Origin of the sequence: Phenylobacterium sp. (genome assembly GCF_046463815.1) — a bacterium.
Lineage (GTDB): Bacteria > Pseudomonadota > Alphaproteobacteria > Caulobacterales > Caulobacteraceae > Phenylobacterium.
In genome coordinates this window covers 1-52824 of record NZ_JBKBRO010000022.1, presented here as the reverse complement: position 1 = coordinate 52824, position 52824 = coordinate 1, and the positions used below count along the sequence as shown (strand labels likewise).

Sequence of the window (52824 nt, the reverse complement as noted above, 5' to 3'; positions counted from 1 at the left end):
CGACGACGGCTGGACCCTCGACGATCCCGAGCCCCAGCAGCTGTCGACCGAGGTCATGGCCGAGAAGGCCAAGGTCATCATCACCCACAACGACAGCCCCGACGTCGGCTTCTCGGCCTCGATCAACCCCTACCGGGGCTGCGAGCACGGCTGCATCTACTGCTACGCCCGCCCGGCCCACGCCTACATGGGTCTTTCGCCCGGCCTCGACTTCGAATCCAAGCTGTTCTTCAAGCCCGAGGCGGCCCGCCTGCTGGAGGCCGAGCTGTCGAAGCCGCGCTACAGGCCCGAGTTCATCCACATCGGCGGCAACACCGATCCCTACCAGCCGCAGGAGCGCCGCCGGCGCATCACCCGCCAGGTGATCGAGGTGCTGTCGCGCTTCAACCACCCGTTCTCGGTCATCACCAAGTCGGCCTTGATCCTGCGCGACCTCGACCTGCTGGCGCCCATGGCCGCGCGGGACCTGGTCCGCGTGGCGATCTCGGTGACCAGCCTGGACCGGAAGCTGTCCCGCTCGATGGAGCCCCGCGCGGCCACGCCCGAGAAGCGCATCGAGACCATCCGGCGTCTCGCCGAGGCCGGCGTGCCGGTGACGGTGATGTTCGCCCCCTGCATACCGGGCCTGAACGACCACGAGATGGAGGCGGTGCTGGAGCGCGCCGCCGAGGCCGGCGCTTCGGGCGCGGGCTACGTCGCGCTGCGCCTGCCCATGGAGATCAAGGACCTGTTCCGGGAATGGCTCGAGACCGACCACCCCGACCGCGCCCGGCGGGTGATGTCGCTGGTGCGCCAGATGCGCGGCGGCAAGGACTACGACGCCCAGTGGGGCAAGCGGATGCGGGGCGAAGGCCCCATCGGCGAGCTGATGAGCCGCCGCTTCAAGGCCGCCCAGAAGCGCTACGGCCTCGAACGCCGCTGGGGCGACCTCGACGTCACCCAGTTCCGCGTCCCGCCTAAGACCGGCGACCAGATCGACCTGTTCGGGGAGGTTCCTCCCCCGCCGCCCTAGGCGGTAGGCTGCGCCTCTCTTCCATCCAGCGTCCGAGAGCCCGACCATGCCCGAGACCGCCCCGAACCGCGACCAGGCTGCCCTGTGGAACGAGGCCAGCGGCAAGACCTGGGTCGAGCTCCAGGCCCTGCTCGACCGGATGCTGGCGCCCTTCGCCGACGTCGTGGTGGACGAGGCCTTCCCGGGCGAAGGCGGCCGGGTGCTCGACATCGGCTGCGGCGCCGGCGCCACGACGCTGATGATGGCGAGGCGGCTGGGGCCACGCGGCTTCGTCCTGGGCGCCGACATCTCCGCGCCCCTGGTCGCCGCCGCCCGCGCCCGGGCGGACGCGGAGGGGCTGGCCAACGCCGCCTTCGTCCAGGCCGACGCCCAGACCTATCCTTTCGAGGCCGAGGACTTCGACGCCGTGATGTCGCGCTTTGGCGTGATGTTCTTCGACGATCCCGAGGCGGCCTTCGCCAACTTCCGGCGCGCGGCGAGGCCCGGCGGCAAGCTGGCCTTCGTCGCCTGGCGCAGCCCGGCCGAGAACCCGTTCATGACCGCCGCCATGCGCGCGGCCGCACCCCACCTGCCGCAGACGCCCGCGCCGAAGCCCGACGCGCCGGGCCAGTTCGGCTTCGCCGACGGCGAGCGGGTGCGCCGCATCCTCGCGGCCGCCGGTTGGACTTCGGTGGAGGTGAAGCCTCTCGACGTCGAGAGCGCGGTCCCCGAGGCCGACCTTCGCACCTACGTCACCCGAATGGGTCCCGTCGGCGCGGCGCTGCGCGAGCTGCCCGAGGCGAAGCGCGCCGAGATCGTCCGCGCCGTCAGCGCCGCCTTCGATCCGTTCGTGAGGGACGGCGAGGCCCGCTTCACCGCCGCCTGCTGGCTGGCGACGGCGCGGGCCTAGGCGGCTTCCGCCAGGGCCTTGGCCGCCTCGGCGAGGAGCTCGAACGAGCGGATGCGGGCGGCGTGGTCGTAGATCTGCGCCGTGACGATCACCTCGTCGGGGCGATAGGTCTCGACGAATTCCGCCAGGCCCCGGCGCACCGTCTCGGGCCCGCCGACCACGGCCTTGGCCAGCGCGCCCTGTTCGGCGGGCGAGATGCCGGCGGCGGCGAGGCGCCGGTCCATGTCGTCCACCGGCGGCGGCAACGGCGTGGGCCGGCCGGTGCGCAGGTTCAGGAACGCCTGCTGCAGCGAGCTGAACAGCCGCCGGGCCTCGGCGTCGGTCTCGGCCGCCACCACGTTGAGCGCCAGCATCAGGTGCGGCTCCGCCAGCCGCTCCGAGGGCCGGAAATTGGTCCGATAGACCTGGATCGCCTGCTCCAGTTGGGCGGGCGCGAAATGCGAGGCGAAGGCGTACGGTAGCCCCAGGATCGCCGCCAGCTCCGCGCCGAAGGTGCTGGAGCCCAGCATCCACAACGGCACGTCCAGGCCCGCGCCGGGCACGGCGCGCACCGGTTGGCCCGGCTGCACGGGCTGGAAGTAGCCCATCAGCTCGATGACGTCCTGCGGGAAGCGGTCCACGTCGCCCACCAGGGTCCGGCGCAGCGCCCGGGCGGTCAGTTGGTCGGTCCCCGGCGCCCGGCCGACGCCCAGGTCGATGCGGCCGGGGAACAGGCTCTCCAGCGTGCCGAACTGCTCGGCGATCACCAGGGGCGCGTGGTTGGGCAGCATGATCCCGCCCGCACCCACGCGGATCGACCGAGTGCCCGCCGCCACATGGCCGATGACCACCGCCGTGGCCGCCGAGGCGATGCCGGGCATGTTGTGGTGCTCGGCCAGCCAGTAGCGCTTGAAGCCCAGCCGCTCGGCGTGCTGGGCGAGGTCGAGCGTGTTGCGGAACGACTGGGCGGCGTCCGAGCCTTCCAGGATGGGCGACAGGTCGAGGACGGAGAGCGGAACCATGCCGCCAATATGGGCCGCCCTCAGCGCTGGAACACCCCCACCAATTCTACGTGCGGGGACCAGAGGAACTGATCCACGGGCAGGACCCGCTCCAGCCGGAAGCCGGCGTCGATCAGGGTGCGCGCGTCGCGGGCGAAGGTCGCCGGATTGCACGAGACGCCGATGACCCGCGCTACGCCCGAGCGCGCCAGCTCGGCGGTCTGCTCGACGGCGCCGGCCCTGGGCGGATCGAACACCGCCACGTCGGTCTTCCTCAGTTCCTCGGCCAGGACGGGACGGCGGACAAGGTCGCGGGCCTCGGCGGTCACGCCTTTCAGGCCCGGAGCGCCCGCCAGTGCGGCCGTGAGCGCCTGGACCGCGGGCGCGGCGAAGTCGGCGGCGTGCACCGGCGCGATCTCGGCGAGGCGGAAGGTGAAGGTCCCCACCCCGCAGTAGAGGTCGGCGATGCGGGTCGCGCCGGCCGCCGCCTCGCCCACGAAGGCGGTCATGGCCGCCTCGGCCTCGCGGGTGGCCTGCAGGAAGGCGCCGGGCGGCAGGGCGACCACGGCGGGCCCCAGGCGCACCTGCGGCGCCCGGATCATATAGGCCGCCTCACCGCCCAGGGTGACGCGGGCGAAGTCGGCTTCCGCCGCGCGCTCGGCAAGCTGCATCCGGGCGTCGGCCGAAAGCCCGCCGCTCTTGGCCTCGACGCCGGTGATGTCGATGTCGATGCCGGTGTCGGTCAGCGTCACGTGCAGGGAGGGCGCGGACTTCGGATGTTCGAACAGCGGCGCGGCCAGGCGCCGGAAGGCGGGGATCGCGGCCTGGATGGCCGGGTCCGAGATCGGGCAGGCCGAGATGTCCACCAAGTCCCAGGACTTGCGCGCCTTGTAGCCCACCCGCGCCGCATTCCGGTCGCCGCGCCGGGCGTGCAGTGTGACGCGCCTGCGGGTTTCGGGAGCCGCGGCGAAGGGGGCCAGAATATCGGTCTCGATGTGCTGCCGGGCCAGCGTCGTGCGCAGCCGCTCCACCTTCCAGGCGAGATAGGGCTCGTGCGCCCAGTGCTGCAGCGCGCAGCCGCCGCAGGCCTGGAAGTGCGGGCACGGCGGCTCGACCCGCTCGGGGCTGGCCGACAGCACCTCCAGCAGTTCGCGACGCTCGCCGCCGCCCTGGGCGCGGACGCGCTCCCCCGGCAGGGTGAAGGGCACGAAGACGGGGCCGGCGGCCACGCCGTCGCCCTCCCCGCCCATGCTTTCGATGGCGAGTTCGACGGGCGGCCCCGGCGGCGGCTTGGGGTTGGGGCGGCGCGGACGCGGTTTCATGTCAGTCCCTTGGCGGGCGCCACGCTTAAGCCAAGATGAACGAAGATGAACGACATTCTCAACGGCCGTTCAGGTTGCACGGCGCAGATTGCGCTCCGACATGGGCGGAAGGCCCACGCGACAAGATCGAGAAGAGGGATAACCGGATGTCCAAGCGTGTCACCATCGCCAAGGCCGGCCTGGCCGCTGTCGCCGGCGTGATGGCCCTGGGCGCGGCCGCGGCCAACGCCCAGCCCTACGGCTACTACGGCATGGGTTCGGGCGGCTACGCCTACGACGCCTGCAAGCGCGAGAAGACCACGCGCGGCACCGTGGGCGCCCTGATCGGCGGGACCATCGGCGCGGTCATCGGCTCGAACGCCGCGGCCCGCAACGCGCGGACCGAGGGCTCGCTGCTGGGCGGCGCGCTGGGCGCCGCCGTGGGCGCGGGCGTCGGCAACTCGAGCGCCGCCTGCACCTCGGGCGCGGTTCCGCCGCCGCCTCCCCCGCCGTCCACGTCCAGCTACTATGCGCCGAGCACCGGCTCGTACGGCCGCGATGGCGACTACGACGACTATGCCTACAACAACGGCGGCGACCGCTACCGGCTGTCGGACCGCGCGCCCGACGCCGACGGCTGCACCTTGGCCGAGAGCCCGATCTACATGCCCGACGGCCGCACCCAGACCCGGTTCGTCCGCGTCTGCCGGGACGCCACCGGCCGCTACGCCGTCGTCGACTAAGAACTCCAGTCGAGCACTGTTCCGGGCCGTCCGCTCAGGCGGGCGGCCCTTTCTTTTGCGCCCAGAGCAGGACCTCGCGGTTGCCGTCGCCGCCCGCGATGGGACTGTCGCCCGCCCCCCGCACGGCCCAGCCCTCGCCGGCCAGAAACGCCTTCACGCTCTCGACGGCATCCGCCCGGGCCGCCTCGTCGGTGACGATCCCGCCCTTGCCGACCCGCTCAGGGCCCACTTCGAACTGCGGCTTCACCAGGACCACGAGGTCGGCGCCCCCGGCGGCCAGCGCCAGCGCCGCCGGCAGGGCTTTGGCCAGCCCGATGAAGCTCACGTCCGTGACGATCAGGTCCGGCGGCTCGGGAACCAGGGCCGGGGTCAGGTCGCGGGCGTCGGTGGCCTCCAGGCTCACGACCCGCGGATCGGCGGCGAGCTTTGGATGCAGTTGTCCGCGCCCCACGTCCACGGCGTAGATCCGTGAAGCGCCCCGCGCGAGCAGCACCTCGGTGAAGCCGCCGGTGGAAGCGCCCACGTCCAGGCCGGTCCGGCCTTCGACGGCGAGCGGCCACAGGTCCAGGGCATGGACAAGTTTCAGCGCGCCACGCCCCACCCACGGATGGGCCACCCTCGCCTCCAGCACCGCACCCTCGGCGATCGCCTCTGAGGCCTTGGCCACCGGGCGGCCGTCCGCCGTCACCCCGCCCGCCTCGATGGCCGCGCGAGCCTTGGCGCGGCTCTCGAAGAGGCCGCGCTCGACCAGCAGGACGTCGGCGCGCTTCCTCAGGCGGTCTCTTCCAAGAACAGCTTCTTGAGCTCTGGCTTCAGGATCTTGCCGTTCGGGTTGCGCGGCAGGGTCTCACGCCAGAACTTGATCGCCACCGGCACCTTGAAGGCCGCCAGCCGCTCGGCCACATGGGCCCGCAGCTCGTCCTCGGTGGCCTCGGCCCCGGGCTTCAGCGTCACCACGGCGGCCGGCTCCTCGCCCAGCGTTCGGTGCGGCACGCCCACCACCGCGGCGTCCATCACGGCCGGATGGTCGTAGAGGACGTTCTCCACCTCGACGCAGTAGATGTTTTCCCCGCCGCGGATCAGCATGTCCTTGGCCCGGTCGATGATGAAGCAGAAGCCCTCCTCGTCCATGCGGGCGAGATCGCCGGTGCGCACCCAGCCGTCGACGAAGGTCTGGGCGGTGGCCTGGGGCCTGTTCCAGTAGCCCTTGCAGTTCATCGGGCCGAACGACCACAGCTCGCCCACCTCGCCGGGCGGCAGCACGGTGACGCCGTCGTTCGGGTCGCGAATCTGGATCTCGGCCACCGCGGCGGCCACGCCGCAACTGTCCGGACGATTGACGTAATCCTCGGCGCCGTTGGAGGTGACCGTGGCGCAGGTCTCGGTCATGCCCCAGCCCTGGCCGGGCTGCGACTTCGGGAAGGTCTCGCGCAGGCGCCGCACCAGCTCGGGGGCCGAGGGCGCGCCGCCGTACGACACGCTCTCCAGCGACGAGAGGTCGTAGTTGGCCCGGGCCGGATGCTCGATGAGCTGCCAGGCGATGGTCGGCACGCCGCCGGCGAGCATGATCTTCTCGCGCTCGATCAGCTCGAAGGCGCGGATCACGTCCCACTTGTACATCATCACCAGCTTGCCGCCGGTGAAGAGGGTCGGGTTCAACACCGCGAAGCAGCCGGTGACGTGGAAGAACGGCACCGAGATCAGGGCCGAGCGCTGGGGCGCGTTCGGGTCGGGCGCGGGCGGCATTTCGCCCCGGCGCAGGAAGCTGCGGGCGCTGGCGGCGGCGGCCGTCAGGATGTTGCAGTTCACGCCCCGCTGGGTGGCGAGCGCGCCCTTGGGCTTCCCCGTGGTGCCCGAGGTGTAGAAGATCGTCGCGTCGTCCTCGGGATCGATCTCGACCGGCGGCAGGGGCTGGTCGGGCAGCTTGGCCCAGTCATTGGGCTCGCCCAGGACGTCGAACAGCTTGGTGACGTGCGGGTGGGCGATCTCGTCGACCTCGCGGCTGACGTAGACGCGCACCAGATCCGGGCAGTTGTGCAGGTGCTCGGTCAGCCGCTCGTAGCGCTCGGCGTCGACGATCGCGACCTTGGTCCCGGAATCGGTCAGGCCGTATTCCAGCTCGGGCCCGGTCCACCAAGCGTTGAGGGGGGTGACCACCGCGCCGATCGAGGCGGCGGCGTAGAAGGCCAGCACCCATTCCGGCAGGTTGCGCATGATGACGGCGACCCGGTCGCCCTTGCCCACCCCTTGCGCCTGCAGCTCGCGGGCGAAGGCCGAGGCGGCGCGGTAGAAGGCCTCGAAGCTGACCCGCTCGTCCTCATAGACCAGGAAAATCTTCTCGCCGTGGGCCCGCGAGGCTTCGAGCACGGCGCGCAGGGACGGCGGCTGGTTCTTCCAGACCTTCGTCTTGACGCCGCGGATGACGACTTCCTCGACCTCCAGCGGCGTCCCCGGCTGAGTCATCAGCGCATGGGCCTGCTGGATCGACATGGCGGGCCAGCCGGCCGGAAGGGCGGCCTCGGTCATCGGCGTTTCTCCTAATGCTGCGCGCCGGTCACCGCCGCCGCGTCGTCATCAGGTGAACAACCATAACCTAGCGTCCGAGGCAAACGGACGACGCTGTTATCAGGCCGCGGCGGTCAGCCGGGCCAGCGCCCCTTCCAGCTTGGCCTTGGCCGCCTCCGCCTCGGCGAGCCGCTCCCGGTTCTCCTCGACCACCTCTTCGGGAGCCCGCGAGACGAAGTCGGGATTGCCGAGCTTCCTGGCGGTCTTCTCGATGTCGGCGGCGAGGTTCGCCACTTCCTTGGACAGGCGTGCGCGCTCGGCGGTCAGGTCGATGAACTCGGCCACCGGCAAGGCCAGGGTCGCGCCCTCTACGACGTAGGGGATCGCGCCCTCGGGCGCCGCGTCGACGAACCGCACCTCCGAGACCCTCAGGAGCTGGCCGATGAGCGGCGCGCTCGCCTCCAGCACCCGGCGCTGCGCCGGATTCGCCTCGACGACCAGCAGCGGCGGGCGGGCCGAGGGCGGCACGTTCAGCTCGGCGCGGACCGAGCGGCCTTCCGAGATGGCCTCGATGATCAGCCCAACCTCGGCGTCGGCCGCCGGATCGACCAGGCTCGCGGGCAGGTCGGGCCAGCGGGCGGTCATGAGCTGACCCCCTTCGGGCCGCGCGGCGCCCAGGTCGGCGGTCTGGCCCCACAGCTCCTCGGTGATGAACGGCATCACCGGGTGCAGCAGCTTCAGGATCACGTCCAGCACCCAGGCGGCGGTCGCCTGGGTCTCGGCCTTGGCGGCGGCGTCGGTCCCGTTGAGCAGCGGCTTGGCCAGCTCGACGTACCAGTCGCAGAACCGGTTCCAGATGAAGCGGTAGAGCGCGCCGGTCGCCTCGTCGAAGCCGCAGTCGGCCAGGGCGGCGGTGACCGCCTGGGCGGTGCGGGCCGTCTCGCCCACGATCCAGCGGTTCAGCGGCGCCTTCACGGCCGCCGGGTCGAAGCTCTCGGCGCGGGCGCAACCGTTCATCTGGCAGAAGCGCGTGGCGTTCCACAGCTTCGTGCCGAAATTGCGATAACCCTCAATGCGTTGCTTCGATAGCTTGATGTCGCGGGCCTGGCCCGACATGGCCGTCAGGGTGAAACGCAGGGCGTCGGCCCCGAACTCGTCCACCAGCTCCAGGGGGTCCATCACGTTCCCCTTGGACTTGGACATCTTGGCGCCGGTCGCGTCGCGGACCAGGGCGTTGATGAACACCCGCTTGAACGGGACCTCGCCCGTGAAATGGAGGCCCTGCATCATCATCCGGGCGACCCAGAAGAAGATGATGTCGAAGCCGGTGATCAGGGTGTGGGTCGGGTAGAACCGGCGCAGGTCGTCGGTCTGCTCGGGCCAGCCCAGGGTCGAGAACGGCCACAGGCCCGACGAGAACCAGGTGTCCAGGACGTCCTCGTCCTGGCGCAGGTCGGTGTCGCGGCCGTAGACCTCGGCGGCCTGACGGCGGGCCTCGGCCTCGCTCTCGGCGACGAATACCTTGCCGTCCGGTCCGTACCAGGCCGGGATGCGGTGGCCCCACCAGAGCTGGCGCGAGATGCACCACGGCTGGATGTTCCGCATCCACTCGAAATAGGTCTTCTCCCAGGCCTTGGGCACGAAGACCGTGTCGCCCTGCTCCACCGCCTTGATGGCCGGCTTGGCCAGGACTTCGGCGTTCACGTACCACTGGTCGGTCAGATAGGGCTCGACCACGACGCCCGAGCGGTCGCCGTGCGGGACGGTGTGGCGGGTCTTCTCGATCTCACGCAGCAGGCCCAGGCGCTCGAATTCCTCGACCACCTTCTTGCGGGCCGCGAAGCGGTCCAGGCCCCGGTACTCGGGCGGGGCGTTGTCGTTGATCCGCGCGAAGTCGTCGAAGACGCTGATCATCGGCAGGTTGTGACGCTTGCCTACGGCGAAGTCGTTGAAGTCGTGGGCAGGCGTGATCTTCACCGCGCCCGAGCCCTTCTCGGGGTCGGGATATTCGTCGGCGATGATCGGGATCGGCCGGTTCACGATGGGCAGGCGCACCGCCTTGCCGATCAGGTGCGTGTAGCGCTCGTCGCCGGGATGGACGGCGACCGCCGTGTCGCCCAGCATCGTCTCGGGGCGCGTGGTGGCCACGACGATCTCGCCCGAGCCGTCCTCCAGCGGATAGGCGAAATGCCAGTAGCAGCCGTCAACCTCGCGCTGCTCGACCTCGAGGTCCGAGATGGCGGTCTGGAAGTGGGGATCCCAGTTCACCAGCCGCTTGTCGCGGTAGATCAGCTTCTCCTTGTAGAGCTGGACGAACACCTTGCGGACGGCGGCGCTCAGGCCCTCGTCCAGGGTGAAGCGCTCGCGGCTCCAGTCGCACGAGGCGCCCAGACGGCGGAGCTGGTTGACGATCGTCCCGCCGGACTTGGCCTTCCACTCCCAGACCTTCTCGACGAAGGCCTCGCGGCCCAGGTCGCGGCGGCTCTGGTTGCCTTCCTGGGCGAGCTGGCGCTCGACGACCATCTGGGTGGCGATGCCGGCGTGGTCGGTGCCGGGCAGCCACAGGGCGGCCTTGCCGCGCATCCGCTCGAAGCGGATCAGCACGTCCTGCAGGGTGTTGTTCAGTGCGTGCCCGATGTGCAGCGAGCCCGTCACGTTGGGCGGCGGGATGACGATGCTGAACGGCTCGGCGTTCGGGTCGTCGGTAGGCGCGAAGCCGCCCGAGGCCTCCCAGGCGGCGTAGAGGCGCGGTTCGACGGTCTTGGGATCGAAGGTCTTTTCAAGCATGGCTACGAATGCGACGAGCGCGCTCGGGAGGAGCGCGCCGCCAGCGTCTCAAGGGGAATGGCGTCTTACAGGGATTGGAGCGGAACGCGAAGCGGCTGGCGCGGCGGGGCGCCGCCATACGGTCCCTAGCCTACTCGTCCGCGGGCGATGCGCGCGACCTCGGCCTCGACGGCCTCCTGGGTGATGCGCGGCAGGTTCTCGTCCAGCCACTGCTGCAGGAGCGGCGTCAGAAGCTCGCGCACCACGTCTTCCAGGGTGCGGCCCTCGCGCGGCATGGCGATGGCCGCGGAGAGCTGGCCGAAGGCGGAAGCCGCGGCCGTGGCCGCCCGTTCGCTCACCAGGGTCGACACCGGGCTCGGGGCCGCAGCCGGCGCCGGCGGCGCGGGTTCGGCGGCGCTAGGCGCCAGGACGTCCAGGTCGCCCACCGTCTCGACCTTCTGGGTCAGTTCGAGGGCGTCCTCCTCTTCCTCGGGCTCGTCCTCGATGATGGTGGGTTCCACCCTCGGGGCGGCGGCGACGGGTTCCGGCTCGGGTTCGGCCGCCGGCTCCGGTCCGGACGCGGCGGCGGCCTCCGGCGCGGGGGCGGGCTGGGCCGGCGGCGCCTCGCCCGCCTCGGCCGGCGCCTCATCCTCGGAGATGATGCGGCGGATGGAGGCCAGGATCTCCTCCATCGTCGGTTCCTGGGACGTCTGTTCGGACATGAGCCTGCCGCCGCAAATGGATTCGTCCCGGGGAGCCTAAGCGCGCCGCCGCGATCCTGCAATTTCCGCTCGCGGACGGCGCCCAGGTTTCGCCCCGTGGGGGAAGCCGACTATTGCGGGTTGGGAGCTTCCGTCGGCGCGGGCGTATCCGTCAGCCCCGGCGGAATGGCGGCCTCGACCGGCTTTTCGCCCGGCGACGGCGCCTGCCAGGGCGTGGCGAAGCGATCGACCACGCCGACCGCTTCCTCCCACGGCACCCAGCCCCAGGTGATCCGCAGCTTCCGGAAGTTCTTGGCCGCGTCGTACTGCGGCGCGGTCGGGATGAGGTTGCGGGCCTCCAGGCGGCCCATGGCGCTCAGCACGCCCGCGGCGGCCACGTACTCGTCGCGGCGCGCGCTGACCTGATTGAGCTGGGCCTGGCGCAGTTCCTGTTCGGCGTTGAGCACGTCGATGGTGGTGCGCAGGCCGACCTGCTGTTCCTGGCGGGTGCCTTCGGCGGCGATGTTGGCGGCGCGCACCTGCTCCTCGCTGGAGGCGATGTTGGCGCGGGCGGCGATCAGTTGGCTCCAGTACGAGGTCACGCTCTGCAGGACGTTCCGGCGCACACCCTCGACGGTCAGCCGGTCGGCGGTGTTGCGCTCCACCGCCTGGCGGATGCGCGACGAAGTCAGCCCGCCCGAAAAGAGCGGGACGGTCACGTTCACCGAGCCGGTGATGGCGCGCCCGTAGAGTCCGCGCTCAAAGGGATCATTCGGCGGTTGCGGAATCGCCGGCCCCTCGAAGCCGTAGGTGGCCCTGGCCGAGACCTGCGGCATCCGCTCGGCGTGAGCGCCGGCCACGCGGGCGCGGCTGGCCATCTCGGTGTACTGCTGGGCGCGGAGCTGCGGGTTGAACTGTTCGGCCAGCGTGTAGGCCTGGTCGGGGTCCTGCGGCAGCAGGTGGGCCAGCGACGGTTCGGGCGCCAGTTCGCCGGGGTTCTGCCCGATCACCTGGGCGTAGGTGGCCCGGCTGATGGCGAGCTGGGCCTGGGCCTGCTGGAACGAGGCCTGGGCCTGGGCCAAGCGGGCCTGCGACTGGGCCACGTCGGTGCGGGTCACCTCGCCCACGTCGAACCGCGCCTGCGATTCCTGAAGCTGGCGGGTGAGGACCTTCACGTTCTCTTCGCGGATGTGCAGCGCTTCCTGGTCGCGGCGCACGTTGGAATAGGCCTCGATGACGTTGGCCAGGATCTGGGCCTCGATGCGGCGCAGGTTCTCCCGGCCCGCCAGGACGTCGGCGTTGGCCGCGGACACCGCCGCGGCCACGCGGCCGCCCGTCCACAGCGGTTGCGTGAAGGTGAGGCCGACGTTGGCGCTGTTGCCGTCCTCGAAGGTCCGGCGGAGGGCCGGATTGATGATGGCCGCCGGGGACCTGTCCTCGCTGTAGTTCGCCGACGCGGTGAGGTTCAGCGTGGGCCGCCAGCCGGTGCGGGCCTGGACGTAGGTCTCGTCGAGCGCCCGCTGCGTGGCCCGCTGCGACTGCAGCGTCGGGTTGTTCTCGTAGGCCAGCGCGATGGCGTCGGCGAGGGTCTCAGCGGCGGCCGGGGCGGCGATCGCGCCCGCCAGTCCCGCGCTGAAGATCGCAGCCAGGAGGCGGCCGCGCAGGCAGTTCGACATTAGATTATCCCCGATCGTGCGAGAGACGTCGCTTCTATATGCGTGCTGTGCCGCCAGGACCAAGCTGCGTCACCTTAAGCTTTTTTCACGCCGCCGTTTCCGGGGTGTTTCACGAGCACGCCTAGAAGGCGAAACCGTGTTGCGCCTCGAAACCGGCCAGCACGGGCGGCGTGGCGTCGAACAGTTCGCGGCGGCCGATCCCGTCCTCGGCGCGGACATAGAGGCAGGCCTTGCCGACCGGCCCGTCGCGCTCGACCACGGCCAGGCGGCCGTGCGGGGCCAGCGCCTTCAGCCAGGCCTCCGGCGCACGCGCCACGGCGCCTTCGCAGATCACGAGGTCGTACTCGCCGGGCGGAACCTGGTTCGGATCGGCTTCGGCCTGGATCACCGTGGCGCCGAGCGCCTCTATCACCGCGGCGGCGTACGGCGCCGACAGGGCCAGGACGCGCTCGCCCGGCATGGGGCGGGCCTCCTGCAGCAGCTTGGACACATCGCGCGGCTTCAGCAGGAACCGGCCGGGCGCGTATTCCACCTCGGTGTCAGCGTAGGCCAGGTAGGCCTTGCCCTCGGGGACGAAGCGTTCGCGCGGCAGCTCGCGCATGGCCTCGTGGATCCGGATGTCGGTGACGTCCTGGGTGCGGACCTGGCTTTCCACCATGTTCAGGCGGGCGGCGGCGAAGTCGGCCATCGAATCCCCTTTGGGCGAGCGGCTGGATGAGCGGATCGTGCGGCGGCTTATAGGCCCGCGCGCCACAAACGCAATTGCGTGGACTTCCGGAGATTGCCCCGGCGTCGGCGTTCTGTTAGCCATCGCGCCCTCCGGCGGCCTGATGGCGGAGTGGTGACGCAGCGGACTGCAAATCCGCGTACCCGAGTTCGATTCTCGGTCAGGCCTCCAACATCTCCTTACAAGCGATCCGGCAGGTCCTCCGCCAGGATCTCGGCGGCGTTCGCCTGAGCGCCCCAGAGGGCCGCCTCGTCGAGGCGCTTCAGGTTCAACGCCCGGCGCAGCGCCTTCAGCCACGGATGCGGCGGCGCTGCGGCCGGGTCCTTCCAGCGGTCGAGACGGGGGAAGGCGAATCCGCCGGTCTTCAGCCGCACGTCCAGCACGCCCCGCCCAGGATCGGCGCCACCCGACCCGACACGATGTCGCCCAGGCCGACCAGGGCTTTGTCGAAGAAGACGTTGGTCCACACCACGGGGGCGAACACCGAAGGCGTGGTGCGGCATCCTCACCGCGGCGGCCGAGGGGTTGCGCATGGCGCGACCTCCAATCCGTCCCCAATCCCGCCCGACGCGCAGCTCCACAAGGCCTCTCGCCTCGTGAGCGGCGGTCAGGGGCGCGCGGCCAACAGCGCCCGCGCCGCCTCCAGAATCGGACGCTGCCCCTTGACGACCTTGACCATGGCGGCCTCGAACGGAAACCACGCCGCCTCGTCCACCTCGGGGAAGGCCGCGATTCGGCCCGAACGCGGCGGCCACTCGATCTCGAACAGGTTGCTCTTGAGGGCCGACAGATCGAGGTCGGCCTCCACGAGCCAGGCCCGCACGACCTTGTCGCGCGACGCCCGGCAGGGCGGCAGCTCGATGGGATCGCCCGCGATCGGCTGGCCCAGTTCCTCCTCGAACTCCCGGCGGGCGGCGGCCCAGCCGGCCTCCCCCGGCTCCACAAGCCCCTTGGGGATGGACCAGGCCGCCTCGTCCTTGCCCTTCCAGTAGGGCCCGCCGGGATGGACCAGCAGGAACTCCGGCCCCTCGGCCCCGGCCCGCCAGGCGAGCACGCCCGCGCTGAGGAGCCGGGCCATCGGCCTCAGTCCATCAGCCGCTGCATCAGGTAGGCGTATTCCAGCGCCTGACGCATGGCCCGCTCGTTGAGGTTGGCGGCGGCCGCGTGCCCGCCGTCGATGTTCTCGTAGTAGAGGTAGTCGTAGCCGAGGTCCTTGAGCCGGGCCGCCGCCTTGCGGGCGTGGGCGGGATGCACCCGGTCGTCCTTGGTGGACGTCTCCAGGAACACCTTCGGATAGGGCTGGCCGGCCTTGAGGCTCTGATAGGGCGAATAGCTCATCAGCATCGCCCGCTCCTCCGGGATCGCCGGGTCGCCGTACTCGCCGACCCAGGAGGCGCCCGCGCCGATGTGGGTGTAGCCGATCATGTCGAACAGCGGCACCTGGATGACCACGGCGTTGTAGAGCTCGGGCCGCTTTGTCAGGGCCACGCCCATGAGCAGCCCGCCGTTCGAGCCGCCCATGATGCCAAGCTTCTTCGGGCTGGTGATCTTCCGCGCGATCAGGTCCTCGGAGACGGCGAAGAAATCGTCGTAGACCCGCATCCGGTTCAGCTTCAGGCCGGCGTTGTGCCACCTGGGGCCGAACTCGCCGCCGCCCCGGATGTTGGCGACCACATAGACGCCGCCCTTCTCCAGCCACAGCTTGCCGACCGTCTGGGCGTAGGCCGGGGTCTGGCTGACCAAGAAGCCGCCGTAGGCGTAGAGCAGCGTGGGGTTGGAGCCGTCGAGCTTCAGGTCCTTTTTCGAGACCACGAAGTAAGGGACCTTGGTTCCGTCCTTCGACGTGGCCCAGAACTGCTCGACCTTCATGTCCCTGGCGTCGAAGCGCTCGGGCATGACGGCCAGACGCTCCGGCGCGCCCGCCGCCGCGTCGGCCAGCCACTGGCTGGGCGGGGTCAGGAAGCCCGTGACGTTCAGGATCATCCGGTCGTCGGCCTCGGACGCCGAGCCGATGGAGATGCTGGAGTCCTTCGGCAGGTCCAGCTTCGTCGAGGTCCAGCCGCCGGCCTTGCGCTCGAAGCTGAGCACCTGGCCCTTCACGTTCTCATAGAGGGCGACGACGAGGCGGCTGCGGGTCGTCGCCACCTGCTCGATGGATTGGCTCTCGGTGGGCCGAAGGACGAGGCTGGCGGCGAGCTTCGCGGGGTCGGCCTTCACCGCGGCGAGGTCGAAGTCGATCAGGTCGCCTTCCCGGAAGCCCTTCTCGGGCCAGTCCTGCTCCAGGCTGACGATGAGCCGGCCGGCCACATAGCCCTGGATCGTCGATCGGGTCGGCAGCGCCAGCTTCACCGGCCCGGCGTCCGTCAGCAGGTTGTGTTCGGTGTTGAAGAAGTCGAGAGCGCGCTCCGCCAGCACGGCGGCCGCCGTCCCGTCCGGCTCGCGCAGCACCAGCGGCGAGACCGCCACGTCCTTCGTCTGCCCCCGGAAGACCTCGCGAGCGTCCGACAGCGGCTGGCCGCGCTTCAGGGTCTTGAGCACATAGGCATAACCCGAGGCGGTGACCTCGCCCTTCACCCATTCGGTGCCAACGATCAGGGTGTCGCGGTCGACCCAGGCGTAGTTCGACTTGGCCTCGGGAATCTTGAAGCCGCCATCCACGAACTTGCCGTCGACGGCGTCGAACTCGCGGACCTCGGCGGCGTCCTTGCCGCCGTTCGACAGCTCCACCAGGCAGAGCCGGGCCTCGGGCTCCAGGCAGGCCGCGCCGTGCCAGACCCAGTTGGCGTTCTCGGCCTTGGCCAGCGCGTCGAGGTCCAGGATCGTCCGCCACTCGGGCTTGCCGGTCCGGTAGCTCTCGAGGCTCGTCGTGCGCCAGACGCCGCGCACATGGTCGGCGTCCTGCCAGAAGTCGCGCAGGGAGCCGTCGCCGACGAGGCGGACGGCGGGGATACGGTCCTTGGCGGTCGCGATCGTCAGGGCCTCGGCGTAGAGGCCGGGATAGCGGGGGTCGTTCTGGAGCTGCGGCAGGGAACGGGCGTTCTCCGCCCTCGCCCACTCCAGCGCCTTGGCGCCCTCGATCTCCTCCATCCAGGCGTAAGGATCGTCGGCGGGCGCGGCCCCCATCAGCAGAACTCCGGCGAAAAGCGTCGCAAGCGCACGCAACTTCATCTGGCCATACCCCCAACCTGAACGCCCAGATAGTTCCGACGGGGCGCTCCAGCTCAAGGATTTTCAGGCTCGCTCGCGCCAGATCGCCAGCGCCAGGCGGGGCCGGATCAGGAAGAGCCCGGCCCACACGGCCAGGGCCAGCAGGCGCCGCAGGCGAGCGCGCGGGCGGAAGCGGGTTTCGAACACCTGAGCGTAGTCGAGCGTGGCGGTCATGTGGGGTCTCCCTTCTGCAATGGGGAGACCCTGGGCAGGCCCTACGTCAGTTCCGGACGTGCGCCCGGACGGCGGCCTCGATTTCCTGGCGCATCATGGCCTTCAGCGCCTCGGGGGCGACGATCTCCACCTTGTCGCCCCAGGTGAAGAGGTGCCAGGCGAGTTCGCGCATCCCGCTCGCCCGGAAGCGGACCAGCACGCCGCCGTCGGGTTGAGGTTCCACGGACTGGTTGGCGTGGAAGCGCCAGCGCAACGCGTCCTCCGCGCCCTGCGGCGTGATCCGCAGGACCACGTCCTCGGTGTCGTCCTGGTAGATGCCGAAGCTCTCGTCCGCGTAGGCCTGGAGCGAGAAGTCCTCCGGCCGTTCACCTGGCCGGCCGGTGACCTCCACGTCGAAGATGCGGTCGAGGCGCCAGTTGCGGGGTCCGGTCTCGGCGCTCTCGGCGGCCACCAGGTAGTTCGAGCGGCCGAACAGGATGCCGTAGGGCGTCACCTCGCGGACCCGGCCGGGGCTCGAGCCGCCCTCGTAGCGGAATCGCAGGGTGGAAAGGCCCTTCAGCGCGTCGCGGACCGCCTGCAGCACCGTCTCGTCCTCGAACGGCCGGGGACCTGCGTTCACGGCGATGGTTTCGGCCTGCAATAGGGCTTCGAGGTCCGGCGCGAGCTTTCGCCTGGCGGCCGCGCGGGTGGCCGACAGCACCTTGCGCTCCAGCGACCGCAGGGCTTGGGCCCGCGCGCTCGCCCCCTGCTTCTCGAACGTGTCCCCCGCCGCCGTCAGGGCCGCCAGTTCCTCGGCCGTCGGCGCCTGGAAGAGGCCGTCCAGGCCCGAGGGGATGCGGAACCGCTTGGTGGGCGGGTCGTCCACCTCCTCCAGCGCCGGGAAGACCTCGCGCACCGCGTCACGCATCCGCTCGACCGTGCGGCGGCCCACGCCCAGCCGTTCGGCCATCTCGTCCAGGGTCAGGCCTTCGGCCGTGCTCGCCAGCAGGCGCGCCATCTCCAGCAGCCGGCCGGCCTTTTCATGCCGCATCAGATGTACGTCCGATTCTGTCGCACCGAAGGATCAGAACCGAACCATCGACGACCCGCAAGGAAGGAGTTCGAACGATGGCTTCCCAGTTCCGCCCCCGCCGCGCCTTCAGCCCCCGCCCCGTGAAGGTTCCCCGGCAAGCGCTTCGTCCCGCCGCCCCGTCGGGCACGATCATCAATGGCATCCTGCGCTTCCACGACGTGGTGCGCGAACAGGGCGGCGGCCTCGCCCTGCTCCGCGTCTCCGAGGCCCGGTTGCGCGAACCCGAGGTCCGGGCGTGGTTCGGCGAACAGTCGAAGGACGTGCCGGGCGTCTCGATCCTCTGGAACGAGCGCGAGGGCGAGATCATCCGCGTCCTGGCCGCCTAAAGCTCGTGCCTAGAGCTCATGCCGGTAGTTCGGCTGGTCGATGGCGAGCTGTTCGAAGGCGGTGGCCCTGAGCGCCTCCAGCAGCCCCGGCGTCTCCACCGTCAGTTCGCCAGCCCGGATGCGCTCGCACAGCTCGCCGTTCAGGTCCTCGAACGCGCCCGAACGGCCCAGAAGCGCGGCCATGCGCTCCACGGCCGCGGCCTCGGCGGCGGGCCCCTGCTTCAGCTCCCGCGTGACGGCGGCCAGCGCATTGGCGGCCACGCGCGCCAGAAAGGCGTTGCGGGGATCGAGGCTGGGCCGGATTTGCTCGATCCAGGCGGCGACCGCTTCGGTCAGTTCCTCGGCCTTGGGGTGGGTGATCACAGGCCCTGCTCCAGGAGGACGACGAGGTCGGCTTCGGTCTCGGAGACCCGCCGGCCGATCATGGGCCGCTCGACGGATGGCTCCGCCCCGCTCGCCCAGCTCAGGTACATCAGCAGGCACATGACGCCCCACTTCAGCGACCCCAGCGCCTGCCAGTAGCGGACGCGCTCCAGGGCCACCGGCCGGCCGCCCGCCGCCTCGTAGCCCGCCAGCAGGTCGGCGTAGTCGCCGAAGCCGCCCACCGGCCGGTCGGGCCGGCCGAACCGCCAGGAATTGACGCAGATCCAGCCCAGGTCCTCGGCCGGGTCGCCCACGTGGGCCAACTCCCAGTCCAGCACGGCCGCCACGCCCTTCTGAGGGTCGAACATGATGTTGCCGTTCCGGAAGTCACCGTGCAGCAGCACCGGCTCGACGGGCTCAGGCATCCGCTTGCGAAGGTGCTGGAAGGCGAGTTCCAGCACGGGCCGCTTCGCGCCGCTGTCGCGGTAGAGCTGTTCGTAGCGGTCGAGCTCGTCGCCGGCGTCGGCGACTCGCAGGCCCAGGCCGGGAACCGGCGTGGCGTGGATGCGGGCCAGCACCTCGCCGCACTGGCGCGCCAGCCTGCCCCGCACCGCGTCGAAGCGCGGGTCCGAGACGACCTTGCGGCCCAGCGTCTCGCCCTGGACCGCGCCCATCACATAGGCCTCGCCCAGGCCGTCGGCCTCATCGCAGACGTGGGCCACCGGCGGCACCAGGGCCCCGCTCGCCCCGGCCGCCCGGATCAGTGCGGCCTCGGTGGAGAGCGGCACGGCGCGGGCGTTCTCGGGATCGAAAGCCACCGTGCGGCGGCGCAGGATCAGCGCCTCGCGGCCGTTCTCGCCCTCGATGGCGAAGGCCCAGGTCTCCATGCTGGCGCCGCCCGACAGGCGCTGGGCCTCCAGCACGCGGGCGCCTTCCCCGCCCAGGCGGGCGGCGAGGCGGTCGAGGCCGGCGCGGACGTCGATTTCCATGACCCGACGGAACCTTCCGGTTGGTCTAATCTGATCCCGATCTGGCGGGGCCGCGGCCGGCTTGTAAATGCCTCCGTGGCGTCAACTGCGCCCAAGAAAACCGCGTGAGGAACGGCCCATGGACTTCGATCTGCCCCAGCATCTCGTCGACTACCTGGCTGAGCTCGACCGCTTCATCGAGGCCGAGATCAAGCCCTTGCAGGCGCAGGACGACAACGAGCGGTTCTTCGACCACCGGCGCGAATACGCCCGCACCGATTGGGAGAACCAGGGCCTGCCGCGCAAGGAGTGGGAGGAGCTGCTGGCCGAGGCCCGCAGGCGCGCCGACGCCGCCGGCCACTACCGCTACGCCTGGCCGGTCGAGATGGGCGGCAAGGGCGGCAGCCAGTTCGACATGGCGGTGATCCGCGAGCACCTGGCCGCCAAGGGCCTGGGACTCCACAACGACCTGCAGAACGAGCACTCGATCGTCGGCAACAACCCCTTCGTGCTCATGTTCAAGAGCTTCGCCACGAACGAGCAGTACGAGCGCTACGCGGACCAGCTTCTGTCGGGAAAGATGCGCACGGCGTTCGGCCTGACGGAGCCCAACCACGGCTCGGACGCCACCTTCATGGAGACCCGCGCTGTCCGCGAGACCCGCGACGGCAAGCCGGGCTGGCGAATCGACGGCGCCAAGATGTGGACCACCGGCATGCACGTGGCGACCCACTGCATGGTCTTCGCCCGGACCTCGGGGAAGGACGGCGACGCCACCGGGATCACCTGCTTCATCGTCCCGACGGACAATCCGGGCATCAAGGTCGAGGAATACCTCTGGACCTTCAACATGCCGACCGACCACCCGCGGGTGTCGATCACCGACTGCTGGGTGCCCGAGGACGCCTACTGGGGCGAGATCGACCGGGGCCTGGGGCTGGGCCAGAGCTTCGTCCACCAGAACCGCATCCGCCAGGCGGCCTCGTCCCTGGGGGCGGCGGTCTACTGCATCGAGGAGAGCGTCCGGTACGCCCGCGAGCGCAAGCCGTTCGGCAAGGCGCTGGCCGAGAACCAGGCGATCCAGTGGCCGCTGGTCGAGCTCGCCACCCAGGCCGAGATGCTGCGGCTCCTGATCCGCAAGACGGCCTGGCAGATGGACCGCATGGACCACAAGCAGATCGAGAAGGAGATCTCGGACAAGGTCTCGATGTGCAACTACTGGGCGAACCGGCTGGTCTGCGAGGCCGCCGACCGGGCCATGCAGGTGCACGGCGGCATCGGCTATTCGCGCCACAAGCCCTTCGAGCACATCTTCCGCCACCACCGCCGCTACCGGATCACCGAGGGCTCGGAGGAGATCCAGATGCGCAAGGTGGCGGCCTACCTCTTCGGCTACCTCGGCCCCCGGCGGGCGCAGTTCAAGGGCGTGGAGGCCGGGACCGACTACGTCCAGCCGATCCCGCCCCGCCACGGGTAGGTCAGGCCGCCACGGCCTCGCCGTAGAGGCGGTCGAACACCGGCGGCAGGCTGTCGGGCAGGCCCAGCAGCGGGCCCGAGGAGAGCAGCAGGACCACCTCGTCGTCCGAGAGGCGGCTTAGGGCGGCCGTCGCCTCCTCGGCCGTGCGCACGCCATCGACGGGGACGCCGGTCGCGGCGACGCGGGCCAGGATATCCTCGAAGCTGGACTGCTCGTGGGTCGCCGCCCCGTGGGTCGGCGGCGGGATGACCAGCACCCTGGCCGCGCCTTCGAACACCGTGTCGTACCAGGCCAGCGCCTCGCGGTTGCGCCACGAGAAGGTGTGCGGTTCGAACACCACGGTCAGCGGCCGGGTCGGATAGTGCAGGCGCATGGCCTCGATGGCCGAGCGGGCCTTCTCGTAGGACGAGCCGAAGCCCTCGACGATCGGTACGCGGGAGGTCTTGGTCAGGCGGTCGAGCCGGCGGCGGATGCCCTGGAAGGTCTCGATGGCGGCGGCGAACCGCGCCTCGGCGACGAGGCCGCGCTCCAGGAGGTAGGCGCCGACGCCCACGATGTTCTCGATGTTGTGCTCGCCGAGCAGCGTCGTGGCGAGCGGGGCGCGCCGGCCATCCGGCCCCTTCAGGACGAACCGCGTCACGTCGCCGAAGACGACGTCCTCGGCGCACCAGCCCGCGCAGGGGCCCACGTCGTACCAGACGATCCGGCAGGCGGCCTCGCCCGCGATGGCGCGGATCGCGGGGTGGTCGCGGGCGACCAGCAAACCGTCGGCGGGCAGCAGCCGCAGCAGCTCGCGGAACGGCGTCTCATAGTCCTCGAAGGTCGGGAAGACGTTGACGTGGTCGTGGACCAGCGAGGTCAGCAGCACGTCGCGCGGATGGTAGAGCACGAACTTCGAGCGCCGGTCGGTGGCCGAGACGATGTACTCGTCGCCTTCCAGGATCACCTCGGGCGCAGCGCCCCAGTGGCCGGTGTCCGGCAGCGACGGCGAGATGGCGCCGATCATCCAGCCGGCGTCGCGCCCGGTCTCGCGCAGGACGTGGGCCATCAGCGCCGTGCAGGTGGACTTGCCGAACGAGCCGGCCACCACGGTGTTCAGCTTTCCGGCCGTGGCCTCGCCCACCATCTCGGGGAAGGTGGTGATCCGCACGCTCCGGCGGCGGGCCTCCACCACCTCGGGATTCGAATCGCCGCCCAGCTTGGCGCTGGCCCCCAGCACCAGCACGTCCACGCCGGCCGGGAGATTCGCCGAATCGAACCGCCGGAAGAACGGGAAGCCCAGGCCCTCGACGTAGGTGGACATGGGCGGGAAGACGTCCTCGTCCGAGCCCGACACCTCGTGCCCGGCCTCGCGCATCATCAGGGCCGCGGCGCTCATGCCGGCGCCGGCGATGCCGGTGAAATGGATGCGCATGCGCCCTTCCCTGGCTGGTCGTCCAAGGAGGTTGGTTAGCCGATCCATCGGCCCCGTCCATCCCCTCGCGACAATCGAACGCTGCGCGGCGCAGCGCCCGGGAACCGCCCCCGGCCGGTTTACGCCTCATTAACCGAACCGCCAGAACCTCCGGTTGTCTTCCTTGAAGACACCCCACCATCACCGACTTTTCTTGGCCCGGCGCTAGCGTCGGGCCTTTTTTCATCCCCAGGAAGTTCTTCGGCGGCGCCCCGCCGACCCGCTTGCGCAACCCGCCGGGCCCGCGTATATCGCCGCCCCTCGACGGCCTGATCCCCGGTAGCTCAGTTGGTAGAGCAGTCGGCTGTTAACCGACTTGTCGCAGGTTCGAGTCCTGCCCGGGGAGCCAGCCCGTCGAGGGGAATTGAGGCCTGAAGGCCGCTCCGTCCTAAGTTCCGTCCTAAGTTCACCCGGCGCCAAGAGAGCCGCCGTTGAGCCCCTCCAAGCCCCTCGTCCCGCCCTTCTCCGTCGTCGAGCACGACGAGAGCTTCGAGGTCGTGGACGCCGATGGCCGGAACATCGCCTACCTCTACTTCGATGACCGGCCAGGGGTGACGCGGATCAGGCCCCGGCTGAAGAAGTCCGTGGCCCGACGCATGGCGGAACTGATCGCGCGACTTCCCGAGCTGGAGCCTGAAACGAGAAAACGCCCTTGACCGCATACACCAGACGTGTATGATTATCACATCGATAGCGGATGGATGAGCCAACCGCGATAGGTACGGAGACCTGAAATGACCTATGAAGCCAAGCTCGCCGCCATCGTCGCCGAGATCGCCAAGGTTCTGAAGCCCGAGTTCGACGCCGAAACCTACGCGGCGGGCCTGCTCGAAGAGGCCGAAGACGATCAGCGTCATTTCGAGGTGCGCGGCCTGCACACCAAGACCGGCGCCCCTCACACCTTCAGGATTTGATGAAGACCCTCTACGCCGCCTGCCTCGCCCGCCTCGGCCTCTCGCAGTCCGAGGCGGCTGCGCTTCATGGCGTCCGCCTCGATACGGTCAAGTCCTGGTCCTCGGGCCGCAACCGCGTCCCAGCCGGCGCGTGGGGCGATCTGCGGGCCCGCGAGGCCGCGATCATCGACCGGTCGGAGGCCATCCGCGAGGCTTGGGAAGACGCCGGCGAGGTTCGAGAGATCGAGGCCGACACGCGCGGCGACGCCATCGCGCTCCTCGCCCTCGCCGACTTCGTGCTCTCGGCAGACGTGACCCCGGCGGGTGACGCCGAGGGCTCTTGAGGCGACGGGTGATTTGCATTTTCTGCAAACCAGCCCTCGCGGGTCTGTGATGCGTGGGCCCGCCGGCGTCGTCATCGGCAAGCGGCGATGACGGGCTCGATCCGCGCCAATCGGGCCTTGCGCTGCTGGTTGGCCGTCGCGGTCAGGCGATACCGCTCGTCCGGCGGGGTCGTGCCGTCCAGGGCGTCGTCGGCGTAGGCGCTGGGCTTGGCCGGGAGGTCGGCCGGGACGCAGGCCTTGGCGACCGGGACCTGCACTTCGACGGTCCTGATCTCGGGTTCGGCTCGGTTGGTCGCGCACGCGGCCAGAAGCAGGGCCGGCGCCAGTAACAGGGCTTTCATGATGGGTCCTCCGTCAATGTTGGTCCGGCAGGTCGGGGAGCGGGAGGGTCTGGCCGGCGAGCGCGTGGGTGCAGTCGCTCAGGAACTCGACCATCCCGTTCCTGATGAAGGTGTGGCAGCGCCGGCACTTGAAGCCCCAGTCCTCGCCGTCCGGCGAAGGCCTGCACCAGCAGCTTTTCGACGGATCGTGACCAGGCATGTAATGGCCGCTGGTCACGAGCACCGAGGGCGTGAAGGTTGGCGCGTCGGCATTGCCGTTGTAGCCCCAGCATGGCCGCCCAGCGTCGGCGCGCTCGATGATGACGCTGTGCATCTCCTCGCAGCCCTGGCACCAATAGGTCAGTCCGACCTTGCCGTCGCCTTCCCACCGCCGGACTTTCATCGCGCGTTCTCCTTCACGGCTTCATCGACGGCGAGCATGCGGGCGCAGAGGTCGGCGCCCGCGGGCTTGAGCCTGGCCAGGGCGGTCGCGGCCTTGTCGGCGCGTTCGGCTTCCTGGCGCGTCGCCTGGCGGGCCTTCTCGATCTCGGCTGTCCTGGCCTCGGTTTCACGGCCGAGCCGCTCCAGCGCCGCGTTCTGGCCCGCGATGGAGGCTTCCAGGGCGCGGGTGTTGCTCCGGCAGGTCGCGAGGCTGGTCTCGGCCAGGTCGCGGGCGTTCTCGGCCCGGTCGGCGCGACGGGCCTCGGCGCGCTTTTCCGAACATTGGCCGACCGCGATCAGGGCGAGAACCAGCGCGACGGCCGTCGCGGCGGGTCCGGCGACGCGCGAGGTAAGCGCGGCGATGAGGGTGGCGAGCATCCCAGAACCTTTCGTGCCAGGGGGACGTAGAGGGGCCAGACGATCAGCAGGGCCAGGAGCAGGAGCAGCCGGCGGATCACCGCCAGCCGCCGGCCTTCAGGGCGTCCTGGATCGTCACCGCATAGCCGGCGATCAGGGCCGCGCGGTCGGTGCCGTTGACGATCCGGCGGGCTGCGGTGAACTGCGCCAGCGTCGCCGTCTCGGGCAGGTAGTCGGCCAAGCCTTTCCCGGTGAACCAGCCCTTCTCCATGCCCCGGACGATGACGCGAGCCGAGACCTGGGGATCGAGGGCGAGATCGTAGTTCGCGATCAGGGCGCCGTTCAGCCCGAGCTCGCGGTCGGCGCGCTCGTAGTTGTCGTCCCAGGTCAGTTGCACGTCGCCCCGCCCGTAGGCGATCTGACCGCCGTTCCGGCCGGGCTTGCCGTAGGGTCGCCCCGCCCCTTTGCCGTACTCGCGGATCGGCTTCAGCGTGCCGGCGGTCTCATGGATGGTCGTCGCCAGCACGTAGGCGGCCCAGGCCGTGGGAAGCCGCTCTGCGGCACAGGCGGCGAGGATGCGCTGGCAGCCCTCGACCTCATCTTGGGTGAGGACCGGACCCAGCAGGGGGTGCTTGCGGAGGTGGTCGAAGAAGGCCCCGGGGTCGGAAAGGCCGTGCGGGGCCGCCGCGGCCGGCGCTGGCGGGCCTTGGCGCTCCTCCGGCTGGCTGAGGACGTTCGCAGCTTCCGAGGCCTGTACGGCTAGAATTTCGGCCTCGGCGCGTTCCAGGGCCTGGCGAGCCTCGCGAACCCTGGCCAGGGCGGCCTCAACGCTCATCGCTGCACCCGCTCGTTCGGGGGCAGCTCGCCGGCGTCAACGGCCGGCGCCGCGGCCTTGGCCTTCTCGACCTCGGCGCTCGCCGAGACGGCCTTGTTGTTCTCCCATGCACGGAAGCCGTAGAGGCCGGCAAGGCCAGCGAACACAGCGCCCATATACACGGCCGCTCCGCTCAGATCGTCTGAGTAGAAGGCCAGCCGAACTGTCGATATGGCCGCCGCGCCCGCCGTGACATAAATCGCGAAGGGGCGTGCCAAGTCGGCAATAATCTCTTTCACCATCACTGGCCCTTTCGAGTAGTATTGTCGCATGGCCAAGAAGCTCGATCTCGCCGGCTCAAGGTACGGACTTCTGACTGTGCTGGAGTTCGCCGGTAATCAGGGCAGCGTTCGCCTGTGGCGCTGCATCTGCGATTGCGGACAAGAGCGCGTAGTCCGTCAAACCAACCTGCGATCCGGCCACACAACTAGCTGTGGCTGCGTCTATCGCGCGAGCATCGCGGCTCGCAGCCTCACTCACGGACAGGCGACCGGAGGCGCGATTTCGCCGGAGCTGCGCAGCTACTACAAGGCCAAGGCCCGCTGCTATACGCCGTCCACACCATCGTTTTCGGAATACGGCGGGCGGGGCATCCGAATGTGCGACGAGTGGCTCGCCAACCCGCAGGCCTTCCTCGACCACATGGGCCCGCGCCCGCCCGAAACGTCCCTCGACCGCATCGACGTCAACGGCCACTACGAGCCCGGAAACTGCCGGTGGGCCACCCGGAAGGAACAGGCGAACAACCGCCGACCGCGGCGGTGGAGGAGGAAGCCCGAGTGCTTGGCCTCTTAGGCGCTCGCCGAGGTCACGACGATTGAGAACGGCCGGGCCAGATCGCCGACCAGGCCCTTGAACTGATCCAGGGTCATCGGTCGCCCTCCATCTTCGTGATCGAGGTCTGGCCGCTCGCGATGTTGGCGAGCGCGCGCTGGACGCCCGCCAACTCGCGGGCCTGTTTCTCGCTCGACTTCTCCAGGTGCTCGAATCTGACATCGAGCCTGACCACGGCGTCGTTGAGCTTCTGCAGCAGCCCTTCATCGCGTTCCATGGTCTCAATCCGCTGGGCCAGCACCCCTGCCGACGCCACGGCTTCACGCCTGAACGTCTCCATCCCGGCCGCCCACGTCTTGAGCTCGTTCACGGCGTCCTGGAGACCCTTGACGATCTGCCGCATCGTCGCGATCAGCGCAGCGGCCGTGACCAGATAGAAGGCGGCCTGCATGGTCAGGCTCGCCCAAGGCGCGTCGGGCATCGGGATCATCCTGTTCTGGAGGGGCCGGGCGGCCAGGGTCAGTCCGAGTTCGCCGGCCGGGTCCGCACGGCCAGGAAGATCACGGTGGCGCGGAAGAACGACCGGCCGCCGCTGACCAGGGCCAGCAGCAGGAAGAGGTCGATCAGGAACTTGGGCTTGCCGATGGCCCCGATCCTCAGGAGGTAGAGGAGCCAGTCGTGCAGCAGGGCCATGGCCTTCTCAGGCCCCCACCGCTTGATCCACCAGGCGAAGATCCCCGGACGCGAGACGCCGTCGTAGACGAAGCCGGCCGGGATGACGGTCAGCAGGAACCGGGCGCCGGTCCACAGCTCGATCCAGACCTCGACGTCGTCGGTGAGCCGGGCGCGGTCGCCCTCTACCGGCTCGTCCGGGATCGGGTCCGGAAATTCGAGGACGATCAGCGGGCGCCGCGCCGGCACGGCCACTTCGGGTTGCGAAGCGGACGAACCTGAGACACCATAGGTTTCATAGAGCAACCGTTCTATCTCGCCGTGTTGGCTGGGGCCGAGAGCCCCAGTCCGGTTGTGGTGCCGGCCGATCCGGCTTCCACCCTCGAAGATCGCGTGGCGGACGCCCTCGCCCGGCAGCACCGTCTGCCGCCGGGGTCCGCCTATCAGGCGCGGGTGTGGGGGCCTCTCCGGCCTGGGTACGAGACCAAGTCCTTCGACTTCATGCCCTGAGGGGTCTGGGCGCGGTTAGGCCGGATAGCCGGCCGTCACGTCGATCGCGTCCAGGGCCTGCTCGTCCTCGGCCTCCAGGGCGTCGGCGATGGCCTTCTTGATCGCGCCGAAGGTCTGGAGCATGACGTAGCCCCGCTGAAGGGCCGAGAGCTGCACGCCATCCCCAGTGACCAGCACGGTCAGGGCCTGGGCCGCCGTGGTCTGAACCCAGACGTTGGCCGTGGTCTTCAGCGGCTGGAGCGTCGTCGGGGCGGACCCGAGCAGCGCCGTGATCGCCCCGGCGCCGACGCTCAGCCAGTTCTTGAGATCGTCCTGGCCGTTGTAGGGATCGTCCCGCATCTGCAGGGTCTGGACACCGGCCGCGCCCGCCGAGACGCCGTCGTCATCCAGCGCCTCGATCTGGCCGAAGTCCCAGGTCATCGGGGTCTGCCGGACCTGGTTGTAGTAGGCCTCGGCCGCGGCGCGCTTCAGCGCGGCCTTCTCCGCCAGCGTCAGGGCTTGGGCGGCGAGGCGGGCGTTGCCGATCGTGCGAGGGGTCATGGGTTAGGCTCCATCAGTTCCAGAACAGACCGGCGGCGGAAATTTGCCAGGAGAAGCCCGCCGAACCCTCGACCCGCCACTTCATCGAGGTCCCCGAGGGCTGTGCGCTGATGTCCACGTCGAGCGCCTCGTACATCGTGAAACCCCCGGTCAGCGCCTCGCGCGCCACCAGCGTGACCTGGGTCCAGGTCGTCCCGCCGTCACGGCTGACGTAGCCCTTGAGGTTGGTGTTGAGGGTGAAGGAGGTGTTCGCCTTCACCGCCGCGATCAGATGGGCTCGGGTCGGCGCGGCCAGCGCGGAGTAGGCCGCCGAGCGAAGATCTATGGCGACCGGCGCGGCGGCCTCCAGGATCTTCATTTCCTGAACCGTCAGGTAGCCGCCGCCCTGGGTCGCAGTGATGTTCAGGCGGAAGCGGCTGTAGGATACGGGCGCGGGGAGGTTGAAGGTCCGAAGTTCGTTAGCGGTGAACCCGGCGACGTTCGTCTGCGTGTCCAGCACGACCCACGTCGAACCGTTCCAGCCCTCGAACGTCCACGACTTCGGCATTTCGCTAGTCGTGCCGCTATCTGGCGCGCCGAGCTGATACCCTGCACAGTTGATCGCTGAAGGTAGCGTGATGTCCAACGTCCCCGTCGACACGGCGTTGGTCTGCCAGCGGTTCTCGTTGCCTGTCGTCTGCCCGTCGAAGGCCTTGTACGCCGCCCGCGTGCCGTACGTGCTGGACGCCGCCGCCAGGTAGCCGGAAGGCGCATTGTTCGCGGTCATCGTGAACGCCACGGCGGTCGGCGGGTTCACGATAACGTCGTACAACTTCGACCCGGCGTTGTACGCTTCCCCCGCCGAGCCCGCCGCATCGACCCCATCGGTGTCGGAAAAGTCGTCGGCGACGCCGTTCGGGGCGCCCATCTGGTTGGCCTTCAGCTCGGCCAGGGCCAGGAACACCCGCGTCATGTCGCGCAGCAGGTCGGTGGCCGCCGCTGCGCCAATCAGGGCCTGGGCGGCGGCGGCGTCGGCCGCGCCCCAGAGCGAGCGCCCGTAGGAGGTCGTGTTGGCCAGGGCCATGGCGCTCGCGCCGGTGAAATAGGCGGCCTGGCCGGCCGACGGCGACTGCCCGGCCAGGGCGGCAAGGATCGCGCTGTAGGCCTGGACGTCGGTCCCGATCACGAGGCCCAGCGCCGTCCTGAGGCTGCTGGCGCTGATCGCGCCGGTCAGGCCAGCCACCGACAGCACGAGGTCGGTCGGAACCGGCAGCAGCTTCCAGTCCGCCAGCGTGGACGGGCTGTTGGTGGAAAGGATGTAGGTCCGGCTGACGTCCTCCCGGATCGCGACGTCACCCTTCTCGGCGGTCAGCGCCAGCATGGCGGTCTCGTCCGCCACGGTGAAGACGTCGTTGATCGCGATGGCCGGCAGGCGGGCCGGGTCGATGACGCCGGTCGTGATCTCGGCGCCGTCGATCCCGGTGGCTTCCTTCAGCAGCTTCCCGGTCGCCCCGTCGAACCTCGCCAGCGCGTTGGCCGTCGCCCCGGCCGGGCCAACCACATCGCCGGTTCCGAGGCCGTCCGCGCCCTTGTCGCCCGACCTGAAGAACGCCACCGCCACGGGCACGCCACCGGCGGTGAAGGGTGCGTCGCCACCGTCCGCGAGCGCGACGGCCAGTTTCCGGTAGCCGGTCGCCGCGGTAACCGAGGTGACGTTGTAGAGCGCCATCCGCCCGGCGTTGGTGACCTGGCGGACGAGGATCGCGCCCTTCACGGCGTTGTCGGCGTCATCCCAGGCGTCGATGTAGCCCGAGACGTCCACGCCGCTGGTTTCCGCGACGCTGAGATAGATCTCGGTCACCAGCGCCAGGTCGGCGTTGTTGAACCTGATCTGCCCCGTGCCCGGATCACCGTCGACCGTCGAGGTGGAGAAGTCGTAGATCAACGACGCGGACGGGCCGATGGCGCCGGTCGGGCCGGGGTCGCCACGCGGCAGCACGAAGTCGAGGACCGCTGCTTCCGGCGTGCCGGAGTTCGTGACGGCGGGCGTGGAACCAGGCGCCGAGGCCGTCACCGACCCCACCGTGATCGTGCCGGCCGGGCCCTGGTCGCCTTGAAGGCCCTGCGGCCCCCGGATGTCGGTGGCCTCGGCCGCCGTCGCCACGAAGCCCAGCGGGCCGAGAAACTGACCGACCGCAGGCTTCGTCCCCGCGCCGCCGATCCAGTCAGCGACCTGGTGGACGCGCCGCGCGCCGTCCGCCACCTCGGCCAGCACCGGCGACCAGCCCGCATCGCCCTGGGGGCCGATCAGGCTCACGAACGTCCCGGGCCAGGCCCCGGCGGATTTCGGCCCGTAGAACCGGTCGTTCGTCGTGTCGATGTAGAAGTCGCCGTCCACGCCCTGGGCGTCCAGCGGCGCGCCGGACCCGTTGCGGATCGTCTTGCCGTCAGCGCCGGGGTCGCCCTTAAACTCCCCGAGGTCCTGCCAGACCGCCTCGATGTAGACGAAGAGATGACCCGCGCTCGGCCCGGTCGTGACCACGGCGCTGTCGCCCGGGTCCGGCGTCAGCGCGGCCAGGTCGCCGACGGTGTCCACCACGTACTTGGGCACGCGCAAGACCTCGACGTCGTCGAGGATCGTCTCCGCACGCGTCAGCAGCAGTTGAACCGCCGCCAGGAGGTCGGTGAGTTCGCTCATCGGGGTTCCTTGGAGTGGAGCCGGCCGCTACGGGCCGTTGAAGCGCAGGGCCGCGCTGCGGGTCACTGAAAGCCCGCTGCTGTCCTCGGCGAAGACGGTCAGCATGACGCGCCCGAACTCGCCGGGCGGCGGCGATCCGCTCACCGTCACGGTCAGGGTGGCCGTGCCCGCGCCGGAGATGCCGGTGACCGTGATCCCCAACGACTGCAGGCTGCTGTCCGGCCCGTTGACGGTCCACCGGTAGGTGTAGGGGCCGGTCCCGTTCAGCGGCGTGGCCGTGATCGAGAGGGACGTGGTCGAGGTCTGCGGCGCCGGGAGGCTGAGGCTCAGCGCCGTGGAGGCGCCGGTCCCCAGTTCAGCACTGCCGTAGTAGGTCTTGCCGTCCGTGGCCCAGGCCCAGTGCCCGTTCGTCTTGGTCATCGCCCCGATGGCCGTCGAGCTAGGCCCGAACCAGAACACCAGGTCGCCGCTTGCCCCGAAACCCGGACCCAGGACCACCTTCTTGGTCCCGGCCCCGATGGTCACCGGGTTGGCGAACTTGGCATAGCCGCCCTCGACCGCGAACGGATAGGCCGTGCCCTGGCCGGGCGTGGCCAAGGCGAAGTTGCTGGCCAGGATCACGAAGGCCGACGACGCCGGCGAGCCGCTGTTGTTGATCTGGAACCCGGTGACGTAGCCGTTGACGTCCAGGGTGACGCCGTACTTGGCGCCCAGGGCGCTCGTCAGGGACGTGTAGCTCACGATCTGGCCGTGGAAGTCGCCGCCGAAGCTCGCCTCCAGGTTCGCGATCCAGCTCGCCCCCGCACTGGACCCGTTCACCCAGGTCTTGATCGAGCTGTCGTAGCTCGCGAGGTCGGTCCCGATCTGCGACCGGACGCCCTCGATGTATTCGCCGAGGGTTTCGCTCGACGTCCACTTGACGTTGGCGTGGTCGAGCACGAGCGAGCCGTTGTCGCCGGCCCAGACGCCGAGCGCCGTGGTCCGCGTCGCCGCCACCACGCCCTGGGCGATCTCGGTGCTGATCGTCTCGTCGTAGGCCGCGATCTTGCCGTCCATGACGGACTGCTGGGCCGTGGTGTACTCGGCGAAGGTCTGCCCAGGCTCGACGTGGACCCGGGCCTGGTTCATCACGTAGGACCCGGCGTCGATGTCGAAGTCGCCCAGGATCCAGAGATATTCGATGTGCTCCTTCGTGTAGTCGACGCTGGGAACGCCGTTGATCCAGTTGTTCTGCCGGACCACGTCTTGGACCTTGGCCCACTGCTCCACGGCCCGCTGCATCACCGAGGCAGCGATCTGGTCCACGGCGGCGTTGAGCTGTTCGCCCAGCAGGATCGAGGCCACGATGTCGGCCGCCGTCGCGCCGATGACGGCTGAGGCCACCATCGCGCCGGGCTGGACCGAGCCGAGGTCCTGGTTGTTGTCCGGGTCCTCGGCCCCGTGGGTGTTCCGGTAGCGGATCCTGACCTGGTAGGTCGCCCCGGGCTTGACGTCCGTGATCAGGATCTCGGTCGTGGTCGGCGGATACTCCCGCGTGACCCACGGTCCCCAGGTCGGCGGCGGGCCTTCGGTCAGGCGTTCCCGGTACTCGACGATGATGGCTGAGATCAGGGCCGCATCCGCCGCGCCGCTGACCTTGATCACCGGGAGCGACCCGTCGGGGCCGGCCAGCACCGCGCCGACGGCCGCCCAGGTCCCGGGGTCCGGCGTCGGGATGTAGGAGCCGTCGACACCGGTCAGGCCTGGCGTCGGCGGCGCCGTCCCGGTCTTGCCCAGCGCGAAGGGGTGCTTGGCGTCGGTCTCGCTCACCATCGTGAGCGTCACGATCCCCGAGGCCCAGTCGCGCCGCCGGTTCACGATCAGCATCTTCTGACCGTTGAGGCCGAGGTCGGGCTCATCGACCGTGATGCAGTCGCCGGGCCGGAAACCACGCCAGCGGGGCTTGCAGGGCAGAACGACCGGCCCGAACTCGCGGCTGTTCGCGACACCGTAGACCCCGAGCTCCGCGGCTTGGTCGACGTCGGGGACCAGCGGAAACTCCGGCGTCATCGTGTGGAGGACGCCGTCGTCTTCCGCCACGTAGGTCGAGACCTCGATGGGCTCGGCCGGAACCAGCTCGTAGTCGTGATCCGCCGAGCGGTAGGTCGGGATCACGGCGTTGTAGCGGTTGCGCTTCGACTGAGCGCCCGTGATGTCGGCTGGACCAACGATGTCTGCGCCCGTGATCGTGTCCAGGCTGACCTTCGGGGCCAGGACGCCGCAACTGATCTTCGCGCCCAGGGACAGCGGCCAGCCGCCGCCGGCCTGCAGCATGGCCTTGAAGACCTCCCACTTGCGGTCCGTGGAGTAGACGACGCCGCCGATCTTCCAGCCGTTGGTGTCGGCGACGTTCGCGCCCTCGACGAAGGCCGGGACGTCGATGAGACCCACCGGGGCGCCGAGGCCGATGACGCGCTTGCCGTTCTGGAACCGCCCGATCAGGAACGTCAGGGCGTGGAGGAAGGGGTTCTCGGAGTAGACGTAGGTCCCCTCCTGGCCGGCCCGACAGGCGCCGGACCCTCCCGGATAGGTGCTGTCCTGCCTGGGGTCGTAGACCTTGACCCCGCGCAGGATCGTGAGGGGCTTTGGCGTCCCGGTCGGATAGGTCTTGGCGTTCTTGTCGTAGGCCAGCACCCACCACTGGGCCGCCAGCCCGGTCAGCCGGTGGGCCTCGGTCCATTCCGGCATGCCGGTCCCGGGCGTGACCGCCGGGGGCATGAAGGGCGCTGACGTGAGCTCGCCGAGCTGCCGGCGTTCCCACATCATGTCGTGGTACGGGGCCTCGACGGCGTTGTCGCCACTGAAGGTCACCGCACTGCCGTTGGCCCTGAAGCCGACGATCCCGTCGATGGGGCCGAGACTGTGGACCGTGAGGTAGGCGAGGAGGTGGTTCTTGGGCTCAGCCGTGTTGGCGAAGACGATCTGACCGGCCGTCCCGGTCTCGCCGACCACGTATGGGATGCCCGCCCTGGTGTCGGCCTTCCAGTCGATCTGCGAGCCCTTGCCGATGTCGCCGACCTGAGGCTTGGACAGCGCGCCACCGATCCCGCTCAGGATCGTCCCGGCCGTGATCCAAGCCGAGGTGCTGAGGCCGAGGGTGGCCGCCGATCCCATGTAGGCCGCGGCAGCTCCGAGCGAGGCGCCGCCGGCCACCAGCGCGGCGGTACCTCCGGTCGCGATGATCAGGGCCGCGCCGGCCACGATGGCCCCGGCGGTGCGCAACGCCTTACCCACGGGGGTCGGCCCTCCAGACCACGGCTTCAGCGAAGGTCGGCTGGATGATCGAGCAGAGCTCGCTGTCCTGATGCCAGCCCAGGACCCGGCCGTTGCCGACGCTGATCCACAGCGCGGTCAGGCCCTCCTCGCCGGGCACGGCGACGACATCGCCGGGAAGCGCATAGGCGAGGGTCAGACGCGGCAGGGCCAGCGCGTCGAGGGCGTCGGGGAGATCGGCGAAGCCCGCTGCCTTCAGGGCTTTCCTCGCCGCCAGCAGGGTCCTATAGGAGCCGGCCCGGGGCATCGGCGGCCGGTAGCCGAGCTTGCGGAGGGTGAAGGCCGCGAGCCTGGCGCAGTCGTTGACGCCCCAGGCGAAGCGGGCGTCGCGGAAACGTGCGACAGCGGCCTGCGCGGCGTCGCGCCGGCGGATCATGGCGTGCATGACGATCCTCGGATTAGAGGCGCTGGACCCGGTTTCCACCGCCACCGCTGGCCGGCGGAATGTCGCGGATCACGGCGGGCCGGGGCAGGTCCGCACCCCAGGGAAGCTGGCGCTGGACGTCGGTGACGAAGCTCAAGCCCAACTCGCCGGGCCATACCCATTGGTGGAAGGCGTCGGTGAGGCGCGCGCCTTCGTCATCCCTGAGGAACCGCTCCCAGGCGGCGACACATTCGAGCTCGACGAAGCGGCCACCCTCCCCGGCCTGCCAGCGCGGGACGTCGATTTCGCCGACGAACCAGGGATCGGGCTCGTCGATGACGGATCCGGTCACGGGATCGATGGCCCCGTCCCAGATCGTGACCAGCGAGCCCTGGGCCGCGACGCTGGCCAGCGTCGCCGCAGCGGCGTTCGTCGGCGGCAGAACGGTGAGCCGCAGGGTCGGCGACTGGGCCTCGCCGCCGTCCTCGAACTCCCCGACCATGCCGAGGACGCCATACGTCGGGTCCTCGCCGACGAACAGACGGCTGTCGAAGCCGACTTCAGCGGACCCGTCGAGGAGCCGGAGCGTGTAGGAGGGCAGCACGATCTCGACGGCGGTGAAGACCAGAGCGCTGTCTTGCTTCAGTGCCGCATCATGTCCGGGCGAGAGACCAGTCATCAGCGGCTCTCGGTCAGGGTGAAGGTCTGGCCGACGAAGCGCAGCCGCTCCAGGTCCCAGGCGAGCTCGTCGAGGAAGCCCTGGACCCGTGGCGCATCGAACCGGAGCGGGAAGCCAGCGGGATTGACCCGCAGGAGCGGCGCGACGCTGAGGTCGGAGCCGGAAACCGCCGTGACCTGATGGAGGTAGGCGTGGTTCGGAACCGCATCGACGAACGAGAACAGCATGCCGGGCTCGATGCCTGTGGCGTTGTCGACCGTCATCGTCGCCCCGGCGCCGCTGACGACGGTCCGGCCGGTGAGCGCCGCCCCGTCGCCGAGCTGGGGCATGACGAGACGGACATTCAGCCCCTCGGCCTCGGCCTTGGCTCGCGCCGCCAGCCAGGCCCGGGCGCAGGGCAGGTCCAGCGGCGGCAGCGTGACCTCGATGGCGAACCTGGCGCCGAGCCTGGACAGGCGCTGCGTTGGGCCGCCGAGGACCGGGTTGAGGTCGGTCCCGAACCGCAGGACCCGTTGGCGGACCCTGGCCTGGCGGGGCAGCTCGGGGAGCAGGACGTAGGCCATCAGTAGATCGCTCCTCTAGCCTTGCGGGCCTGAAGGACCTGGGCGTCCTGCACGGCCAGGGACCGCGCCGCCGCCGCGCCCTCGAAGGCGGCCTGGTAGGCGATCCGCTTGATCGTCTCGTCGCCGTTCGCGCCCTCGAGGTTGAGGCTCATGCGCACCGTGGCGCTGGCCGGCTGGGCGGGCTGGATGCTCATCCGCGACAGCGCCCGGAGGACATCGTTCGGGATGACCTTCGTGCCGGGTGGCAGGAAGGCCAGTCCTTCGGGGCCGCGCTCGTTGATCCTGGCCCAGCCGCCGGGAGCGCTGTCGGTGCCGGAGGCGAAGCCCGGGAGGCCATAGACCCTGTCGAGGTCGCTGACGTAGGGGGCGCTGCTGGACCCCGGCAGCTTGAAACCGCCCAATGCGCTCAGCGCGGCGCCTGCCAGATCGGCGAAGCCCTTGCGCGCCTGCCCCGCGATGAAGTCCGCCAGGAGCTGTCGGAAGGTGTTCTTCACCAGGCTCCCGAACGAGTTGAGGCTCAGCGCAGCCTCGCCGAGGCCGTTCGCCAGGGCATCGAGACCACGAACGAAGCTGCCCTCCATCGTCTCGCCGAGCTGTTTCGCGCTGGCGTTGGCCTTGACGAAGGCCTCAACTGGCCCGGCGGTCTGGTCGAGGACCAGCGCCTCACGGGCCGGCCGCGTCCTCGCCATGTCTTCGAGCCGCTGTCGCGCCAGCTCCTTGGCGGCGTCGGACGCGGTCCCGGAGGCGATGATCGCTTCCTGCTCGGCCCTGAAGCGCTGGTCGGCGAGGTCCAGGAGCTTGAGCTCGAGGTCCCGCCGTTCCGCTGCCGTGCGGGCCATGCTGGACGCCAACGCCGTCAGCTCGGCTTGGGTGTCGAGGTCCGCGAGGTCCAGTTCGAGCCGTTCCCGCGCGAGCCGGTCGGCGGTCTCGCGGTCGACGGCCTGCCGTTGAAGGTCCGCGATTTCCTGGTTCTTCAGCCGCAGGGCCTCAAGCGCCTTTCTGGCCCGATCCTTCTCGACCTCGTTCATGCCCTGCTGATCGTCGAGCGCCTCGATCTGCCCCTGCAGCCTGGCGTCCTCAACGGCCTCAATCCTGCCGATGAGATCCTTTTCCAGCACCGCGCGGTCCTGGGCGTTGACCGCGAGGTCCAGCTTGGCCCGCAGGACGTCGGCCTCGGCGGCGGCGATCTGGGCCGCGATCTGGGCCCGCTTCTCGTCGTTGACGTCGCGCGGGCCCTTCTTGCCCTTGGGGTCGCCGGTGGGCGTGAGCTGGTCGCCGCTCAGGGTGAAGCCGCCGACCGGGGTCGTGGGCGTGTCCTCGCCACCGACCTGGCCCGCGAAGGGCTGCGCCAGCGCCTTCGCCGCGGCCACGGCCTCAATCCGGGCCAGCTCGTTCTGGAACTTGGTCAGGAGCTCGTTGGTGCGGCCCGGCCGGTTCGCCTCAGGCCGCTTCTGCAGGTCCGCGATGTTGCGCTGTGCATACTCCTTCGCGGCATCGAGGGCGGCCATGTCGGCCTTGTCGAGATCCGCGAGGGCCTTCCGGTACTGACCAGCATTGAAGGTCGATGCGCCGAGGGCGGCGAAACCGGCGAGCGGAGCCACGACATTTCCTGCCGCCAGCGCCGCCGTGAGCCCAGCGCCTGCCCCGGCACCCGCGGCAGCGCCCGCCGCCGTCCCGGCTCCAGCCGCGGCGTTGGCGGTCCCGATCGCCGCGATGGCCGCTCGGGTATCCTTCGCGAGCTTGATCACCCGGGCCAGGTTCGCGATCAGGCCCGCTATGGGCCCGCCGGCCGCGATGAAGGCCAGGATGGCGATGCCCGCGACCTTTGTGCCGTCGGGCATGTCGTTGAAGGCCCGGAGCATGTCGGTGGCCGCGCCGGTGGCCGCGATGAAGGCCGGCAGGAGCTGCTCGCCGAGCTCGCGGGCGGCCTTGTTGAACTCGGCCCGCATCGCCCGGGCCTTGTTTGCCGCGCTGTCGGCCGTGCGCGTGGCGTCGCCCTGGGCCACGGCCAAGCCCTTGATGATCAGGTTGGCGCGAGCGATCGACTTCGCGGCCTCGGAAGCCTGCTCCGCATTGCCCTTGAAGCCGAGACGCAGGAGCTCGGCCTTGACCGCCGCCTCGTTGATCACGACGCCGAACGCCTTCAGGGGCTCGGCCTCGCCGGTCAGGCCGGAGATGATCTTCTGCAGGGCCTCAGCGTCAGAGGTGTTGAACAGCGAGCCCGCATCGACCCCGGCTTCGGTCAGGCGCTTGACCATCTCGGACGCCTGCTCGGCCGCGACACCGGTTCCGGTCAGCACGAGCTGGAGGCGGGTCATCTTCTCCCGCAGCTCCACGGCGTCACGGCCGACCCGGTCGGCGAGGACATCGGCGAACGCGCGCGCATCCTGGGCCGACCCCTTGAACGCGACGTCGAATGCGCTCTCGATCTCAGCCGCATCGGCCGCAAGCTTGATCGCGTAGGCCGAGATGCCGGCCAGGGCGAGCTGCGCGGCCTGAGAGGTCCTGACCAGCCCGACGCCGATGTCATGGCCGAGGCGTTCGTAGTCGCGGGCCAGGCTCTTGGGCAGCTTGATGCCCCCGAGTTGGCGCTCGATGTTGTTCACCAGCGCCCCGGCCCGGCGCTCCATGCGCTTGGACCCGTCGTCGACGATGCCGGCTGCCCGGTCCCACGACCTCTGCAGGGAACGGACATCGGCGCTGAGCTGCAGCAGCAGGGCTTCGCGGTCGGTCGCCATCGTCACCCCTTGGGAAAGTGCTTGCGGATGACCTTGCGGGCCCGGGCCTTAAGCCGTCGGCGCATGGCCTTCTTGCGGGCACGGTAGGTCGGGAAGAGGAAGGGCTGGGCGGGGACGTGCGTCCCGTCTGGCGCCCGGTGGCCGAACTCGACGCCGAACGGGTAGTCGTATTCGCCCTTGTTTCCGCCGGTCAGGCGGGCGGCCTCGAAGTCGGCGTCTCGGACACCCTTTCGGATCTTCTTCCTCGTCTCCGGCGTGTCGCCGACTACCACGGCCTGGCTGAGCGGGTGGTCGCCCTGTTCTACGCGGACGGAGTCCCTGAGCTTTCCGGTCTCGCCCACCGGCGCCGCCCGCTTCACCGCCGCCGCGAGGTCCCGGGCTTCGGTGTCGAGCTGATCCTCAAGAGCCTCGGTCAGCGCCGGCGGCAGTGCCCGGATCCTGGCCAGGACGCGGTCGAGGTTGACCATCTTGGCCTTGGGCATCGGGCCCTCCGTTTGGAGAACGCCGGAACCGGCGCTAGTCTCGCGCCCCGCGGGAGGTGCGCGATGAAGGCTCTGGGATTTGCTCTACTGGCCGCCGGCCTGGCCCTGATCGGTTGGGCGTTTGTGATGAGCGTCGCGGTGGAGAGCCCCGCGGCTGTCATCGACGGGTTCCCAGACGGGCTCGTCGCCAATGCCGACCTGATGAACCAGCGCCTGCTCTTCGGGGTCATCGGCGCCGGCCTGTTCATCTCAGGCTGGCTGGCCCTGATCCTCGACCGGCTCTCGGCTCCGGAGCGCAAGGCGGCGGCCGAGAGGATCCTGAGCGAGCAGTATTGACCTAGACGTCCCGGTACTTTTCCAGCAGCGCGTCGTGCTCGGCGTCGCTGGGCGGCGGCGGCGCGTCCTCTACGACGTTGGCCTTCCGCCAGCCGTCGACGGCGACGAAGAACTCCCAGGGCGTGAGATCGTCGACTTCGCGCGGCGTGTAGCCGAGGACCGCCCCGAGCCCGTAGAGCTCTCGGAAGTCGAGACGTTCTCGGGGGTCGCGGGGCTCTCCCCCGCTTGGGGCTCCCCCGGCGCATCATCCTTCGGCGCCTGCTGCGACGCCCACAGGACAGCCAACGCCACCGGCAGATTGTCGATGAGCCCGCGCAGACCCCGGTCATCGATCTCGGTGCGGACCAGCTTCGTGGCCTCCGGGGCCGGCGTGCCGCCGCCGACCAGGCCCTCATAGATCACGGTCCGGACATCGTCGGCCCGGACGTCCATGCCGGGCGCGGCGAAGGCCTGGACGCCAGGAAGCTGCTGGGTCAGCAGGACGGCGCGGGACAGGCGGCCGACAACAGCGAAGATGCCGTCGCCGGACTTCTCCTCGATGCGACGGATCTCGCCGAGGCGGATGCGGAAGTCCCGCTCCTCCCCGGCGAAGTCCTCGCGGGTTTCCCCGGTCCCGCTCATCAGGTGTTGTTCGTCTTGGTGACCGGGCCGGACGAGGCCACGGAGATCGAGACGTTGGCCTTCTCGCCCCGGTTGCCCGTGAGCTGGAAGCTCGGGAGCTTGAAGGCGCCGGAGAGGATGCGTCCGCCGTCGACGGCCGGCACGTCCAGGATGACCTTGCAGTTTTTGTCCTGGCCGCCGTCCCACCAGTCGAAGAAGCTGTCGAAGTCGGGACTGTTCAGCGTCCCGGAGCCCTCGATGGTCACGCGCTTGGAGGCCATCTCGGACACGAGCCAGGAGATCGCCTCCGGATCGTTGCAGTCCGGGATGTCGAAGGTGTTCTCCTGGCCCTCGAAGTTCACGGTCTTCGCCGTGATCGAGCAGGCCGCGGTGAATTGTTCGGGCGAAGCGCCGTCTCCCATCTTGAGCAGCAGCTTCAACCCAGAGACAGCGCCCATGGCGTTCTCCTATTCAGGTTGGGGGATCGGCTTGCCCAAGGCCGGGTTCAGGCGTGCGGCCGCGCTAGAGCGCGGACGTCTCGTAGCGGAAGCCGACGAGACCGCTGGACGAGCCGTCGGGCTCGGTGCGGTAGGCCTCCGGCGTCTCCATCTCGACCAGGACAGTCTCGTGACCCGTGATCGGCAGCTCGACGAACAGCGCGTCGATGATGGCGTCGCCCATGCGGCGGACCTGATCGGCGTCGGTTCCGAACCACCGCAGCGTCGCAACAATCGTGTGGTCTCGCCCGCAGCCGCCGCTGTCGTCCGCGATCTCGTGGATGCCACCGACGACGTAGGGCGGCGCGGTGTTGGCCGGAACCGCTGTGTAGTAGCGGACCCGGTCGCCGCCCATCGCGGTCAGGAGGGCGGTGCTGGCCCGAAGCGCGGCCTCCTCGGCGGCGCGGAACGGCTCGGCCGGGCTAGGCATTCTTCGGCTCCCACTCGGCCATGATCGAGACGAAGCCGCGCTCCCGGTCAGGCGCCACGGACTTGATGTCGAAGACCTGGGCGGTGTTGTCGGCGTTCACGGCCTGCCAGCCGTTCGTCGGCATCTGGTCCAGGACCTCGTCCTCACGGACCCGGATCACGACGGGCTGGCGGCCCTGGAGGCGGGCGTCGACGGCGGTCTCGGAGCCGCGAAGCCAGACCAAGTCCGCCGGCACGTCGGTCCAGACGTTCTCCCAGGGGCCGAGACGGTCGCCGTTGGCGTCCAGGGCCCTGCGCTGGAACGTGACCGTGTTCCGGAGACCGCCGGCGCCCGACATGGTCAGGCCTTGGCGCGCCGGCGGCGGGCGGCGGTGTTGCCGGCGACGAACTCGCCGGTCCTGTCGTCGTGGCCGTCCCCGTCGGCGTCCCGGTTGGTTTCGGGCGTCGGCTCGGCCGGGCGCGGCGGGGCCTCGATCTCCGTGGCGTCGCCGTCGCCGACGAGGGCAAGGCCCCAGGCGCGCTTGATCGGCCCCTCCCACCCGGCCTTGTAGGCGACGGTGACACGCCGGTTGTCCGGCGGGGTGTAGTCGCGGTCGCGGATGATCTTGACCCACATCGGCGGCTCTCCTCTGATCATGGTGACCTACAGAAGGAACTGGAGCTTCGCGCCCTTCGCCAGGTTGAGCGCCGACCAGATGGGCCGAAGGTTTGTGAGCGCCCAAGCCGCCCTGAACTCGGCGTCGCCGAGCTCTCGGATGTCGAACGACGATAGGGGCCGGATATGGTCGATGTGCCACTCGTTCACGTTCTTCCAGCCCATTCCGGGCAGGAACTGGCGCTCGATGTGGGCGACCAACTCCTCGACGCTGTAGCCCAGCGCCTCGAAGGTGCGCCGGCCATTTCTCGGCGCTGGGCCCGGTCGCCCCGCCCTAGCGGCAGCCAACCTAAGACACTGCCTCACGCTCGCTCGCACCCTGTTCGCAGTCACGGCGGCCGGATCGTCCTTCAGTCGCCGATAGAGCTCGCGGCGATACACTCGCCGGGCTTCGAGCTGCTCGGGCGACTGCCTCGCGCGCATCCTGGCGGCGGCCGCCCGGCGGTCCTCTCGGATCTGCTCCGCAGCACATGGAGTGCAATAGCGCTGGTTGACGCCCGTCTTCTCGATCTCTCGCCCACATCGAGCGCAGACTATGGTGCTTCCGCGCACCCGCATTCCAACTGCCCGCCTGCGGTCGAACTCCAGCTTGCGCTTGTATGACCTCAGCCTCTCAGCGCGGCATGCCCGACAGAACCTGTGAGCGCCGTTACGCCACTCCTCGCGGGCACCGCATGTTGCGCATGTAATGTAGGGCGACTTTTTCAAGCTTTCCGTCTGAGCACAAAGGTCTCGATTTCTTCCCGACCAAGGGCTGTTTCAGTAGCTACAATATCGACTACCTTCATACCACAAGACTCTGCGAAGCGCACAAACCCCCTACGCTCGAAATACCAATAGTGCTCAGTCTTTCTGTAGTGCTTGGAGGCCAGGACGTGGGCGCAGTCGCGGAAGATCGGCAGCGCGACGAATGCCCAGCCGGCGCAGCGGGCCAGGGCCTTGTCGGGCTCGCGGATGTGCTCGAGCGCGTCCCAGAAGGTGACCGTTTCCCACGGCCCCTGCCGATAGAGGTCGACGTAGGCCTCACGCGCCTCCAGCCAGGCCACGCCGGCAGGGTTGACGTCGTAGCCGAGGGCGTTGACGCCCTGCGCCGCCATCAGCTCGACGAAGGCGCCTGATCCGATCCCGACGTCGACCAGGCGCCCGATCGCCATGGGGTCGGGGCCGGCGTAGCGCCGGACCAGATCGGCGCGCGCCGTCATCAGCGCGCGCCCGGTGACGGTGTCGGCCTGTGCGGCGTAGCGGTCAAAATAGGCCTGGTCGTAGACCTCTGGGGCCTTGCACTCGTAGTAGCCGCAGCCCTCCTCCGGGAGCCAGGTCAGGCGACCGGCGCTGAGCCGTTCCAGGACGGGGTTCATCGCTCGATCCCCTGGGCGGTCGCGAAGGCCTTCCACTGGTCCATGAGGTCCGGGATCTCCTTGTCGCAGCGGTGGAGCATGTCGGTGCAGCGGCAGTAGGCGGCCGGCCGGGCCCAGCCGATCCGGGAGAGGTCCATGCGCGGGTCTGTGATCTTCTCCGGCGCGTTGTGGCCGCCCTGGCCGCCGAGCACGATGAAGGCCCTGGTCTGGAGCGCGATGGCCGCCGGCACGATCCAGCCGACACCGCCGACGACGACATCGGCCGTCGCGATCAGGGCCAGGAGCTGCTGGACCGAGAACTCGCCGGCCACAAAGGCCTCGTCGTATGGCGGCGGCTCGCCGTCCAGCCATTCGGCGTCGGACCTGAGATCAGCGACGAGAACGACGTGATGGGTGCGCCGGAGATCAGCCGCGATCTCGGCCAGGTGCTTGGGGTCTGGATTGCGGGCCTCGTTGCGCCATTCGGCCCGGATCGTCGCCGGACGGATCACCGCAACAGGCTTCCTGGACTTCAGGGCGCAAGGTCCCGGCGCCGGGAGGTTGAAGACGAAGGGCTGATCCCCGAGGGGAAGTGCGGCCTCGATGGCTTGGACTATCGACCCCCTAGCCAACTCGTCGCGGCCATAGGACAGCGTAACGGCGTCGCAGCCCAGCGGCGGCTTGCTCCAGGTCGCGGCCGGCAGCCGATCCTCGTTCCGGGCCTGGGTCCTGAGGTGGGTGTGGGTGCGGCAGAAACGCAGCGGCAGGTCGGCGTAGAGCTGCGGCCAGGGCGTGGCCAGGTAGACCTCGTGACGCTGCGCCGCGGCCCTGACGAACGGGCGCTGGTAGATGTTGTCGCCCAGCCCCTTCATGCCGTCTACGTATAGGGGGCGCATCAAGGCTCCAGGGCTGAGGCGAGGTCGCGTAGCGGATAGGCCCGGAGCGCCGAGGTCGGCGAGGTGTTGAAGACCTCAAGGCCAAGGCTCCGGAGACGCGCGGCCTCGGCGTCCAGCCGCTGGGACCAGACCGCGAGCTGGTTGGCGCCAGGGTTCGCGAGATTGCCGCCGTGCCGGCCGTGCCAGTGGTCGCCGCGGTAGTCGAACCCGACCAACACGATGCGTCTCGCCCCGAACTGCACGGCGAGGTTCACGGCCTGGAAGCCTGAGTTGCCGCCGTCGCCGATTTGGCCGGGCTCGGTCAGGATCCGGTGCTGGCCTTCCTGCAGCGCGACGTGGCTGATCCCGAAGTGCTCGGCCGCGCCGGCGTCGGCCGTGATCCTGAGCCCCTCGAACTCCGGCACGCCGTGGCGATACACCCACCAGCCAGGATCGCAGGCATAGAGCACATCAGCGCCCCGATGGAGCCGCCAGCTCTCGTTGACCGCTATGACCCTGGCCCGGCCCGGACAGCCCCGGAGATCGGCTTCAGCGGCGCTGGGCCCCGAGGCCACAACTACCGCCGTCTCCCCGGTCCAGTCCGGGAACCACGCCGGCCGCATCAGCTATGGTCCGGGCTGATCCTGTAGCGACCGCAGAGCGATCTCAGACCGTAGATGATCTCCTGCCCCGGCGCCTTGGCCTCGTCCGAGCTGGCCTCGCGGGCCTTGTTGTAGTGCCCGGCCAGGAGCCTGATGCCCTTACGGATCGGGCTCGGGATCGCGGCCTTCGTCGTGCCGAAGCCGGAGGTGAAGCGGAGCCGATAGGCCCTGGCGTGCCAGGCGCCCACGTACGGCCACGGCCTGCCGGCCACGGCCGAGACCTGGGCGAAGCTGCCCCTGACGTCCGTCACGAAGTAGCGGTCGGGGTCGATGGCGACATAGGCGTCGTCGACCAGGTAGTCGAAGCTGGTCAGTGTGGCTCCGACCAGGGGGCGCATCGGGATCTCGAACAGGGGCCCGACGCCGGACGGAAGGTAGAGTTCCCAGTCCTCTTCGAGGAGAGAACAGCCGTTCAGCCAGCCCTCGGGCCCAGCCAGATAGTCGTAGGCGACCTCGATGTCGTCGGCGATCGTCTCGTCGTCTCGGGTGTGCCGGATCCTGAGGTCGCGCTTGACCTCAGCCACGGTGACGACCTCCAGCTTCTGCGCCCTGGTCAGCGGTTCGGATAGAAGCCGGAGGTCCATCGATCACCCCTTGGTCTGGTAGCCGGGCCGGCCGGCAGGCGCGGGCCTGCACTGCCGGTCGGCGTATCGCTGCAGGTCCTTGTCCGCCGGCCTGGGCTCAGGCCGCGGCGGCGGCGCGGCGGGCGACTTCGGCTTCGATGACGCCATCGGCCTCTTCCTTCTCGACGGGGCGGCCGGCGATCTTGGCCGCGAGCGCCCGGCGGGACAGGTAGTGGCGATCCTTCCAGTCTTCGGGGATGTCCACGGTCTCGGTTTCGGGCCCGCCGCCTGAGGCCTCGTCGTCATCGGCCGGAGGCGGCGCCTCGACGCCGTCGAGCATGGCGATGTGGCCGCTGATGAAGAGCTTGAGGGCCTCGTCGGGCTGGAAGCCCGCGATGTCGCCCTCGGCGTAAGGCGTGAAGGCCTCGACGACGCGCATGGCCACCAGGCCATGGGGGTTCGCGGCGGCCAGCGCCTGGAATTGGCTGAGCTTCATGTCGGTGATCCTTGTCGGGCAGAAAGGCCCCCGGCCGGAGCCGAGGGCCTCAGGTCTGCTGGTTCAGAACGGCCCCTTACGGAGCGCCCCAGCGAATGCCGGTCGCCTTGACCACCGCCTTGGCGTAGCGGAGGCCGAAGTCGTGCTCGCTCTCGGCCAGGATCGCGAACATGTTCTGCTGGAAGAGGTGCAGCAGCTCGCCGGCGCCGACGTCGAGCGTCGCCTGGTCGGACATCTTCATGATGATGCCCTCCTCCTCGCCGAACAGGACGTGCGAGAAGTCGACCAGCGCGATGAGCGACTGGTCGGTGCCGGTGCCGAGGTTCTCCGGCACCTGGTTGGTGACCAGGACCGGGAAACCCTTCCAGACCGGGTTCGCGCCCTGCAGCGACGGGAAGGCCAGGTCGCCGTCGTTGCTGCCGATGCGGATGTTCCGCAGATACTCCAGCGTGCGGTAGGACATGAGCCACCGCCACTTCGGGTTCGAGTAGATGTTCGCGCTGGTGAGCTTCAGCGTCATCGCCGAGGCGAAGGCGTCGAGCTCGGCCAGCGTCGGCGCCTTGGGGTTGGCGAAAACGCCCACGACGGTCTGGACGCCGGCCTTGTTCAGGATGCCGGTGGGGGCCGCGCCCGCGCCGGTCCCCAGATAGGCGTTGAGGTCCATGGTCAGGGCCAGGGCGTTCCGGAGGTCATCGCGGACGTAGCCCTCGATGTCGCCCACGGTCCACTTCTTGGCCTCGTTGGTCAGCGGGACGATGCCGGCGAGCTTCTTCGCCGCCATGTCGATCGCGTCGAACGTCGGGGTGCTGACCGGCTTCAGCGCACCTTCCCCGATGTACGACGCCGTCGCGCCCGTGGCGCCGCGCGGCTGCTTGAACTTGCCGGCGACGAGCCTGACACGCAGCGGGTCGGCCGAGAGGAAGGTCGACTGCGCACGCAGCAGCGGCAGGATGCCGCCCTCGAGCGCGGTCGGAACCAGGATCCCGCCTTCCGTGCTCTCGCCGGTGTTCACGTAGCCCTGCGGCGCCTTCTGGCGCAGCTCCTTCGCGAAGGCCCCATAGCCGGCCTTGTCCAGGACATCGAGGACCTGCCTAGGACTGGCGTCCTTGCCGGCCTTGATGATCGCGGCGGCGGTCAGGGAGAGCTTCTGGCCCAGCTCCAGCTTGATCACCGGCGCCGGATCGGCCTTCTCGCCGGGCCGCTCCTGGCCGTCTTGGGCCCGTTCGTCGGCAGGCTTCGAGGCCTTCGCCGCGGCGGCCTCGGCCTTCTGGGCGAGGTCGATCTTCTTCTCGATGCCCTCGATTTCGTTGAGAGCGTCTTCGAGGGCCTCGACCTCGTCGGCCGTGCTTTCCGCCGCCATGGCCTTGGCCTTGATGGCAGCGAGGGCGCCCAGCTTCTCACGCAGCAGGGCGCGCAGTTGTTCCAGGTCCATCCTGGTCTCCTTTGCGGAAATGAGGGCGGCTCCCGCAGCGCGCCCTCGGGGTTTGCGCCCCTGCTGGGGCTCCGGCTGCGGGCCGAACTCGTTAGGCCGCGAGCTTCCCGGCCAGCCGTTCCTCGACGGCGGCGGCTCGGGCGGCGGCGGCTTCCTTGGCGGCGGCGTCAGCCGGCGGCGGCGCCTCGGGCTGTTCCGGCTCGGCCGGGGCCTCGATCTCCTCGACGGTCTTGCCCAGCGCCTTGGCGATGAAGGCCTTGACCTGGTCGAAGAGGCCGGGCGCCGGGGTCTCGGGAGCCTCAGCCACTTCGACCGGCTCCGGGGTTTCCTTGGTCACGACGGTTCGGTTGCCCGTCGCGGACTTCCACGCCGTCTCGAACTCGGCCCTGGGGATCATGAGCCCGGTCTCGGGGTGGCGCGCCCAGGTGTCGAGGACCTGTTCGATGACCTCGCGGGCGGCGATGAAGTCGTCATCGCCCTGGGCGCCCGCGGCCTTGACCAGCGCCTCGCGCAGGCTCGGGACCGGCACGATGCTGGCCTCGACCAGCTCGGCCTCGATGATCTCGTAGCCCGGATACCAGTAGGTGTCGCGCTTATCCTCGGGGATTTCCCGGCGCCGGACGTCGATGGGGATGAAGCCGATGCTGCAGGTCCGCAGCGTGCCGGCCGCGATGTGCCGCGCGGCCCGGTCGGCGTCGGGCTCCTCGCCTTCGGCCATGAGGTTCAGGGTCGCCTCGGTGCGCTTCGGCCTGCCGGTCAGGAGCTTGGTGACGTCGCTCCACTGACCGATGGGCCAGGACCGGCCGTTGTGGAACATCAGGGCCACGGGATTCTTGGCGAACTCCTCGGTCCTCAGCCCGTCTTGCATGATGATGTCGCGGTCCCGGTCCTCGGTCTGGGCCGAGAGGGTGAAGCGCGCGGTGCGCTTCTCCGGGTCCCAGGACGATGGCGACTTGAACGCCTTGAGGACGATCCCGCCGTCCTTCACCGCGCCCTTCTGGGTCGAGATGAACTCGTCCACGCTCACGATGGTCTGGGGCATCGGGAACTTCCTTCTGGTCTGAGGGGAGACCGGCGTCAGCCGGCGACGAGCCGGAGCGGCTGGCCCTTGGCCGCGCCGTCGGTCTCGTCGTCATCGTTGGGGGCAGGAGCCTCGTCCTCGGGCTCCTGGGGTTCGTTCTGGTCCGGCGCGGCCTGGCCCGTCGCGGCCTGGACGACGCGGCCGTCGCGATCGACCAGGGCCATGTTGACCGGGACCATGCGGACGTCGCCGCCGGGGATCGGGTTGACGCCGAAGTACCGGACCCTGGCTTCGTTGATCTCCAGCGCCCCGTTCTTCAGGCCGGCATCGATCAGCTTGCCCATGCTGGCCGGATCACCCTGCAGGAGCTCGGTCTCGTCGTGCTCCGGCGAATAGGTCTCCCACTCGTCCTCGGGCAGCAGGGCGTTGCGGAACTTCTCGCCGATGTTCCGCGTGATCGGGATCAGGCAGTCGGCGACGTACTGGAGGTTCAGCGCGGCCTGGTTGTCGTACTTGATGCTCTCCAGGGCGTAGATCTTGGACGGCGGGACCTCCATGAGGCCGCAGACCCTGAGGACCTGCTGGTTGAAGGCCGCCGTGGTCAGGGCGTCGTTGGAGCTCATCGAGACCGCCTTGGCCTTGAGCCCGGCTTCGAGCAGCAGGGGATCGCCCCGGCTCCGCATCTTGCGGGTCCGTTCCGCGAGCTGGTTCTTCAGCCGGCTGAACGCCGCGTCGGCCTGCTCGCCCTTGAACGCGCTGTCGGTCTCGAAGACGAGCTGCTGCTGGCCGTCGTTGCCGAAGAGGTTGGTCTGGTAGCGGTTGATCGCGCCGAGAAGCTCGAAGATCGGGTTGCCCAGCACGGCGTTGGAGAGGCCGCTGAGACCGTCCCAGAGCCGGCCCCGGAGGTGGATCACGCGGTCGGCGGGCAGGATTTCGACGGTCCGGCCCAGCGTCGCGCGTTCGTATTCCGTATAGGCCGCGAACTCGTAGTAGAGCCGGCCGTCGGCCCCGACGCGCTGGCGGGTCCGGCCCGGCATCCAGGGCAGGAGCTCGGTGACGGTCCCGTCCCGCGTGATCCGCTTGATCACGTAGGCGTTCTGCGCGACCTCCAGATGGAGAACGACCATCCGCCAGAACTCGGTCCAGGAGTGAAGACCGTTCGGGCGGCGGGCCAGCATCTTGGCGAACCAGTGCTCGCGGGGCTCGACGATGCTCCAGGACCGGCCGCTGCCGCGCCGCCAGAGCAGCATCTCGGCCTTGGCGATGTCCCGGGCCTTGACCGACGCGCACTGGATCGCGAGGCCCAGCCCCACGGCGTCCGAGGCGTTGCGGAAGCTCAGGTACGAGGGATCGATCCCGAGCTCGGTCCACTGGTATTCCTGGCCGAACAGGTTGGCCGGCAGGCTGTAGTCCGTGGTCGAGCCCACGATCTCGCCCTCGGCCTTCGCCGAGACGCCGCCATAGATGTCCCAGAGCTCTTCCGACATCAGGACCCTCCGGCGAGACCGCGTTCGAGGTAGGGGTTGACGCGCTGGCGCTCCCGCTCGGATTGACCGAGGACGCCGGCTTCGTGGTCGAGCCGCAGGGCGTTGGCGATCACGAGGCCGTCGAAGCCGTCGATGTTGGCCTTCGAGCCCTTGCGCTCCTTCTTCGGCAGGACGTTGTCGTTGGCGTCCCAGTGCCCGACGACGTTGCCGGCGCACCAGGCCGAGAGCGGGTTGCCGTCGTGCTGGAACAGTGCCGGGTCGTTGACCCTGGCGATGATGTCCTCGGTGCTGGGCGTCAGGCTCCGGGCGTTCTTGCGGACGATGAAGACCGCGTATCCGGCCTCCTCGATCTCCTTCGCCATCAGGTTGGCCTGGTAGTCGTCGAGGCCGACGCCGATGACCTTGTGCCCTTCCAGCCGGGCCAGGATTCGCTTCAGGATGACCTTGTAGTCGATGAAGCTTCCGGGGGTCAGCTCCAGCCAGCCCTGTTCGGCCCAGGCCAGGAAGTCGTCGGCGAACCTGTCGTCCTTGAGGCGCTCGGCTTCTTCACAGAGCCAGTAGTCGCCGGTCAGGTAGGCGCAGCCCTCGACTGAGCTGAGGTACTGGGCGGTGTTGAGGTCGGACCGGCTGGCCAAGTCGATCCCGACGAAAAGGGGGTAGCCCTTCAGGGCGTCCAGGGTCAGGGCGGGATCGCCGCACCGCTCCCAGGCCTCGACGCTGATCAGGTTGCCCGCCGCCCTGGACCAGATGTTGAGGCGGGTGCGCAGATACTCCTGCCGCTTCGCCTCAGACTTGCGGGCCTCGGCGATCTCTTCCTCGATCGCCACGGGGTTGAGCGAGACGCCCCAGAGGGGGTTGAGCCGCTCCACCGTCGTGAGATCGAAGGCCCGGGCCTTCTCCTCGTCCTCGCCGGCGTACATGGCCACGAACTGGCGCGGGGCTTTGAGCCGACCCTCCAGGACGGCGACGCAGGCTTTCCAGTCGTCATAGGCCGCGGAATTGATGTCGCGCCCGGCGGTGCTGATCCCGAGATCGAGCGGGGCTTGGCGCGCGCCCTGGGCGGTTTTCAGCACGCCGATCACGGCCTGGTCCTGGGCGTGCAGCTCTTCCTGCAGCAGGACGTGGGGGTTGAGGCCGTCGAGGTTCTTGGCCCGGCTGTGGGCCAGCTTGATGACGCCGCCGGTCTTCTCGAAGTTGGCTTCGTCGCGGGTGCAGTGCGCGCCTATGACCTCGGCCAGTTCCTCGTCGATCTCCAGCGTCTTGCGGATCGCGCCGAACGGGATGCCGGCCTGAGCCTCCGAACCGGCGCTGATCACGGCCTCGGCGCCGGGCTCCCCCTCGAAGTTGGTGCAGAAGAGCGTGATCCCGACGCTCAGGCTCGTCTTGGCGTTCTTCCTGGGGACCCAGAGCCGGACGTTGCGAACCCAGCGCAGGCCTGTCCCGCGCTCACGGAAACCGAAGATCGCGGCCATCCACCAGCACTGCACCGGCTCCAGCACAATCGTGCCGGTGAACGCCTTGATGTGGGGCAGCTTCTCGATGAAGGCGCAGGCGTCGATGACGTGGGCGTCAGACCAGGTGACCGGGCCTCCTGCCATCGCCTCGCGACGCATCCGCAGGAACCGCTCGCAGGCCAGGACCTCGTAGCGACAAGCCGGGACACGGCCGGCCACGACCTCCTCGCAGTACCAGACCGCCATCCCGACGTAGTCCGGATAGCGCTCGCCCTCGATCTCGACGGGCTTGAACCGCCTATCGGCGACGGTGCGCGAAACCGACGCGCGCGTAGCGGTTGGTCGGCGCCTTGGCGGGCGCAGCGATCGGCTTGTCGAGGTCGTCGAGGCCAAGCTGACTCCTCGCCTTGTCGAGGTTCGCGAACCAGGAGCCCCGGACCTGCTTGCCCTCGGCCGCCGCTACCGTGATGGCGTCGAACTGCATGGCGTAGCTGCTGAGGGTCCGGTGGGCTCCGGCGGTCAGCCGGCCGGCGTCGAAGAGCAGCCGGGCCAGCGTGTCGTACTCGCCCTGGGCCTCCTCGCTCCGCAGCGTGAAGAGGCAGCGGGGGATTTCGCGGAAGCCCGGATGCGCCACCACCTTCGGATCGCCGCCTCCGACCTGGGCCGGACCGGCCGCTTCCCTACGTCGGGCCTGGGCCATGGTGGATATCACCCCTGAGCTGCGGCCTGGTCTCGGGCTCGTCGCACCACCGAACGATCAGGTCGAGCTGACCGGTGCGCCGAGCGAAGTCCTCGAGACGGGCCTTCCAGCCGTGGTGCAGGAGGCAGAGCCCCCAGAGACCGTCGTCGTCGCAGTGGACGTCGCCGCCGTCCTGGACCGGGAACTTGTGGTCGACCACCGCGGCAGCGACGAGCCGATCTTCTTCGAGGCAGACCGCACAGAACGGGTTCGCCCGGCGATAGGCGGCTGATCGGCGGTCCCACTTCGGGTCGTAGCCGCGGGCTCGGGGCGAGGTTCGCTTCTCCCGGGCGCTCTTCAGGATCCGACCCGTCTTCGGGGTAGCGCGGAAGATCTCGGGCATCAGGCTGCTGTGGCCAGATCAGGAAGGCTCGCGCCCTTGCGCATGTTGCAGCCCCTGCAGAGACAGCGGACGTTGGACCGGACGTGCTGACCGCCTCGCGCCAGCGGAATGATGTGGTCCAGCTCCGGCGCTCGCGTGTCGAGCGTGCCCCGCAAGGCTCTCGGGGTGTCAGCGCCGCACTCCTGGCAGCGCCAGCCGTCGTGGTCGAAGACTTCGAAGGGGTCGATTCGCTCGGCCGCCTCCCGCTCGGCGGCGCGCCGTCTGGAGCGCCTGATGCGGTCGCTGTGCGTCGTCTGGCAGGCCGGCGAACAGTAACGCTGCTGGGCCCAGCCCGGCTGGAACAGCCCCGCGCATTCGGGACAGGCGCGCGGCGATGGCTTGGGGTGCTGCGTTTCTGACCGCCAAGCGGCGCGACAATCGCTGTCGCAGAACGCTCGCAGCCGACCTTCGATCTTCTGCGCGCAGTGGCGGCAGGTCGCCCGATCCCGCTGGGCGGCCCGCGCCGCCTCCCGACGGTCTCGGTAGGCCTTCCGGGGCTTCTTGGGCTGCGGCGCTCGCGGGCCTGGTCTCGGGTGGCCCTTGTAGAAGGAAGGCCGACAGCCTGAGCAAAACCGCCGCGGGCGACCCCGGCCACCCGGTCTGATGAAGTCTATGCCGCAGGTGTCGCACCTTGCGGCGATGGCCGTCTCTGCAATCACCTAGCGCCTCCGCCCAACTTTTTTTATCCTACGCGCTAGAGATTTGATGGGGGCCGCGGTCCCGGCGCTTCCGACCCCTCCCTTAACCGGACCCCCCTACCCCCTCGGTCGCTCCGGGGGCTCGCAGGGTGGGTGTCTGCCCTCCGGTCCAGGGGGCTCGCGGTTGTGAGGGTTCACGGTGCGTGGGTGCTGCGGTCGCCCTTGCCGGCCCGCCGTTCGGCTCCGCGTGCTGATCGGAACCTACCGGGGCGGGACCGCACCGTGATGGGTTTCGCCCCCGCGCTCGCGGTCTGGTTTCACGGCATGGCGTCAGGTGTGGC

The 52824-nt window shown here is 69.7% G+C and carries 59 protein-coding genes and 2 tRNA genes (1 of these 61 only partly in view); 12 read left to right on the top strand and 49 right to left on the bottom strand.

The genetic code is table 11. The annotated features are described in order from the left end of the window. Nucleotides 1–1012, top strand: the 3' portion of a protein-coding gene (locus ACK4TT_RS14925) for a PA0069 family radical SAM protein (RefSeq protein WP_410213320.1). The gene continues 86 nt to the left of window position 1, outside the view; the window shows 1012 of its 1098 coding nt (coding positions 87–1098); its start codon lies beyond the left edge, outside the window; its stop codon occupies nt 1010–1012. Between the two features lie 46 nt (nt 1013–1058). After that, nucleotides 1059–1901: a class I SAM-dependent methyltransferase gene (locus ACK4TT_RS14920; RefSeq protein ID WP_410213319.1), complete on the top strand. Its 843-nt coding sequence runs from the start codon at nt 1059–1061 to the stop codon at nt 1899–1901. On the opposite strand, the gene ACK4TT_RS14915 is transcribed toward ACK4TT_RS14920, so the two are convergent. Both ACK4TT_RS14915 and ACK4TT_RS14910 read right to left on the bottom strand, forming a co-directional pair. Further along, a complete protein-coding gene (locus ACK4TT_RS14915) occupies nt 1898–2902 on the bottom strand; it encodes an LLM class flavin-dependent oxidoreductase (RefSeq protein ID WP_409641179.1) in 1005 nt (334 codons plus the stop codon). The genes ACK4TT_RS14920 and ACK4TT_RS14915 overlap by 4 nt on opposite strands. Before the next feature lie 20 nt (nt 2903–2922). Continuing rightward, nucleotides 2923–4203, bottom strand: a complete 1281-nt coding sequence (locus tag ACK4TT_RS14910) for a class I SAM-dependent RNA methyltransferase (protein WP_409641182.1) — start codon at nt 4201–4203, stop codon at nt 2923–2925. Nucleotides 4204–4349: 146 nt separating this feature from the next. Here ACK4TT_RS14910 and ACK4TT_RS14905 point away from each other — a divergent pair, with 146 nt between their 5' ends. After that, a complete protein-coding gene (locus tag ACK4TT_RS14905; RefSeq protein WP_409641185.1) occupies nt 4350–4925 on the top strand; it encodes a hypothetical protein in 576 nt (191 codons plus the stop codon). 34 nt (nt 4926–4959) lie between these two features. On the opposite strand, the gene ACK4TT_RS14900 is transcribed toward ACK4TT_RS14905, so the two are convergent. The 6 genes from ACK4TT_RS14900 to ACK4TT_RS14875 form a co-directional block, all read right to left on the bottom strand. Then, nucleotides 4960–5700: a TlyA family RNA methyltransferase gene (locus tag ACK4TT_RS14900; RefSeq protein ID WP_410213328.1), complete on the bottom strand. Its 741-nt coding sequence runs from the start codon at nt 5698–5700 to the stop codon at nt 4960–4962. Next, nucleotides 5697–7451 (bottom strand): class I adenylate-forming enzyme family protein, encoded by a 1755-nt coding sequence (locus ACK4TT_RS14895; protein ID WP_410213318.1) that lies wholly within the window; start codon nt 7449–7451, stop codon nt 5697–5699. The genes ACK4TT_RS14900 and ACK4TT_RS14895 overlap by 4 nt, the downstream gene beginning before the upstream one ends. Nucleotides 7452–7550: 99 nt before the next feature. Beyond that, entirely contained in the window at nt 7551–10217 is a 2667-nt protein-coding gene (locus ACK4TT_RS14890; protein WP_409641191.1) for a valine--tRNA ligase, read from the bottom strand. A 125-nt stretch (nt 10218–10342) separates the two neighbouring features. Then, on the bottom strand, nt 10343–10918 hold the full coding sequence (locus ACK4TT_RS14885) for a DUF2497 domain-containing protein (protein WP_409641194.1): 576 nt from the start codon (nt 10916–10918) through the stop codon (nt 10343–10345). Nucleotides 10919–11028: 110 nt separating this feature from the next. After that, nucleotides 11029–12573: a TolC family outer membrane protein gene (locus tag ACK4TT_RS14880; protein ID WP_409641197.1), complete on the bottom strand. Its 1545-nt coding sequence runs from the start codon at nt 12571–12573 to the stop codon at nt 11029–11031. Nucleotides 12574–12694: 121 nt separating this feature from the next. Then, nucleotides 12695–13261 carry a protein-L-isoaspartate O-methyltransferase family protein gene (locus ACK4TT_RS14875; RefSeq protein ID WP_409641200.1) on the bottom strand — a complete coding sequence of 189 codons (567 nt, stop codon included), beginning with the start codon at nt 13259–13261 and terminating at the stop codon, nt 12695–12697. Nucleotides 13262–13397: 136 nt separating this feature from the next. Between ACK4TT_RS14875 and ACK4TT_RS14870 the strand changes: the two genes are divergently transcribed. Then, a tRNA-Cys gene (locus ACK4TT_RS14870) sits at nt 13398–13471 on the top strand. 8 nt (nt 13472–13479) lie between these two features. On the opposite strand, the gene ACK4TT_RS14865 is transcribed toward ACK4TT_RS14870, so the two are convergent. The 5 genes from ACK4TT_RS14865 to ACK4TT_RS14845 form a co-directional block, all read right to left on the bottom strand. Then, entirely contained in the window at nt 13480–13674 is a 195-nt protein-coding gene (locus tag ACK4TT_RS14865) for a hypothetical protein (protein ID WP_409641203.1), read from the bottom strand. Between the two features lie 233 nt (nt 13675–13907). Further along, on the bottom strand, nt 13908–14378 hold the full coding sequence (locus ACK4TT_RS14860; RefSeq protein ID WP_409641205.1) for an NUDIX hydrolase: 471 nt from the start codon (nt 14376–14378) through the stop codon (nt 13908–13910). 5 nt (nt 14379–14383) lie between these two features. Further along, complete coding sequence (locus tag ACK4TT_RS14855) at nt 14384–16423, bottom strand: prolyl oligopeptidase family serine peptidase (protein WP_409641208.1); 2040 nt, start codon at nt 16421–16423, stop codon at nt 14384–14386. Nucleotides 16424–16531: 108 nt separating this feature from the next. Beyond that, on the bottom strand, nt 16532–16681 hold the full coding sequence (locus ACK4TT_RS14850) for a hypothetical protein (RefSeq protein ID WP_409641211.1): 150 nt from the start codon (nt 16679–16681) through the stop codon (nt 16532–16534). A gap of 46 nt (nt 16682–16727) precedes the next feature. After that, nucleotides 16728–17711 carry a helix-turn-helix transcriptional regulator gene (locus tag ACK4TT_RS14845; RefSeq protein WP_409641213.1) on the bottom strand — a complete coding sequence of 328 codons (984 nt, stop codon included), beginning with the start codon at nt 17709–17711 and terminating at the stop codon, nt 16728–16730. Between the two features lie 77 nt (nt 17712–17788). Between ACK4TT_RS14845 and ACK4TT_RS14840 the strand changes: the two genes are divergently transcribed. Beyond that, nucleotides 17789–18079, top strand: a complete 291-nt coding sequence (locus ACK4TT_RS14840; protein WP_409641216.1) for a hypothetical protein — start codon at nt 17789–17791, stop codon at nt 18077–18079. Between the two features lie 9 nt (nt 18080–18088). Here ACK4TT_RS14840 and ACK4TT_RS14835 read toward each other — a convergent pair whose 3' ends face one another. Both ACK4TT_RS14835 and ACK4TT_RS14830 read right to left on the bottom strand, forming a co-directional pair. Beyond that, nucleotides 18089–18442, bottom strand: a complete 354-nt coding sequence (locus ACK4TT_RS14835; protein ID WP_409641219.1) for a DUF6285 domain-containing protein — start codon at nt 18440–18442, stop codon at nt 18089–18091. Beyond that, the gene (locus ACK4TT_RS14830) at nt 18439–19431 is read right to left on the bottom strand and encodes a phosphotransferase family protein (RefSeq protein ID WP_410213317.1); all 993 of its coding nucleotides are present in this window, start codon (nt 19429–19431) and stop codon (nt 18439–18441) included. Before ACK4TT_RS14830 ends, ACK4TT_RS14835 begins: the two co-directional genes overlap by 4 nt. Nucleotides 19432–19549: 118 nt before the next feature. On the opposite strand from ACK4TT_RS14830, the gene ACK4TT_RS14825 reads away from it, so the two are divergent. Continuing rightward, on the top strand, nt 19550–20887 hold the full coding sequence (locus tag ACK4TT_RS14825; protein WP_409641225.1) for an acyl-CoA dehydrogenase family protein: 1338 nt from the start codon (nt 19550–19552) through the stop codon (nt 20885–20887). Between the two features lies 1 nt (nt 20888). Here ACK4TT_RS14825 and ACK4TT_RS14820 read toward each other — a convergent pair whose 3' ends face one another. Next, nucleotides 20889–22301, bottom strand: a complete 1413-nt coding sequence (locus ACK4TT_RS14820) for a Mur ligase family protein (RefSeq protein ID WP_410213316.1) — start codon at nt 22299–22301, stop codon at nt 20889–20891. Nucleotides 22302–22613: 312 nt separating this feature from the next. On the opposite strand from ACK4TT_RS14820, the gene ACK4TT_RS14815 reads away from it, so the two are divergent. The 4 genes from ACK4TT_RS14815 (at nt 22614) to ACK4TT_RS14800 (ending at nt 23577) form a co-directional block, all read left to right on the top strand. Next, nucleotides 22614–22689, top strand: a tRNA-Asn gene (locus ACK4TT_RS14815). Nucleotides 22690–22771: 82 nt separating this feature from the next. Next, nucleotides 22772–22996, top strand: coding sequence for a hypothetical protein (locus tag ACK4TT_RS14810; protein ID WP_410213315.1), 225 nt, complete (start codon nt 22772–22774; stop codon nt 22994–22996). A gap of 78 nt (nt 22997–23074) precedes the next feature. After that, a complete protein-coding gene (locus ACK4TT_RS14805) occupies nt 23075–23254 on the top strand; it encodes a hypothetical protein (RefSeq protein ID WP_410213314.1) in 180 nt (59 codons plus the stop codon). Continuing rightward, entirely contained in the window at nt 23254–23577 is a 324-nt protein-coding gene (locus ACK4TT_RS14800) for a helix-turn-helix domain-containing protein (RefSeq protein ID WP_410213313.1), read from the top strand. Before ACK4TT_RS14805 ends, ACK4TT_RS14800 begins: the two co-directional genes overlap by 1 nt. Before the next feature lie 71 nt (nt 23578–23648). Here ACK4TT_RS14800 and ACK4TT_RS14795 read toward each other — a convergent pair whose 3' ends face one another. The 5 genes from ACK4TT_RS14795 to ACK4TT_RS14775 all read right to left on the bottom strand — a co-directional run bounded on the left by ACK4TT_RS14795 (nt 23649) and on the right by ACK4TT_RS14775 (nt 25811). Continuing rightward, nucleotides 23649–23918: a hypothetical protein gene (locus tag ACK4TT_RS14795; protein WP_410213312.1), complete on the bottom strand. Its 270-nt coding sequence runs from the start codon at nt 23916–23918 to the stop codon at nt 23649–23651. 13 nt (nt 23919–23931) lie between these two features. Continuing rightward, nucleotides 23932–24300, bottom strand: coding sequence for a DUF6527 family protein (locus ACK4TT_RS14790; protein ID WP_410213311.1), 369 nt, complete (start codon nt 24298–24300; stop codon nt 23932–23934). Further along, the gene (locus ACK4TT_RS14785; protein ID WP_410213310.1) at nt 24297–24716 is read right to left on the bottom strand and encodes a hypothetical protein; all 420 of its coding nucleotides are present in this window, start codon (nt 24714–24716) and stop codon (nt 24297–24299) included. The genes ACK4TT_RS14790 and ACK4TT_RS14785 overlap by 4 nt, the downstream gene beginning before the upstream one ends. A gap of 76 nt (nt 24717–24792) precedes the next feature. Beyond that, complete coding sequence (locus tag ACK4TT_RS14780) at nt 24793–25530, bottom strand: hypothetical protein (RefSeq protein ID WP_410213309.1); 738 nt, start codon at nt 25528–25530, stop codon at nt 24793–24795. Then, nucleotides 25527–25811 (bottom strand): hypothetical protein, encoded by a 285-nt coding sequence (locus ACK4TT_RS14775; RefSeq protein ID WP_410213308.1) that lies wholly within the window; start codon nt 25809–25811, stop codon nt 25527–25529. The genes ACK4TT_RS14780 and ACK4TT_RS14775 overlap by 4 nt, the downstream gene beginning before the upstream one ends. A 28-nt stretch (nt 25812–25839) precedes the next feature. Between ACK4TT_RS14775 and ACK4TT_RS14770 the strand changes: the two genes are divergently transcribed. Then, nucleotides 25840–26364, top strand: a complete 525-nt coding sequence (locus ACK4TT_RS14770; protein WP_410213307.1) for an AP2 domain-containing protein — start codon at nt 25840–25842, stop codon at nt 26362–26364. 73 nt (nt 26365–26437) lie between these two features. Here ACK4TT_RS14770 and ACK4TT_RS14765 read toward each other — a convergent pair whose 3' ends face one another. The 10 genes from ACK4TT_RS14765 to ACK4TT_RS14720 all read right to left on the bottom strand — a co-directional run bounded on the left by ACK4TT_RS14765 (nt 26438) and on the right by ACK4TT_RS14720 (nt 38880). Further along, nucleotides 26438–26824 (bottom strand): hypothetical protein, encoded by a 387-nt coding sequence (locus tag ACK4TT_RS14765; RefSeq protein ID WP_410213306.1) that lies wholly within the window; start codon nt 26822–26824, stop codon nt 26438–26440. Nucleotides 26825–26862: 38 nt separating this feature from the next. Continuing rightward, nucleotides 26863–27264 (bottom strand): DUF1353 domain-containing protein, encoded by a 402-nt coding sequence (locus ACK4TT_RS14760; protein WP_410213305.1) that lies wholly within the window; start codon nt 27262–27264, stop codon nt 26863–26865. A gap of 276 nt (nt 27265–27540) precedes the next feature. Then, a complete protein-coding gene (locus tag ACK4TT_RS14755; RefSeq protein WP_410213304.1) occupies nt 27541–28065 on the bottom strand; it encodes a hypothetical protein in 525 nt (174 codons plus the stop codon). A 13-nt stretch (nt 28066–28078) separates the two neighbouring features. Continuing rightward, on the bottom strand, nt 28079–30742 hold the full coding sequence (locus ACK4TT_RS14750; protein WP_410213303.1) for a discoidin domain-containing protein: 2664 nt from the start codon (nt 30740–30742) through the stop codon (nt 28079–28081). A gap of 27 nt (nt 30743–30769) precedes the next feature. After that, nucleotides 30770–34015, bottom strand: a complete 3246-nt coding sequence (locus tag ACK4TT_RS14745; RefSeq protein ID WP_410213302.1) for a hypothetical protein — start codon at nt 34013–34015, stop codon at nt 30770–30772. Continuing rightward, entirely contained in the window at nt 34008–34439 is a 432-nt protein-coding gene (locus ACK4TT_RS14740; RefSeq protein ID WP_410213301.1) for a DUF6950 family protein, read from the bottom strand. Before ACK4TT_RS14740 ends, ACK4TT_RS14745 begins: the two co-directional genes overlap by 8 nt. Before the next feature lie 13 nt (nt 34440–34452). After that, nucleotides 34453–35097 carry a hypothetical protein gene (locus tag ACK4TT_RS14735; RefSeq protein ID WP_410213300.1) on the bottom strand — a complete coding sequence of 215 codons (645 nt, stop codon included), beginning with the start codon at nt 35095–35097 and terminating at the stop codon, nt 34453–34455. Further along, nucleotides 35097–35660, bottom strand: coding sequence for a hypothetical protein (locus ACK4TT_RS14730; RefSeq protein WP_410213299.1), 564 nt, complete (start codon nt 35658–35660; stop codon nt 35097–35099). The genes ACK4TT_RS14735 and ACK4TT_RS14730 overlap by 1 nt, the downstream gene beginning before the upstream one ends. After that, complete coding sequence (locus tag ACK4TT_RS14725) at nt 35660–38398, bottom strand: hypothetical protein (RefSeq protein ID WP_410213298.1); 2739 nt, start codon at nt 38396–38398, stop codon at nt 35660–35662. Before ACK4TT_RS14725 ends, ACK4TT_RS14730 begins: the two co-directional genes overlap by 1 nt. Nucleotides 38399–38400: 2 nt before the next feature. Continuing rightward, nucleotides 38401–38880: an HK97 gp10 family phage protein gene (locus tag ACK4TT_RS14720; protein ID WP_410213297.1), complete on the bottom strand. Its 480-nt coding sequence runs from the start codon at nt 38878–38880 to the stop codon at nt 38401–38403. A gap of 63 nt (nt 38881–38943) precedes the next feature. Between ACK4TT_RS14720 and ACK4TT_RS14715 the strand changes: the two genes are divergently transcribed. After that, the gene (locus ACK4TT_RS14715) at nt 38944–39216 is read left to right on the top strand and encodes a hypothetical protein (protein ID WP_410213296.1); all 273 of its coding nucleotides are present in this window, start codon (nt 38944–38946) and stop codon (nt 39214–39216) included. 69 nt (nt 39217–39285) lie between these two features. Here the strand turns inward: ACK4TT_RS14715 and ACK4TT_RS14710 are convergent, their stop codons facing one another. The 18 genes from ACK4TT_RS14710 to ACK4TT_RS14625 form a co-directional block, all read right to left on the bottom strand. Next, nucleotides 39286–39837: a GTA-gp10 family protein gene (locus ACK4TT_RS14710; RefSeq protein WP_410213295.1), complete on the bottom strand. Its 552-nt coding sequence runs from the start codon at nt 39835–39837 to the stop codon at nt 39286–39288. After that, nucleotides 39837–40274 carry a phage tail tube protein gene (locus ACK4TT_RS14705; protein ID WP_410213294.1) on the bottom strand — a complete coding sequence of 146 codons (438 nt, stop codon included), beginning with the start codon at nt 40272–40274 and terminating at the stop codon, nt 39837–39839. The genes ACK4TT_RS14710 and ACK4TT_RS14705 overlap by 1 nt, the downstream gene beginning before the upstream one ends. A gap of 64 nt (nt 40275–40338) precedes the next feature. Beyond that, nucleotides 40339–40743, bottom strand: coding sequence for a DUF3168 domain-containing protein (locus ACK4TT_RS14700; RefSeq protein ID WP_410213293.1), 405 nt, complete (start codon nt 40741–40743; stop codon nt 40339–40341). Next, complete coding sequence (locus ACK4TT_RS14695; RefSeq protein WP_410213292.1) at nt 40736–41080, bottom strand: head-tail adaptor protein; 345 nt, start codon at nt 41078–41080, stop codon at nt 40736–40738. Before ACK4TT_RS14695 ends, ACK4TT_RS14700 begins: the two co-directional genes overlap by 8 nt. Nucleotides 41081–41082: 2 nt before the next feature. Continuing rightward, entirely contained in the window at nt 41083–41358 is a 276-nt protein-coding gene (locus ACK4TT_RS14690) for a hypothetical protein (protein ID WP_410213291.1), read from the bottom strand. A gap of 27 nt (nt 41359–41385) precedes the next feature. Then, nucleotides 41386–41685, bottom strand: coding sequence for a hypothetical protein (locus ACK4TT_RS14685; RefSeq protein ID WP_410213290.1), 300 nt, complete (start codon nt 41683–41685; stop codon nt 41386–41388). A 416-nt stretch (nt 41686–42101) separates the two neighbouring features. Beyond that, nucleotides 42102–42755, bottom strand: a complete 654-nt coding sequence (locus ACK4TT_RS14680; protein ID WP_410213289.1) for a class I SAM-dependent methyltransferase — start codon at nt 42753–42755, stop codon at nt 42102–42104. Continuing rightward, entirely contained in the window at nt 42752–43630 is an 879-nt protein-coding gene (locus tag ACK4TT_RS14675; RefSeq protein WP_410213288.1) for a hypothetical protein, read from the bottom strand. Before ACK4TT_RS14675 ends, ACK4TT_RS14680 begins: the two co-directional genes overlap by 4 nt. Next, nucleotides 43630–44232 (bottom strand): hypothetical protein, encoded by a 603-nt coding sequence (locus tag ACK4TT_RS14670; protein WP_410213287.1) that lies wholly within the window; start codon nt 44230–44232, stop codon nt 43630–43632. The genes ACK4TT_RS14675 and ACK4TT_RS14670 overlap by 1 nt, the downstream gene beginning before the upstream one ends. Continuing rightward, the gene (locus tag ACK4TT_RS14665) at nt 44232–44855 is read right to left on the bottom strand and encodes a hypothetical protein (RefSeq protein ID WP_410213286.1); all 624 of its coding nucleotides are present in this window, start codon (nt 44853–44855) and stop codon (nt 44232–44234) included. The genes ACK4TT_RS14670 and ACK4TT_RS14665 overlap by 1 nt, the downstream gene beginning before the upstream one ends. Nucleotides 44856–44952: 97 nt before the next feature. Then, nucleotides 44953–45330 (bottom strand): hypothetical protein, encoded by a 378-nt coding sequence (locus tag ACK4TT_RS14660; protein WP_410213285.1) that lies wholly within the window; start codon nt 45328–45330, stop codon nt 44953–44955. 76 nt (nt 45331–45406) lie between these two features. Further along, nucleotides 45407–46762: a phage major capsid protein gene (locus tag ACK4TT_RS14655; RefSeq protein WP_410213284.1), complete on the bottom strand. Its 1356-nt coding sequence runs from the start codon at nt 46760–46762 to the stop codon at nt 45407–45409. Between the two features lie 91 nt (nt 46763–46853). Beyond that, nucleotides 46854–47804, bottom strand: a complete 951-nt coding sequence (locus ACK4TT_RS14650) for an HK97 family phage prohead protease (protein WP_410213283.1) — start codon at nt 47802–47804, stop codon at nt 46854–46856. Nucleotides 47805–47839: 35 nt separating this feature from the next. Beyond that, nucleotides 47840–49270, bottom strand: coding sequence for a phage portal protein (locus ACK4TT_RS14645; protein WP_410213282.1), 1431 nt, complete (start codon nt 49268–49270; stop codon nt 47840–47842). Further along, a complete protein-coding gene (locus ACK4TT_RS14640; RefSeq protein WP_410213281.1) occupies nt 49270–50970 on the bottom strand; it encodes a terminase large subunit in 1701 nt (566 codons plus the stop codon). Before ACK4TT_RS14640 ends, ACK4TT_RS14645 begins: the two co-directional genes overlap by 1 nt. 52 nt (nt 50971–51022) lie before the next feature. Next, the gene (locus tag ACK4TT_RS14635) at nt 51023–51424 is read right to left on the bottom strand and encodes a hypothetical protein (protein ID WP_410213280.1); all 402 of its coding nucleotides are present in this window, start codon (nt 51422–51424) and stop codon (nt 51023–51025) included. After that, nucleotides 51405–51806 carry a hypothetical protein gene (locus ACK4TT_RS14630; RefSeq protein WP_410213279.1) on the bottom strand — a complete coding sequence of 134 codons (402 nt, stop codon included), beginning with the start codon at nt 51804–51806 and terminating at the stop codon, nt 51405–51407. The genes ACK4TT_RS14635 and ACK4TT_RS14630 overlap by 20 nt, the downstream gene beginning before the upstream one ends. Continuing rightward, nucleotides 51806–52504 carry an HNH endonuclease gene (locus tag ACK4TT_RS14625; protein ID WP_410213278.1) on the bottom strand — a complete coding sequence of 233 codons (699 nt, stop codon included), beginning with the start codon at nt 52502–52504 and terminating at the stop codon, nt 51806–51808. The genes ACK4TT_RS14630 and ACK4TT_RS14625 overlap by 1 nt, the downstream gene beginning before the upstream one ends. Nucleotides 52505–52824: the final 320 nt, after the last annotated feature.

What these genes read in the sequence shown, in the direction of transcription:
- ACK4TT_RS14750 (WP_410213303.1), bottom strand. Translation starts at nt 30,742, where the DNA reads ATGAGCGAACTCACCGACCTCCTGGCGGCGGTTCAACTGCTGCTGACG.
- ACK4TT_RS14640 (WP_410213281.1), bottom strand. Translation starts at nt 50,970, where the DNA reads ATGGCGGTCTGGTACTGCGAGGAGGTCGTGGCCGGCCGTGTCCCGGCT.
- ACK4TT_RS14735 (WP_410213300.1), bottom strand. Translation starts at nt 35,097, where the DNA reads ATGACTGGTCTCTCGCCCGGACATGATGCGGCACTGAAGCAAGACAGC.
- ACK4TT_RS14670 (WP_410213287.1), bottom strand. Translation starts at nt 44,232, where the DNA reads ATGCGGCCGGCGTGGTTCCCGGACTGGACCGGGGAGACGGCGGTAGTT.
- ACK4TT_RS14820 (WP_410213316.1), bottom strand. Translation starts at nt 22,301, where the DNA reads ATGCGCATCCATTTCACCGGCATCGCCGGCGCCGGCATGAGCGCCGCG.
- ACK4TT_RS14790 (WP_410213311.1), bottom strand. Translation starts at nt 24,300, where the DNA reads ATGAAAGTCCGGCGGTGGGAAGGCGACGGCAAGGTCGGACTGACCTAT.
- ACK4TT_RS14730 (WP_410213299.1), bottom strand. Translation starts at nt 35,660, where the DNA reads ATGGCCTACGTCCTGCTCCCCGAGCTGCCCCGCCAGGCCAGGGTCCGC.
- ACK4TT_RS14695 (WP_410213292.1), bottom strand. Translation starts at nt 41,080, where the DNA reads ATGTCGGGCGCCGGCGGTCTCCGGAACACGGTCACGTTCCAGCGCAGG.
- ACK4TT_RS14710 (WP_410213295.1), bottom strand. Translation starts at nt 39,837, where the DNA reads ATGAGCGGGACCGGGGAAACCCGCGAGGACTTCGCCGGGGAGGAGCGG.
- ACK4TT_RS14660 (WP_410213285.1), bottom strand. Translation starts at nt 45,330, where the DNA reads ATGAAGCTCAGCCAATTCCAGGCGCTGGCCGCCGCGAACCCCCATGGC.
- ACK4TT_RS14840 (WP_409641216.1), top strand. Translation starts at nt 17,789, where the DNA reads ATGGCTTCCCAGTTCCGCCCCCGCCGCGCCTTCAGCCCCCGCCCCGTG.
- ACK4TT_RS14890 (WP_409641191.1), bottom strand. Translation starts at nt 10,217, where the DNA reads ATGCTTGAAAAGACCTTCGATCCCAAGACCGTCGAACCGCGCCTCTAC.
- ACK4TT_RS14635 (WP_410213280.1), bottom strand. Translation starts at nt 51,424, where the DNA reads ATGGCCCAGGCCCGACGTAGGGAAGCGGCCGGTCCGGCCCAGGTCGGA.
- ACK4TT_RS14720 (WP_410213297.1), bottom strand. Translation starts at nt 38,880, where the DNA reads ATGCCCAAGGCCAAGATGGTCAACCTCGACCGCGTCCTGGCCAGGATC.
- ACK4TT_RS14875 (WP_409641200.1), bottom strand. Translation starts at nt 13,261, where the DNA reads ATGGCCGACTTCGCCGCCGCCCGCCTGAACATGGTGGAAAGCCAGGTC.
- ACK4TT_RS14825 (WP_409641225.1), top strand. Translation starts at nt 19,550, where the DNA reads ATGGACTTCGATCTGCCCCAGCATCTCGTCGACTACCTGGCTGAGCTC.
- ACK4TT_RS14915 (WP_409641179.1), bottom strand. Translation starts at nt 2,902, where the DNA reads ATGGTTCCGCTCTCCGTCCTCGACCTGTCGCCCATCCTGGAAGGCTCG.
- ACK4TT_RS14645 (WP_410213282.1), bottom strand. Translation starts at nt 49,270, where the DNA reads ATGTCGGAAGAGCTCTGGGACATCTATGGCGGCGTCTCGGCGAAGGCC.
- ACK4TT_RS14800 (WP_410213313.1), top strand. Translation starts at nt 23,254, where the DNA reads ATGAAGACCCTCTACGCCGCCTGCCTCGCCCGCCTCGGCCTCTCGCAG.
- ACK4TT_RS14680 (WP_410213289.1), bottom strand. Translation starts at nt 42,755, where the DNA reads ATGAACCCCGTCCTGGAACGGCTCAGCGCCGGTCGCCTGACCTGGCTC.
- ACK4TT_RS14675 (WP_410213288.1), bottom strand. Translation starts at nt 43,630, where the DNA reads ATGCGCCCCCTATACGTAGACGGCATGAAGGGGCTGGGCGACAACATC.
- ACK4TT_RS14655 (WP_410213284.1), bottom strand. Translation starts at nt 46,762, where the DNA reads ATGGACCTGGAACAACTGCGCGCCCTGCTGCGTGAGAAGCTGGGCGCC.
- ACK4TT_RS14690 (WP_410213291.1), bottom strand. Translation starts at nt 41,358, where the DNA reads ATGTGGGTCAAGATCATCCGCGACCGCGACTACACCCCGCCGGACAAC.
- ACK4TT_RS14715 (WP_410213296.1), top strand. Translation starts at nt 38,944, where the DNA reads ATGAAGGCTCTGGGATTTGCTCTACTGGCCGCCGGCCTGGCCCTGATC.
- ACK4TT_RS14920 (WP_410213319.1), top strand. Translation starts at nt 1,059, where the DNA reads ATGCCCGAGACCGCCCCGAACCGCGACCAGGCTGCCCTGTGGAACGAG.
- ACK4TT_RS14775 (WP_410213308.1), bottom strand. Translation starts at nt 25,811, where the DNA reads ATGGTGAAAGAGATTATTGCCGACTTGGCACGCCCCTTCGCGATTTAT.
- ACK4TT_RS14770 (WP_410213307.1), top strand. Translation starts at nt 25,840, where the DNA reads ATGGCCAAGAAGCTCGATCTCGCCGGCTCAAGGTACGGACTTCTGACT.
- ACK4TT_RS14830 (WP_410213317.1), bottom strand. Translation starts at nt 19,431, where the DNA reads ATGGAAATCGACGTCCGCGCCGGCCTCGACCGCCTCGCCGCCCGCCTG.
- ACK4TT_RS14740 (WP_410213301.1), bottom strand. Translation starts at nt 34,439, where the DNA reads ATGCACGCCATGATCCGCCGGCGCGACGCCGCGCAGGCCGCTGTCGCA.
- ACK4TT_RS14650 (WP_410213283.1), bottom strand. Translation starts at nt 47,804, where the DNA reads ATGCCCCAGACCATCGTGAGCGTGGACGAGTTCATCTCGACCCAGAAG.
- ACK4TT_RS14780 (WP_410213309.1), bottom strand. Translation starts at nt 25,530, where the DNA reads ATGAGCGTTGAGGCCGCCCTGGCCAGGGTTCGCGAGGCTCGCCAGGCC.
- ACK4TT_RS14845 (WP_409641213.1), bottom strand. Translation starts at nt 17,711, where the DNA reads ATGCGGCATGAAAAGGCCGGCCGGCTGCTGGAGATGGCGCGCCTGCTG.
- ACK4TT_RS14880 (WP_409641197.1), bottom strand. Translation starts at nt 12,573, where the DNA reads ATGTCGAACTGCCTGCGCGGCCGCCTCCTGGCTGCGATCTTCAGCGCG.
- ACK4TT_RS14665 (WP_410213286.1), bottom strand. Translation starts at nt 44,855, where the DNA reads ATGGACCTCCGGCTTCTATCCGAACCGCTGACCAGGGCGCAGAAGCTG.
- ACK4TT_RS14795 (WP_410213312.1), bottom strand. Translation starts at nt 23,918, where the DNA reads ATGAAAGCCCTGTTACTGGCGCCGGCCCTGCTTCTGGCCGCGTGCGCG.
- ACK4TT_RS14630 (WP_410213279.1), bottom strand. Translation starts at nt 51,806, where the DNA reads ATGCCCGAGATCTTCCGCGCTACCCCGAAGACGGGTCGGATCCTGAAG.
- ACK4TT_RS14885 (WP_409641194.1), bottom strand. Translation starts at nt 10,918, where the DNA reads ATGTCCGAACAGACGTCCCAGGAACCGACGATGGAGGAGATCCTGGCC.
- ACK4TT_RS14805 (WP_410213314.1), top strand. Translation starts at nt 23,075, where the DNA reads ATGACCTATGAAGCCAAGCTCGCCGCCATCGTCGCCGAGATCGCCAAG.
- ACK4TT_RS14855 (WP_409641208.1), bottom strand. Translation starts at nt 16,423, where the DNA reads ATGGGGGCCGCGCCCGCCGACGATCCTTACGCCTGGATGGAGGAGATC.
- ACK4TT_RS14850 (WP_409641211.1), bottom strand. Translation starts at nt 16,681, where the DNA reads ATGACCGCCACGCTCGACTACGCTCAGGTGTTCGAAACCCGCTTCCGC.
- ACK4TT_RS14785 (WP_410213310.1), bottom strand. Translation starts at nt 24,716, where the DNA reads ATGCTCGCCACCCTCATCGCCGCGCTTACCTCGCGCGTCGCCGGACCC.
- ACK4TT_RS14725 (WP_410213298.1), bottom strand. Translation starts at nt 38,398, where the DNA reads ATGGCGACCGACCGCGAAGCCCTGCTGCTGCAGCTCAGCGCCGATGTC.
- ACK4TT_RS14700 (WP_410213293.1), bottom strand. Translation starts at nt 40,743, where the DNA reads ATGCCTAGCCCGGCCGAGCCGTTCCGCGCCGCCGAGGAGGCCGCGCTT.
- ACK4TT_RS14755 (WP_410213304.1), bottom strand. Translation starts at nt 28,065, where the DNA reads ATGACCCCTCGCACGATCGGCAACGCCCGCCTCGCCGCCCAAGCCCTG.
- ACK4TT_RS14910 (WP_409641182.1), bottom strand. Translation starts at nt 4,203, where the DNA reads ATGAAACCGCGTCCGCGCCGCCCCAACCCCAAGCCGCCGCCGGGGCCG.
- ACK4TT_RS14860 (WP_409641205.1), bottom strand. Translation starts at nt 14,378, where the DNA reads ATGGCCCGGCTCCTCAGCGCGGGCGTGCTCGCCTGGCGGGCCGGGGCC.
- ACK4TT_RS14765 (WP_410213306.1), bottom strand. Translation starts at nt 26,824, where the DNA reads ATGCCCGACGCGCCTTGGGCGAGCCTGACCATGCAGGCCGCCTTCTAT.
- ACK4TT_RS14905 (WP_409641185.1), top strand. Translation starts at nt 4,350, where the DNA reads ATGTCCAAGCGTGTCACCATCGCCAAGGCCGGCCTGGCCGCTGTCGCC.
- ACK4TT_RS14705 (WP_410213294.1), bottom strand. Translation starts at nt 40,274, where the DNA reads ATGGGCGCTGTCTCTGGGTTGAAGCTGCTGCTCAAGATGGGAGACGGC.
- ACK4TT_RS14895 (WP_410213318.1), bottom strand. Translation starts at nt 7,451, where the DNA reads ATGACCGAGGCCGCCCTTCCGGCCGGCTGGCCCGCCATGTCGATCCAG.